Origin of the sequence: Glaciecola sp. 33A (assembly GCF_002836745.1) — a bacterium.
Classification (GTDB): domain Bacteria; phylum Pseudomonadota; class Gammaproteobacteria; order Enterobacterales; family Alteromonadaceae; genus Glaciecola.
Window position 1 is genome coordinate 634,385 of record NZ_PJAR01000044.1, and the last position, 57,671, is coordinate 692,055.

The 57,671-nt window shown below is 39.6% G+C and carries 55 protein-coding genes, 3 tRNA genes and 3 pseudogenes (2 of these 61 running past the window's edge); 32 read left to right on the plus strand and 29 right to left on the minus strand.

Translation table 11 applies throughout. From position 1 onward, the window contains the following. Nucleotides 1-1,294: the 3' portion of a GTPase/DUF3482 domain-containing protein gene (locus tag CXF81_RS18830; protein WP_101182939.1), read on the plus strand. It extends 146 nt beyond the left edge of the window; the window shows 1,294 of its 1,440 coding nt (coding positions 147-1,440); its start codon lies off the left edge, out of view; its stop codon occupies nt 1,292-1,294. A gap of 142 nt (nt 1,295-1,436) precedes the next feature. On the opposite strand, the gene CXF81_RS18835 is transcribed toward CXF81_RS18830, so the two are convergent. From CXF81_RS18835 to CXF81_RS18855, 5 genes are all read right to left on the minus strand, one after another. Continuing rightward, on the minus strand, nt 1,437-2,309 hold the full coding sequence (locus tag CXF81_RS18835; protein ID WP_101183123.1) for an NAD(P)-dependent oxidoreductase: 873 nt from the start codon (nt 2,307-2,309) through the stop codon (nt 1,437-1,439). 1,351 nt (nt 2,310-3,660) lie between these two features. Beyond that, nucleotides 3,661-4,032, minus strand: a complete 372-nt coding sequence (locus CXF81_RS18840; protein WP_101182940.1) for a YajD family HNH nuclease — start codon at nt 4,030-4,032, stop codon at nt 3,661-3,663. A gap of 441 nt (nt 4,033-4,473) precedes the next feature. After that, on the minus strand, nt 4,474-6,204 hold the full coding sequence (locus tag CXF81_RS18845; protein ID WP_101182941.1) for a glycosyltransferase family 39 protein: 1,731 nt from the start codon (nt 6,202-6,204) through the stop codon (nt 4,474-4,476). After that, nucleotides 6,205-6,864, minus strand: a complete 660-nt coding sequence (locus CXF81_RS18850; RefSeq protein ID WP_232771996.1) for a TVP38/TMEM64 family protein — start codon at nt 6,862-6,864, stop codon at nt 6,205-6,207. A 37-nt stretch (nt 6,865-6,901) separates the two neighbouring features. After that, nucleotides 6,902-7,648 carry a glycosyltransferase family 2 protein gene (locus CXF81_RS18855; protein WP_101182943.1) on the minus strand — a complete coding sequence of 249 codons (747 nt, stop codon included), beginning with the start codon at nt 7,646-7,648 and terminating at the stop codon, nt 6,902-6,904. A 193-nt stretch (nt 7,649-7,841) separates the two neighbouring features. Here CXF81_RS18855 and CXF81_RS18860 point away from each other — a divergent pair, with 193 nt between their 5' ends. The 5 genes from CXF81_RS18860 (at nt 7,842) to CXF81_RS18875 (ending at nt 12,144) form a co-directional block, all read left to right on the plus strand. Further along, nucleotides 7,842-8,171, plus strand: coding sequence for a hypothetical protein (locus CXF81_RS18860; protein WP_101182944.1), 330 nt, complete (start codon nt 7,842-7,844; stop codon nt 8,169-8,171). Nucleotides 8,172-8,250: 79 nt separating this feature from the next. After that, entirely contained in the window at nt 8,251-8,382 is a 132-nt protein-coding gene (locus CXF81_RS20740) for a hypothetical protein (protein ID WP_157825590.1), read from the plus strand. A gap of 92 nt (nt 8,383-8,474) precedes the next feature. Then, nucleotides 8,475-10,082: a hypothetical protein gene (locus tag CXF81_RS18865; RefSeq protein WP_101182945.1), complete on the plus strand. Its 1,608-nt coding sequence runs from the start codon at nt 8,475-8,477 to the stop codon at nt 10,080-10,082. Between the two features lie 12 nt (nt 10,083-10,094). After that, nucleotides 10,095-11,759, plus strand: coding sequence for a phosphoethanolamine transferase (locus CXF81_RS18870; RefSeq protein ID WP_101182946.1), 1,665 nt, complete (start codon nt 10,095-10,097; stop codon nt 11,757-11,759). Then, nucleotides 11,749-12,144: a diacylglycerol kinase gene (locus CXF81_RS18875; RefSeq protein ID WP_101182947.1), complete on the plus strand. Its 396-nt coding sequence runs from the start codon at nt 11,749-11,751 to the stop codon at nt 12,142-12,144. The genes CXF81_RS18870 and CXF81_RS18875 overlap by 11 nt, the downstream gene beginning before the upstream one ends. Before the next feature lie 433 nt (nt 12,145-12,577). Here CXF81_RS18875 and CXF81_RS20125 read toward each other — a convergent pair whose 3' ends face one another. Further along, nucleotides 12,578-12,805, minus strand: a complete 228-nt coding sequence (locus CXF81_RS20125; protein ID WP_232771997.1) for a DDE-type integrase/transposase/recombinase — start codon at nt 12,803-12,805, stop codon at nt 12,578-12,580. A 1,124-nt stretch (nt 12,806-13,929) separates the two neighbouring features. Here CXF81_RS20125 and CXF81_RS18895 point away from each other — a divergent pair. Together CXF81_RS18895 and CXF81_RS18900 are read left to right on the plus strand one after the other, a co-directional pair. Continuing rightward, on the plus strand, nt 13,930-14,391 hold the full coding sequence (locus CXF81_RS18895) for a hypothetical protein (RefSeq protein ID WP_101182950.1): 462 nt from the start codon (nt 13,930-13,932) through the stop codon (nt 14,389-14,391). Beyond that, entirely contained in the window at nt 14,391-14,678 is a 288-nt protein-coding gene (locus tag CXF81_RS18900) for a transcriptional regulator (protein ID WP_101182951.1), read from the plus strand. Before CXF81_RS18895 ends, CXF81_RS18900 begins: the two co-directional genes overlap by 1 nt. 1,724 nt (nt 14,679-16,402) lie before the next feature. Here CXF81_RS18900 and CXF81_RS18910 read toward each other — a convergent pair. Both CXF81_RS18910 and CXF81_RS20540 read right to left on the minus strand, forming a co-directional pair. Beyond that, complete coding sequence (locus tag CXF81_RS18910; RefSeq protein WP_101182952.1) at nt 16,403-16,840, minus strand: hypothetical protein; 438 nt, start codon at nt 16,838-16,840, stop codon at nt 16,403-16,405. Next, nucleotides 16,837-16,971, minus strand: a complete 135-nt coding sequence (locus tag CXF81_RS20540) for a hypothetical protein (RefSeq protein ID WP_255409475.1) — start codon at nt 16,969-16,971, stop codon at nt 16,837-16,839. The genes CXF81_RS18910 and CXF81_RS20540 overlap by 4 nt, the downstream gene beginning before the upstream one ends. A 588-nt stretch (nt 16,972-17,559) precedes the next feature. Between CXF81_RS20540 and CXF81_RS18915 the strand changes: the two are divergent. Beyond that, nucleotides 17,560-18,057 (plus strand): annotated as a pseudogene (locus CXF81_RS18915) (DUF3087 family protein). A gap of 269 nt (nt 18,058-18,326) precedes the next feature. On the opposite strand, the gene CXF81_RS18920 reads toward CXF81_RS18915, so the two are convergent. Continuing rightward, on the minus strand, nt 18,327-20,234 hold the full coding sequence (locus CXF81_RS18920; protein ID WP_101182953.1) for a hypothetical protein: 1,908 nt from the start codon (nt 20,232-20,234) through the stop codon (nt 18,327-18,329). 748 nt (nt 20,235-20,982) lie between these two features. Next, a pseudogene (locus CXF81_RS18930) lies at nt 20,983-21,111 on the minus strand (transposase); the annotation flags it as partial. A 409-nt stretch (nt 21,112-21,520) separates the two neighbouring features. Between CXF81_RS18930 and CXF81_RS20425 the strand changes: the two are divergent. Continuing rightward, nucleotides 21,521-22,249, plus strand: a complete 729-nt coding sequence (locus CXF81_RS20425) for a PEP-CTERM sorting domain-containing protein (RefSeq protein ID WP_232771998.1) — start codon at nt 21,521-21,523, stop codon at nt 22,247-22,249. Between the two features lie 2,069 nt (nt 22,250-24,318). Here the strand turns inward: CXF81_RS20425 and CXF81_RS18950 are convergent. From CXF81_RS18950 to CXF81_RS20435, 6 genes are all read right to left on the minus strand, one after another. Next, complete coding sequence (locus tag CXF81_RS18950) at nt 24,319-24,726, minus strand: hypothetical protein (protein ID WP_232771999.1); 408 nt, start codon at nt 24,724-24,726, stop codon at nt 24,319-24,321. A 297-nt stretch (nt 24,727-25,023) separates the two neighbouring features. Then, on the minus strand, nt 25,024-25,338 hold the full coding sequence (locus CXF81_RS18955) for a hypothetical protein (RefSeq protein WP_101182957.1): 315 nt from the start codon (nt 25,336-25,338) through the stop codon (nt 25,024-25,026). A 38-nt stretch (nt 25,339-25,376) separates the two neighbouring features. Continuing rightward, nucleotides 25,377-25,841: a hypothetical protein gene (locus tag CXF81_RS18960; RefSeq protein WP_101182958.1), complete on the minus strand. Its 465-nt coding sequence runs from the start codon at nt 25,839-25,841 to the stop codon at nt 25,377-25,379. A 75-nt stretch (nt 25,842-25,916) separates the two neighbouring features. Further along, complete coding sequence (locus tag CXF81_RS18965; RefSeq protein WP_101182959.1) at nt 25,917-26,273, minus strand: DNA adenine methylase; 357 nt, start codon at nt 26,271-26,273, stop codon at nt 25,917-25,919. A 513-nt stretch (nt 26,274-26,786) separates the two neighbouring features. Then, nucleotides 26,787-26,948: a hypothetical protein gene (locus CXF81_RS20430; protein WP_232772000.1), complete on the minus strand. Its 162-nt coding sequence runs from the start codon at nt 26,946-26,948 to the stop codon at nt 26,787-26,789. A gap of 135 nt (nt 26,949-27,083) precedes the next feature. Further along, entirely contained in the window at nt 27,084-27,383 is a 300-nt protein-coding gene (locus tag CXF81_RS20435; protein ID WP_369828738.1) for a transposase, read from the minus strand. Between the two features lie 138 nt (nt 27,384-27,521). Here CXF81_RS20435 and CXF81_RS18975 point away from each other — a divergent pair. The 3 genes and pseudogenes from CXF81_RS18975 to CXF81_RS18995 all read left to right on the plus strand — a co-directional run. Next, nucleotides 27,522-28,302, plus strand: a pseudogene (locus tag CXF81_RS18975) (IS3 family transposase); the annotation flags it as partial. A 1,172-nt stretch (nt 28,303-29,474) separates the two neighbouring features. Then, a complete protein-coding gene (locus tag CXF81_RS18985) occupies nt 29,475-29,753 on the plus strand; it encodes a hypothetical protein (protein ID WP_101182961.1) in 279 nt (92 codons plus the stop codon). Between the two features lie 674 nt (nt 29,754-30,427). Next, entirely contained in the window at nt 30,428-31,315 is an 888-nt protein-coding gene (locus tag CXF81_RS18995; RefSeq protein ID WP_101182963.1) for an HNH endonuclease, read from the plus strand. Nucleotides 31,316-31,739: 424 nt separating this feature from the next. Here CXF81_RS18995 and CXF81_RS19000 read toward each other — a convergent pair whose 3' ends face one another. From CXF81_RS19000 to CXF81_RS19010, 3 genes are all read right to left on the minus strand, one after another. After that, on the minus strand, nt 31,740-32,321 hold the full coding sequence (locus CXF81_RS19000) for a carbonic anhydrase (RefSeq protein ID WP_101182964.1): 582 nt from the start codon (nt 32,319-32,321) through the stop codon (nt 31,740-31,742). A gap of 408 nt (nt 32,322-32,729) precedes the next feature. Continuing rightward, entirely contained in the window at nt 32,730-32,894 is a 165-nt protein-coding gene (locus tag CXF81_RS19005) for a DUF2986 domain-containing protein (RefSeq protein WP_101182965.1), read from the minus strand. 190 nt (nt 32,895-33,084) lie between these two features. Next, nucleotides 33,085-34,176 carry a GGDEF domain-containing protein gene (locus tag CXF81_RS19010; RefSeq protein ID WP_101182966.1) on the minus strand — a complete coding sequence of 364 codons (1,092 nt, stop codon included), beginning with the start codon at nt 34,174-34,176 and terminating at the stop codon, nt 33,085-33,087. A gap of 128 nt (nt 34,177-34,304) precedes the next feature. Between CXF81_RS19010 and CXF81_RS19015 the strand changes: the two genes are divergently transcribed. From CXF81_RS19015 to bfr (CXF81_RS19030), 4 genes are all read left to right on the plus strand, one after another. Next, nucleotides 34,305-34,505, plus strand: coding sequence for a hypothetical protein (locus CXF81_RS19015; protein ID WP_101182967.1), 201 nt, complete (start codon nt 34,305-34,307; stop codon nt 34,503-34,505). A gap of 68 nt (nt 34,506-34,573) precedes the next feature. After that, nucleotides 34,574-36,148, plus strand: a complete 1,575-nt coding sequence (locus CXF81_RS19020; protein WP_101182968.1) for a cation:proton antiporter family protein — start codon at nt 34,574-34,576, stop codon at nt 36,146-36,148. Nucleotides 36,149-36,318: 170 nt separating this feature from the next. Next, nucleotides 36,319-36,792, plus strand: coding sequence for a bacterioferritin (bfr, locus tag CXF81_RS19025; protein ID WP_101182969.1), 474 nt, complete (start codon nt 36,319-36,321; stop codon nt 36,790-36,792). 1 nt (nt 36,793) lies between these two features. Next, nucleotides 36,794-37,261 carry a bacterioferritin gene (gene bfr / locus CXF81_RS19030; RefSeq protein ID WP_101182970.1) on the plus strand — a complete coding sequence of 156 codons (468 nt, stop codon included), beginning with the start codon at nt 36,794-36,796 and terminating at the stop codon, nt 37,259-37,261. Nucleotide 37,262: 1 nt separating this feature from the next. Here the strand turns inward: bfr (CXF81_RS19030) and CXF81_RS19035 are convergent, their stop codons facing one another. Further along, nucleotides 37,263-37,688 (minus strand): hypothetical protein, encoded by a 426-nt coding sequence (locus CXF81_RS19035; RefSeq protein WP_101182971.1) that lies wholly within the window; start codon nt 37,686-37,688, stop codon nt 37,263-37,265. 224 nt (nt 37,689-37,912) lie between these two features. On the opposite strand from CXF81_RS19035, the gene ccoN reads away from it, so the two are divergent. The 11 genes from ccoN (at nt 37,913) to rssA (ending at nt 47,747) form a co-directional block, all read left to right on the plus strand. Next, nucleotides 37,913-39,346: a cytochrome-c oxidase, cbb3-type subunit I gene (ccoN, locus tag CXF81_RS19040; protein ID WP_101182972.1), complete on the plus strand. Its 1,434-nt coding sequence runs from the start codon at nt 37,913-37,915 to the stop codon at nt 39,344-39,346. Between the two features lie 11 nt (nt 39,347-39,357). Next, entirely contained in the window at nt 39,358-39,963 is a 606-nt protein-coding gene (gene ccoO / locus CXF81_RS19045; protein WP_101182973.1) for a cytochrome-c oxidase, cbb3-type subunit II, read from the plus strand. Further along, complete coding sequence (locus tag CXF81_RS19050; protein ID WP_101182974.1) at nt 39,963-40,136, plus strand: CcoQ/FixQ family Cbb3-type cytochrome c oxidase assembly chaperone; 174 nt, start codon at nt 39,963-39,965, stop codon at nt 40,134-40,136. Before ccoO ends, CXF81_RS19050 begins: the two co-directional genes overlap by 1 nt. A gap of 4 nt (nt 40,137-40,140) precedes the next feature. Next, a complete protein-coding gene (gene ccoP / locus CXF81_RS19055) occupies nt 40,141-41,097 on the plus strand; it encodes a cytochrome-c oxidase, cbb3-type subunit III (RefSeq protein ID WP_101182975.1) in 957 nt (318 codons plus the stop codon). A gap of 76 nt (nt 41,098-41,173) precedes the next feature. Continuing rightward, nucleotides 41,174-41,665 (plus strand): FixH family protein, encoded by a 492-nt coding sequence (locus CXF81_RS19060; protein ID WP_101182976.1) that lies wholly within the window; start codon nt 41,174-41,176, stop codon nt 41,663-41,665. Between the two features lie 18 nt (nt 41,666-41,683). After that, nucleotides 41,684-44,092, plus strand: coding sequence for a heavy metal translocating P-type ATPase (locus CXF81_RS19065; protein WP_101182977.1), 2,409 nt, complete (start codon nt 41,684-41,686; stop codon nt 44,090-44,092). Nucleotides 44,093-44,103: 11 nt separating this feature from the next. Continuing rightward, on the plus strand, nt 44,104-44,310 hold the full coding sequence (ccoS, locus tag CXF81_RS19070; protein WP_101182978.1) for a cbb3-type cytochrome oxidase assembly protein CcoS: 207 nt from the start codon (nt 44,104-44,106) through the stop codon (nt 44,308-44,310). Continuing rightward, a complete protein-coding gene (locus tag CXF81_RS19075) occupies nt 44,310-44,978 on the plus strand; it encodes a sulfite exporter TauE/SafE family protein (protein ID WP_101182979.1) in 669 nt (222 codons plus the stop codon). Before ccoS ends, CXF81_RS19075 begins: the two co-directional genes overlap by 1 nt. A 27-nt stretch (nt 44,979-45,005) precedes the next feature. Further along, complete coding sequence (fnr, locus tag CXF81_RS19080) at nt 45,006-45,743, plus strand: fumarate/nitrate reduction transcriptional regulator Fnr (RefSeq protein WP_101182980.1); 738 nt, start codon at nt 45,006-45,008, stop codon at nt 45,741-45,743. A 176-nt stretch (nt 45,744-45,919) separates the two neighbouring features. Further along, nucleotides 45,920-46,816, plus strand: a complete 897-nt coding sequence (gene uspE, locus CXF81_RS19085; protein ID WP_101182981.1) for a universal stress protein UspE — start codon at nt 45,920-45,922, stop codon at nt 46,814-46,816. A 22-nt stretch (nt 46,817-46,838) separates the two neighbouring features. Continuing rightward, nucleotides 46,839-47,747: a patatin-like phospholipase RssA gene (rssA, locus tag CXF81_RS19090; protein ID WP_101182982.1), complete on the plus strand. Its 909-nt coding sequence runs from the start codon at nt 46,839-46,841 to the stop codon at nt 47,745-47,747. Nucleotides 47,748-47,757: 10 nt separating this feature from the next. On the opposite strand, the gene CXF81_RS19095 is transcribed toward rssA, so the two are convergent. The 5 genes from CXF81_RS19095 to CXF81_RS19115 form a co-directional block, all read right to left on the minus strand. Beyond that, complete coding sequence (locus tag CXF81_RS19095; protein WP_101182983.1) at nt 47,758-48,396, minus strand: DUF2987 domain-containing protein; 639 nt, start codon at nt 48,394-48,396, stop codon at nt 47,758-47,760. After that, nucleotides 48,396-49,172, minus strand: a complete 777-nt coding sequence (locus CXF81_RS19100) for a glucosaminidase domain-containing protein (protein ID WP_101182984.1) — start codon at nt 49,170-49,172, stop codon at nt 48,396-48,398. The genes CXF81_RS19095 and CXF81_RS19100 overlap by 1 nt, the downstream gene beginning before the upstream one ends. Beyond that, a complete protein-coding gene (locus CXF81_RS19105) occupies nt 49,165-49,881 on the minus strand; it encodes a hypothetical protein (protein WP_101182985.1) in 717 nt (238 codons plus the stop codon). The genes CXF81_RS19100 and CXF81_RS19105 overlap by 8 nt, the downstream gene beginning before the upstream one ends. A gap of 169 nt (nt 49,882-50,050) precedes the next feature. After that, nucleotides 50,051-50,689: a LysE family translocator gene (locus tag CXF81_RS19110; RefSeq protein WP_101182986.1), complete on the minus strand. Its 639-nt coding sequence runs from the start codon at nt 50,687-50,689 to the stop codon at nt 50,051-50,053. Beyond that, the gene (locus CXF81_RS19115) at nt 50,686-51,570 is read right to left on the minus strand and encodes a sulfurtransferase (protein ID WP_101182987.1); all 885 of its coding nucleotides are present in this window, start codon (nt 51,568-51,570) and stop codon (nt 50,686-50,688) included. The genes CXF81_RS19110 and CXF81_RS19115 overlap by 4 nt, the downstream gene beginning before the upstream one ends. 195 nt (nt 51,571-51,765) lie before the next feature. On the opposite strand from CXF81_RS19115, the gene msrB reads away from it, so the two are divergent. From msrB to CXF81_RS19135, 4 genes are all read left to right on the plus strand, one after another. Beyond that, nucleotides 51,766-52,215, plus strand: a complete 450-nt coding sequence (gene msrB / locus CXF81_RS19120) for a peptide-methionine (R)-S-oxide reductase MsrB (RefSeq protein ID WP_101182988.1) — start codon at nt 51,766-51,768, stop codon at nt 52,213-52,215. Beyond that, nucleotides 52,215-52,712, plus strand: a complete 498-nt coding sequence (msrA, locus tag CXF81_RS19125; protein ID WP_101182989.1) for a peptide-methionine (S)-S-oxide reductase MsrA — start codon at nt 52,215-52,217, stop codon at nt 52,710-52,712. The genes msrB and msrA overlap by 1 nt, the downstream gene beginning before the upstream one ends. 311 nt (nt 52,713-53,023) lie before the next feature. Then, nucleotides 53,024-54,268 carry a GGDEF domain-containing protein gene (locus CXF81_RS19130; protein WP_101182990.1) on the plus strand — a complete coding sequence of 415 codons (1,245 nt, stop codon included), beginning with the start codon at nt 53,024-53,026 and terminating at the stop codon, nt 54,266-54,268. A 128-nt stretch (nt 54,269-54,396) separates the two neighbouring features. Next, nucleotides 54,397-56,622 (plus strand): GspE/PulE family protein, encoded by a 2,226-nt coding sequence (locus CXF81_RS19135; protein WP_101182991.1) that lies wholly within the window; start codon nt 54,397-54,399, stop codon nt 56,620-56,622. A gap of 198 nt (nt 56,623-56,820) precedes the next feature. On the opposite strand, the gene CXF81_RS19140 is transcribed toward CXF81_RS19135, so the two are convergent. The 4 genes from CXF81_RS19140 to pgsA all read right to left on the minus strand — a co-directional run. Continuing rightward, nucleotides 56,821-56,907, minus strand: a tRNA-Leu gene (locus CXF81_RS19140). 32 nt (nt 56,908-56,939) lie between these two features. After that, nucleotides 56,940-57,013: transfer RNA gene (locus tag CXF81_RS19145), tRNA-Cys, on the minus strand. 39 nt (nt 57,014-57,052) lie between these two features. After that, nucleotides 57,053-57,128, minus strand: a tRNA-Gly gene (locus CXF81_RS19150). Between the two features lie 123 nt (nt 57,129-57,251). Further along, on the minus strand, nt 57,252-57,671 hold the 3' portion of the coding sequence (gene pgsA / locus CXF81_RS19155; protein WP_101182992.1) for a CDP-diacylglycerol--glycerol-3-phosphate 3-phosphatidyltransferase. The gene runs 150 nt beyond the window's last position; 420 of the gene's 570 nt are visible here — the last part of the coding sequence; the start codon falls outside the window, past its right edge — the gene reads right to left on this strand; its stop codon occupies nt 57,252-57,254.

The following is a 57,671-nucleotide window of genomic DNA, read 5'->3' on the forward strand; positions in this document are numbered from 1 at the left end:
TGATGGAAAAACGCTTTATACTTTGATAGACACCCCCGGTTTTCAGCGACCTAGGCGTGTATTAGAGTGGCTAGAAGCTCACAGTGTGTCTGCGTCAGATCATAGCGAAACGCTTCGAGCATTTGTGGTACAGCATAAAAGTGACGAGCGCTTTAATGACGAATGTGAGTTGCTTACGCCATTAATTGACGGCGCAGGGATTATTTATGTAGTCGATGGCTCTGTGCCTTATAGCGCTGAGCACGAGGCTGAAATGACTATTTTACGATGGAGCGGTAGGCCTAGCTTAGCGTTAATCAATACCATTGGTGCCGACGATTACAGTGATACTTGGCAGGCAGCATTAGGTCAGTTTTTCCAAGTAGTGCGAAAGTTTGACGCTGTGCGAGCGCCATTTGAAAAGCACTTAAGCCTGTTGCGTGCATTTGGGCAGTTGGAACCTGAGTGGGAAAAAACACTGGAAAATGCCACACAGTTTCTATCTAAACAGCGTCAGCAAAGACAATCTCAATCGGCTGGTATTATCGCTAAAGCGTTAACAGATATGATGTTTTATGCAGTAAAGCGTACCTTAGCAAATAATCAATCCACAAGCGCAATCGACAATAGTCTTGCACAAGAATTAAAGACAAGTTGGTACCAGCGGCAACGGATGCGTGAACAAACGCTTCGGATAGACATTGAGCATTTATATCAACATCAGCGTATTCGCAGGCAAGAGGCTGAACTTCAATGGCACAGCGATAATGACCTTTTTTCAGAGAATAGCCGCAATCAATGGGCGGTAAGTAAACGATACTTAGCTACTGCAGGATTTGGTGCTGGTGCGCTAAGCGGTGTTGGTATAGACGCGTTGACTTTTGGCTCATCGTTTGGCACCGGAGCGCTTTTAGGTGGTTTACTCGGTGCTGCAGGAAGTTATTACTATGGCGGCAAATTGCTATTACCAGTGCTAAAAATTGGGCTGCTTAACAACGGCCTCAAAACGGCCACGTTTGGTCCCGTACAAGACAGCCAATTTGCTTATGTGGTTTTAGGGCGTGCCGTTGATCACTGGTGGCATATCAGTCATCGCAATCATGCGGGAAGGGATATGCTTGATTTGATTCCCGCCGATAATCATTGGATAGAAGGCTTAGATAAAGAAAGCCGCAAAATCATTCAGAAAGCCTTGGATAAAAGCCGCAAACAACAGAACTTAGATGACAGCCTACAGAATAAATTCCATCAGGCGCTAGAGAAATGCATGGCGGTGTATGAAGAATGGCTCACAAAACCCGATATCTTATTATAATTATGATTTTACGCCAAAATGAAAGTCGAAGGACCTCTGGAGGTATCTTGCCGCTTGAGCTACCGCGATAGATATTTTCAACAGTAGGCCCCGAACACTTTTATTAGGGGCCATATTTGTGCTGCATAGTTTAAGAAATAGACTATTTATTGAGTAGTGTAATTAAGCTCGATGTGTCAAAGCGTCTGCCACCGTTGGCTTGTACTTGACCATAAAACTGATCAACCAATGCGGTGATAGGCAAGTTTGCACCGTTAGTTTTTGCTTCATCTAATACAATGCCTAAATCCTTTCTCATCCAATCAACAGCAAAACCAAAGTCGAATTCGCCTTTAATCATGGTGCTTGACCTATTTTCCATTTGCCACGATTGCGCAGCACCCTTAGATATAACATCGACAACCTGCGTAGGATCAAGTCCAGCTTTACCAGCAAAATGAAGTGCTTCTGATAATCCTTGTACCACGCCCGCAATACAAATTTGATTAACCATTTTAGTTAATTGACCACTGCCACTTGACCCCATTAATTGATGCTTTTGTGAATAACAATTCAACAATGTAATAACCGCATCATATGTCTCCTTATTGCCGCCAAGCATTACCGTCAACTTCCCGTTTTGAGCCCCAGCCTGGCCACCTGAGACCGGCGCATCTAAGAATTGTATTCCCAAATCGTTAGCTGCTTTAAACAATTCGCGAGCAAGCTCTGCGGAAGTAGTGGTGTGGTCAATGAGTATATCACCAGCAGACATGCCCGCTAAAACACCATCTTCTCCATACACTACAGACCTAACATCATCGTCGTTGCCGACACACAGCAAAACTACTTTTGCATCTACTGCGGCTAATCGTGGCGTTATTTTTAATGCTCCATTGGCATATTCATTGACCCAACTAGTTGCGGTTGCGACTGTGCGATTGTAGACAGTGGTGTTAAATCCGGCATTTGATAAATGACCGGCCATCGGATAGCCCATAGCGCCCAACCCAATAAATGCAACATTGATACTCATCATTAATCCTCGTTAAATAGCGGCATTGGCCACTTTACTTATTTGTCTTCAGTTTGCCCATAGTATCTATTATTGGTGAGTCTTTCAGCTTATTAAACGGATCAGCATGTTGCTATCATATGGCACCAAATGCATTTTGGTAAAATGAATTAATAGTATCTGCCAAACGAATACATATTTAATAATGTGACAACAAGTATCCATAAAGAAAAGTGATCGAAGATGCTCACAGCAACTGACCAGGAATTTGTCTAAGGATATTTATTAGCGGAATATATTTTATTACTTTTATTGTAGAACCCAAGGTAGTCAACAAGCTAGATCATTCAAAATTGTTCTTTAAATATTTAAACTTTAATAAATACAGACGGTTACATTAAATTTTATTTCTAAGGTATTGAAGTTTTGGTGTCTTAGATTAAACAGAATGATAGATCCAGGGTGATCGTACGGTTTAATGAACGTAGAAGCGTCATTTTAAATCATCTTAAATTCGTAAATTAGACACAAAATACACTTATCCACTATTCTGGATAATAATACACAATTGCGCATAATGTATATTATGTTAAATTGATAATATACACACAATGTTATTCACAGGCCTTGTCGTTTCTATTCTAAATCTGGAATCGTGTTCTAGCGAAGCTGGAATTTTTGCTTTGTTGTGTAAAACGGTGAAATTATAATTTGTACCGCCCTCACCACTTCAGCGACGTGGTAACAATAAAAGATATGCTCCTCTGTTTCTCACATCGGTTTGTCGGCGCAGTGGCGTTGCTAATTAAAACGGGACCCGTTAATTCATCTGTAAGCTTTGCTTTCTATTATTGTTAATACTAGAAACGGTTGAGTTATCTAAAGTGCAAAAGAATTTGGGTCATTGTGTATTGGGATTATGTTGAATAATTTCGCGGCAGCTTTGATTCATCTTGTTTAAATTGAACTCAAAAAATATGTGATGACTCTTTTTAATTGTTCGCTTCGCGCTTTTTTAATTCTGAAGTCGTCAAACTATTTTTTTAAACCGTATCGCAAATGTTCAACGCTGCCTACAAACTATTTATGCTGACAGCAACTGTTAAGTGTTACCGGTAATGTGATGAGTCTATTTCAATATTTCGTTAGTGCAAAAGCGCTGCTATAATTTTCGTGGTGTAAAGTTATGCGAACATTTTTAGAAAATGGTTCTCGCGCACAAAAATAGTCTTTCGGTAGAAAGTACTCGCTCAGGCTTTTAATCTAAATTTAAATCTAAATTTAATTTTGATGGCGGGTAGATATTCCCGCCCTACTCCGGACTCGTTGAAATCGAATGAACAATTAAGCGATGGAGAGTGTCTCATGTTACCTACTTTTTTTGCTTCATTCGGTCTTTTAGATCGGCAAATGGATTGTACGTGCTTGTTTCGATTTCAGTATCCTGGGTACTACCGTAACGTACAAAATTTTCAAACTTAGAATGCTCTTCATCATGACAATACAAACACAGCAGTTCCCAGTTACTGCCATCACTGGGATTATTACCATGGTTATGATCGACGTGATGTACCGTTAACTCCGAGAGGTTTCTATGGGTAAACTCACGGCGACAACGGCCACAGATCCAAGGATATATCTTAATGGCTTGTTCACGATAACCCGATGCACGTTTGGCTATGTATTCTTGCTGCTCGGCGAACACTTTATCATAACCGCCTGCCCCAGCTTTTTGATTCGACATGTGATTTTCACTTAAAATAACTGACCATTTATTGGAACACCCATAGTAACAGCGTTATATACAACAAATTGAGTTTTTCACTTCATAAGGTGAGTCGATTTTACCTTTTGATCTGCCAGAGTCGAGGTTAAAAATTCTGACCTCTTTGTTGTATTGTTATGGGTGGCTTGTTAACACTATTATATTTCTGGCATTAAGGTATGCATGACCACCATTCATGAACAACAAAAGTTATGCGAAAATATGCTTGTTGAGATCAAAAACCTGCAAAGCCAATAATTAAGTCCTTCAGAAAAATCCACTACAAGCTTGTGTCAGTTAAACTAGATCAGTTTTCAGGAAAATTTTGATGATTGAATTTAGGCGAATTTTGCGACATTGGTGACAAAATTAGTCGCATCTAGCGTAAAAATGAATTAACAACGCGCCCATTTTTAACTTTTACATTGAACTATTATACCGATATACCGGCAAATTTGACTCCTGGTAATCACAATTAGTTTTTTTAGCACTGGTCGGTAACAGCACCCAATGTCTTCTATGCGCGAACCCAAGATCAATTGCTTTTTCAAGTTGAAAACACGCTTTATAGATTTGAATATCTTCAATGAGAATGTACTGCTTTTCTAGCCGCTGCCACTGATAAGCTGCTGCTAACTGTTCTTCAAGCAGCGTGTTATAACCAAAATGTACAATAGGATATGGCGAAAATAAGATGAACTGTTCAGAAAAATCAATAAGCGCAATATGCGAATCGCGATCAATCATTTCCTGCGCCTTAATATAAATATTCTTTGGTGTACTAATATCGTTTCGTAGATGGTAGCCATAGGTACTATAACCAATCCAAAGCGCACTAAAAAAAATTGGCCAGGCAACCCAGGTTGAAAATCCTTTCAATATAAATATGCCAATAATGCTACACAATCCAATCCCAAGAAATAAAAACCACGGCTCAATATCCAATTTTTGGGTTAACTTAGACAACACCTGGAAATCAACTAGACCCAAAACTGAAACAATGATGAGGCCGCCAGCTAAGAAAAAGCTCAGTCCCAACAATATATTTTTGAGTGTTTTTGACTGTAGTAGTAAGTGGTAGTAAGGCGCTATAGCGAGCGCAAGCATCGGCAGTGCTGGAAGAATGTAGACACCGCGTTTACCTGGACTAGCACTGAAGAACAATATAACCAGCAAGACCCAACCAATAGGCAGAACAATGCGGCCATCTAATCGATTAATTGCTTCAATCCAAGGCTTTACAAGCCAAGGAATAGTTAGACTCAAAGGCAACCAAAATAGAGGAATAACCGAGACAATATAGTACCAAGCAGGTTTTAGATGATGCCATGAGTCGGCGTAGCGTGTTACGGTTTGCCTAAAAAGAATATTATCTCGATATAACTCATAGGCTGCGTTATCTGAGGCATTCACGATCAGCAGCATTGGTAGTACCCATAAACCAATTGCGAATAACATGATTAATGGGCCTGCCGCCCAAGCAGACCAATGACACTTTGTAATTTTGTTGCGCTCTGGCGACATTAATCGCAAAGCTGCATAAGGAATTAGCATCAATAGCGGTAAAAATCCGACCCCTTTTGTGATCACACCAATGCCCATGAAAAACCAAGCTAAGGCATACCACCGATATAAACCATCCACCAAGCAAAAGCGCAATATTCCATAGCAGCCAATGGTGATAAATGCACATACCAGAGCATCTACTTGCGCCGTTTTAGTTTGCAGTAAAAACTGAAAACTAAACAGCAATAACCAGCCAGCGGCAATCCCGACCTTTTTATCCCATAACCGCTTGGCTATATCGTATACCAAAAATAGTGTTAACAATCCTGCTGATGCAGAGGGCAACAAAAAAGAGACTCGTAAAGATCCTGTTATCCAATAGAATAGTGCAATAGACCACATAAAAATAGGCGGCTTATCAGGGTAAAGCTCTTGTGCTCGGGCGGGAAAGAACCAGTGCCCTGTCTCTACCATCTCTTTAGCAATGAGCGCAAAGCGAGGTTCATCTGCTGGCCATGGATCCCGAAACCCTATTCCAATGAAAATTAGTATAAGTGCGACTATTAATAGTGACTTGAAAGAAGAAATTAACTGCTCAATGCATTTAATTGCAACAGGGCTTAACTCTATATTTGAAGTATTCATTTAACGAGACTCTGCTACATTTCGAGCGGTGATACGCGTGTCTGTTTCTAGTCCACGTTTGTGCTTCCTGTATAAAGAAAAGCTTAAATAACTAGATACGAAAAGCAATACTACACTCGCTAATATTTGCCATTCTGAGTTAACTAACATACCTTTTCCCAACAAGCAGAAAATAAGCATTTGCGGAATATAGCCAATGAAAGATCCCACAAAGAAAGCTTTGGACTTAACATTGGTACTGCCAGCAACAAGGTTGGTTAAAACATTACTACCAAGCGGTAGCAGACGGATAATAATCGTTTTTCGCGTTGGTTGTGCAGCCAAGAACACATTGACCCGTTGATATTGTGTTTGAAACTTCTTTCTGATTATCGGCTTTAAAACTATTTTAGAGATGTAAAAAGTGATAATGCACCCTACTAAAGTTGCAACAGTTGCTAACAATAAACCAGTAATTGAGCCATATGCGTAGCCGCCTAAAAAAGCTACGATTTGACGCGGTGCTCCACACGCTGTGATAACTGCAGCGATACAAAAAAAATATAAAGCACCAATAAGTCCATTTCCTCTTACATCCCTATCTATCCATTGCTGATTAAACGATGAAATAAAGTCTGCATGCGTCAATAAGTAGCCAATCACAATACAAAACATTACCATTGCTAGGCTTTGCTTGTACCATATCGACCTCGCAGTGTTACTCATCAGGAAAACACTCTTTTATAGTGGGTATTTTATTGCGTTTTTGTAACCAAATGACGCCTAGCATATCTACTAAGCCGGCGAGCAGCCTGCCCCACATACCGTATTTGGATTCTCCATGTTGGCGATCTCGATGCTTAACTTCAACGATTTTTATTGTGCCTCCCAATCTTTTAATCAAAGCGGGCAAATAACGATGCATGTGGTCAAAATAAGGAAGTTTTAAAAAAGTACGACGCGGAACAACCTTCAAGCCACAGCCTGTATCAGGTGTGTCATCACCCAATAATTTAGAGCGGACTTTATTAGCAACGCGCGATTGAAAACGCTTCCAAGCCGTATCTTTACGATGTTTACGAAAGCCCGCGATACAAAAATGTGAGGTTTTGGGAAATGTTTCAGCAATACTCAACAAATTAATAATATCGCCAGGGTCGTTTTGTCCATCGGCGTCTATCGTTACAATTAGCTCACCAGATGCTTGTGATACACCAGTTAAAATGGCGGTGCTTTGTCCTGCAGAATGCTCATGCTGAATGAGTCTTATTATGTCCGGATGCAACTGGATCAGCGCTAGTACTTTTTGTGATGTTAAATCAGTACTGCCATCATCAACATAAATGATTTCAAATTGATGTTTAGGGGTCAAATGAGTCAATATTTCATTCACCAATGGGTCAACGTTGTCCGCTTCATTTTTAGCAGGGATAATAATACTGAAAAAGGTGCTTTGAAATTGCATAAATTACTTTGTATTGATTTACATTTACATTGAATACCGCCTATCTTAATAACATAACCTTAAGGTTCCCTTAAGATATCCTTAAAATTGTCCAACTTGGAAAACATTCAGTATCTCTTAAGCGGTTCTTAAGTTAACTCGTTCACAATACTGGAAATTAACAGCACTGGGTCATTATGAGTTTGAAAGAGCGATGTACAATAAGGCTAACTTGCTAACGACATTAGTTGACGAAGATGCAGAAGGAGTAGAATTCGATTTTGCGGGTGAATTTATGCCTGAGTTTGAGGGCGAAGGAAAAGCAGACCCCGAATATTATCAACTTTGGCGCAATGGAGAGGTGTTTGAACATTCCGGCATCATGGATTTGTTTTCAACAACAACCTTCGAACATCAGAAACTCAAAGTAGGTCAGGCTGCTGATAAACCAGTCAGTTATGTAGCCGCATCAATTTTTATAATTATATGGTTTTTTGTCTTATGGGTTTTAATGAGATGGCTTTTTGATTTTTATAACACTTAACTCAACTATGCTTTATTAATAATAACGTAAGCACCTTCAGTACTAATTAAAAGCCCGATATACACCTGGCCTATATTGGCTGACGCTCACATCAAGCGCTATCGCAGGTACTGTCATATCAGACTATATTGATCGCACACTAAGATTCGGATACTTATTTGGCTCATTACTGCTAATAGTTTTGCAGCTTCTAATATTAGTGTTTTGGTAAATATATAGCTAATATTAAGTAAACAATCAGTACACCGTAAGCTTTTCTTAAGGTTCATTTACTACCATACAAACACTTAACAAGGTGTGTGTATGAATCCTAAAATTTCCCCCATTATTCTATTAGCGTCATGTATTTTCGTTCCCCAAATTGTATTAGCTGACAACGGCGCAAATGATAATGAATGTGATCAAACGCCCAAGGTTCGTTTCAAGACTAATGACATTTTCGATTTAGACGACCCCGACACAATATTTGTACATTATTGGGCGAATTTTTTTCATATAAAAACGAAAGATATAACGTTAGGCAATGAAAGTGCATTCTTTATTCGAAAATGCGACATCACTCAGGCTGACATTGACGAACTAGAGCGTCATTTACGCAAGCAAAAATACATCCGCGAAGCCAGGATAACCGAAGGCGAAGACGAAAAAATAGACGTTGAAACATGGGATAATTGGTCGCTCATGCCAACGGTGGACTTTGGAAGAAAGGGAGGGATAAACAAATACACAATAGGTATAAAAGACCGGAACTTGCTAGGCTTAGGCATTGACGCTGAATTTGAATATTTTAGTAATAACCAACGCACTGGCTACAAATTCGACACACAATTTCCGCTTTTCCTGAACGAAAATATGACTGCGAGTATTAAACTTAGCAGTAATGATGATGGTAGCTCTCAAGCATTTTTCTTAAATAAAGACTTTGTTAGTTTTGATACTAGCCAAGCTTATAAAGTGGGTTTTGATAACTTCAATCAAATTGATAGTCAATTTCAAAACGGGTTGACGGTAGCGGAGTATGAGCATGATAAATCTTATTCTACTGCGCAATGGCAATGGTTGTTTAGCGATTCAGACAACGAAACCTTACGATACGGTATAGGTTATATAAGAGAAAAACACCAATTCTCTAATATACTTTTGCCTACAATCGCGTCATCTGGTTTTTTACCTGAAGACCGAGACTATCAATACCCTTTCGTCAGCATCGACTACCTACAAAAAAACTATCGAAAGCTATCTAACTTCAATCTCATTAACCAAATTGAAGATTTTAACTTAGGGTGGCATGTATCTGGATTAATCGGCAGAGACTTTGCAAATACCATGCAATCCCCCGCTGTTATATGGCAAATGTCTTTCTCAAAGGGTCTGCAAACATCGGACAATGGTTTTTTGTTTTTTGACGGCCATTTTGAAGGCGAGCGTATTTCAAATTCGGACAGTAAAGACAGAACGCAATTATCTTTTTCAACCGAATACTTTCACAAGTTTAATGATAATTGGGGAGGCTACTTTAAAAATGCCAATACGATAAGTAAACACCCCTTTTTAGACTCACCCGTCGCCTTGGGCGATGACTCTGGTGTGCGCGGTTATCCATTGAATTATCAGCATGGAGAAAGAACAACGCAATTTACATTGGAGGCGCGTTACTACCCTCACATAAATATTTACAAACTGTTTGAACTTGGAGGCGCTGCTTTTATCGATGCAGGGAAGGCATTTGGTAATAGTCCCGTGGCCAACGTTAACACCTCGGTTTTGGCATCAGTAGGCATTGGCGCTCGTTTTTACTCAACTCACTCCAGTGATGCTCAGGTTATTCACCTTGATTTAGTCAAACCGCTGTCTACTGACACCAACGTAAACGGTATTGAGTTTCGCATTACCACCAAACATTCGTTTTAAGCTATCAATATAATGAAATATATCAACACTATCCGTAACCGTTCATTTAGCACGAATCAACTGATACTTTTTACATCAGCGTACATAGCACTAGTACTTAATCTGCCATTTTTCACTAAAGTGTGGAATATAGTAACTGCAAATAGCGATTACAATATTTGGTTTTTATTGTCAGTACCACTGGTCCTATTACTATTGACCATTCTCTTTCATAGTCTTTTTGCCTTTAAACGGTTGCTTAAACCGATGCTGATTGCGTCTGTATGTCTCTCATCGCTTTTGTTTTATGGCACTTATCATTACGGTATTATTTTTGACTATGGCATGATCCAAAATACGATAGACACTGACCATGCAGAGGTAATGTCTTATTTCAATATGTATGCAGTGCTATTTTTTGTATTATTTGGACTTCTACCCTCTAGCTTACTTTACTACGCTAAAATAACAGACCATTCAATTGTTAAAGGTGCTTTTGGGTGGTTGAAAATGGTCGTGATTGCCACACTATTGCTATCTATATTAGTGAGTTTATTCTACGTAAACTACGCGGCTGTTGGCAGAAACAATCGAGAACTAACATCGTACTTAACTCCCTTTAAATTGTATGAATCTTCGTATAAATACCTCAAACGTGCCCTAAATAATTCGCCTCGAGAATTTCATATACTCGACGCAAAGCCAGTTTTAGTTAACAAACAAGCAAAAAGAAGCATCACTGTCGTCGTGCTCGGAGAAACAGCAAGAGCCAAAAACTTCTCGCTAAATGGCTACGATAAAACCACCAATAAATACACGCAAGGCGCAAATGTTGTTTCATTCTCCAATGTTTCTTCATGCGGCACCGCGACTGCGGTTTCAGTACCGTGTATGTTCTCTCGTTTGAATAAACAAAACTATGACAAATATGTTGCGAGCTATCAGCAAAATGTGCTGGATATCATACAATTATCAGGTACTAACGTTACTTGGATTGATAACAATAACGGAGGCTGCAAAGGCGTATGTGCAAGAGTCGAGTCAATCGTCATAGATGAAAACATGTCAAGCCCATTGTGTGATGGAGAATATTGTATAGATGAAATTTTGCTTGAATATCTAGATAAACAACTTTTAGTACAGTCAGATAAAAATACGCTCATCGTTTTGCACATGATGGGCTCACATGGTCCTACCTATTTCCGGCGCTATCCACCAGAACACCGAGCCTTTACGCCTGATTGTCAACGCAGTGATATACAGCATTGTACTAGCGAAGAATTAATAAACACTTATGACAATACAATTTTATATACTGACTTTGTATTAGCGAAAATTACGCAACGATTGCAAACCTTGTCTGATAGTAAGCAAGTGAATACCGCGATGCTTTATGTTTCTGATCATGGTGAATCATTGGGTGAAAATGGCATATATTTGCATGGCTTGCCCTATGCGTTTGCACCGAAAGAGCAAACGCATGTGCCGATGCTGTTTTGGCAAAACAAGCAAAATGAAATCGTTAGTCAAGAGTGCCTTGATACCATCGCCACGCAAGCAATATCACATGATAACTTCTTTGACATCCTGCTTGGTATACAGTCTGTTGATTCAAACACTTATAATGCTAAACAAGATGTCTTAAGCCTTTGCCGACAGACTCATAACCTCGCAAATAGAGACACTTATGCAGAATAAAACATCAACAAACTCAACGTCTAATGTGAACGCGAAACCAAAAGGTTTACTACGGCTTTATCTGGCCGTAAAAAACTCAGGCAGAGCCATTAAATGGCTAATAAAAAATGAGTCTGCATTTAGGCAAGAAGCCCTTGCATTACTCATTGCTATACCCGTTACCTTTGTCATTGACGCTTCACCCAAAGAGCAGTTGATTTTAATAGCGACTGTACTTTTCGTCATGTTAGTAGAAATAATTAATACCGCAATCGAGGTGGTTGTAGACAGGATTGGCGTAGAACTAAATCCGCTGTCTGGTTTAGCAAAAGATTTAGGCTCCGCCGCCGTTTCAATCAGCCTCGTTTTAGCAGCGTTAACATGGATTGGCATTTGCTTCTTATAGGCAGGTAGGTGCACATATGCGGGTACGATAGCGTTCATATGCATAAGTTTTTATTCAGCAATAATTCAGCCAATCTTAAGATAAGAGTGTTAGCCTTCCGCTAACTATAACAATTATTGGCTAAAGAATAGCGATGCATGTGGGTTTTGTATTGAACATTTCGTTCCTATTACCGTTATTTAAGAAAAAAATTATCAGTATTTCTGTTGTTGGGAATGACCGCTGTTTGGACGTCAGGATATGTAAAAGCACAAGTTCATCCCTTATATCAAAATCAAACCAATGTCTTCCATGTGGTTAAACCAAGAACGCTTCAACAAGTCAATAACGAGCTTGAATTTACCTATACAATCGACAAAAGCGCCATGCACTTTCAAATCAAGTTGCTTACGGTACTGTCAAGTTACCGAATTCGGACGAACAGAACCACGATTTAACTGCCTATGCCAAATTTTAGACGCAACTCGCATCGGTTGTTTTCGTAATGCTGGGTTGAGTGTTCTACACACGGCATCAGTTCTTTCTTACCTGCATGTTTATCTTTACGTTTCTGAACGAGAATATCGATTTCATCATCATCCTCGCCGGCAGCCCGCCAAAGGTAATGCAGCACACCATTGATCTTGATGAATACCTCATCAAGATACCAAGTATCACCCAAATGTAAAAGCTAAGTGGATTTTCCCTCCAAAGTGCACGTGTTCTCTCTATCCACCACAAATAATCAGTCACGCCGTGTGGTTTTATCACACTAATTTCTAGCCGTTTCATAAGTAAAAAAACACGACAGTTGTTGTATAAAAACGAGTTACACTTTATTTTACTGTAACTATTTTTAATTAATTTTTAAGTAACATGAAGTCCAATACCAATTTATTAATGCTAGTTGCCATTTTAATGGTTCTTTTTAGCCCTATCGCTTTTGCATCTGACATCAGAATGTATTGGCATCTATACTTATTCGGCATCGCGCTTATTTCAACATTGATTGCACTATTCATTACCTATCGAAAAAAAAATATAGAAAGCACCGGAATAAGAATAATGATTTGGGGGATATATTTTTGGGTTGTCACATTTATCCAACTAATTCTACTTTCTTTATTGTATGGTCAGGCTTGAGAGTGCTGTCGACTTAACGAATCCAGATGCATAGAACGGTAATGTAATAAATCGATTTCAATATTTCGTTGGTATAACCCCTCTGATATGATTTTTCGAACGTAAAGTTCCGCGATTCTTTTTAGAAAATGGCCCTGCCGCACAAAAATAGCCGTTCGATAGAAAGTCCTCACTCAGGCTTTTAATCTGCATTTAATTTTGGTGGTGGGTAGATATTCGGCCCCTACTCCAGACGCTAGTTGAAATCTAATGAGCAATTAAGCGACGGTCTTAAATGGGCATGATGCAGACGTAGCTATTTTCGGATCATAGCGGTGGTTCGAAAAACTTTTTTTGACGATCTCGTTTACCATGTGAATCAGTAAAACTACAAAAATAGCCTTTACATTGTGTAATGTAATAATCAGAAATATCCGCGATGATTAGAGTGACTTTTTCCTGTTAAAAGCTGAAAACGGGCTTTCACTTGTCCGCGATTAAGAATGGCTGGCGGCAGTAACGCTAGTTTTTCGAAGAGATTAATTTTTGCTAATCGGCAAGCTACTTTTTACTATTTGGATTGCTCTAATCAAGATTTGTTTCCATCATGGAAAGAAATGACTTGCCAATATAGAAAGTTAATTGTACATTAGTTTCCGACTTGGAAACTAATGAGTAGTAATAATGACAAATGAAACAAACAAGATAGATTCGGATGAAGCCAAAGTCGCACTCGAATCAATTAAAAACTTAGAAGGTATTGCATTGCAACGGGCTATGCCTTCGAAATGGTCTGGGATCTCAATTGCCTTAGTTGTAGGCCTTTTGGTATTTTTAATTGGAGCTGGCCTACGTGAATATTATATTTTTCCAATTATTGCTTTACCGCTAATCCTTGCGGTGCAGCGTAATAGAGCAAAATCATCACCGCGGACAATCAAAAAAGTTAAAAAGACCATCATTGCATTAGTTGGTCTAATCGCTTTCATGTGTGGTTTGATATTCATCGCTATTTATATGCGCTCCTCCTATGACACTTTGGCTGGCCCATTGGTTGCCGGTGTAATAGCAGGGTTAACGATTTATTGGCTAAGTGTCTCTGAACGTAACGAATACAAAAACAAAATCGATCAGGGTATGCGTTAATGAGTGAATCACAGTTTGACAGTATTATTCATGCCCCTAACCGGCTGCAAATATGCTCGTTGTTGTCGCCTCTTGACGATGCCGAGTTTCAGTTAATTCGTGACCAATTGGGCGTGAGCGATTCGGTATTGTCAAAACACGTGAAGCAACTGGAAGACGCCGGATACGTCAAGCAACGCAAAGAAAAAGTTAACGGCAGACAACGTACGTGGCTTTATTTAACTAAGGCTGGTAGAAAAGCATTTAAAGGGCACGTGGAAGAGTTGATGCGTATTGTTGATGTGTAGTGTAGGGCAAATGTCTGCCCTATTTAGCAGCGCTGGACTTTCAGCATAAAGATATCGGGTGGATATTTATGCTTGTTACGACGGGATGTAATAATTTAAATAGTAATAACTATGCTACCTCCGCCGTGGAAATAATGGCGGTAGCATAGATGAACTAAAACATCATTTTTCATAAAATGAAAATCGGCGATTTCCCGTCTATTACTTTCTGTTTTCACGGCCTCCATAATTCAGAATTCAAAACAAGCGGCTCCCACTGTTGTGCAAACCAGTTATGAATATTGTTTTTGATGATGAACTGCTTTTATTTAAACAGACTTGTCTGAGGCGGCGCTCGATTTTCGCCCTTAGATGCCTGCTTTCAGCGCGTATTTGGTATTTAAGCGGTTAGAAAATTAACTACCCCACCGCCCGTTGTTCCCTCGAAGCGGTCCCAACGATGGGATGGAAAAGCGATTCCGCTTATGTCAGCTAAGTCGCATCTCCTGACATTATGAGTGCTCAACCGTCCGCTATGGTCGAAAAATAGTAGCAACAAAACCAGTTTTTTCGATCCGTCGCTACGACCATCATTGACAAAGATTTCTCACTCAATTTTGAAAGGCGTACGGCCCCTATTGCCGTGAGACCGCCTTACATGATTAGGCCACAAGTGCTTGTGAGCTGACGTACGTTTTTCATTTTCAGCGTTAATGTTCGACTGAAAAGTGCAAGGAACTGCCGTAAAAGGCGAGCTAAAAGGTCCTTCTGATTATGTGCGCTCCAAACAGTGGTACTGGCAATTGGAGCTGATTTGGGTGAAGGTATTACCGTAAACGCAGATCTGATAAACCTGACTGGATGAACTCCGCTTATGACCGTAAAACACCCTATACTGATGAAGAGCTTAAACTGTTTGTCGATGGTTTTATTGAAAGCTTTGAAGGCGAGTGAGAAGATTTAAAACTAGAATTTGGCGAATTGAAGGCTAGACGTCGAATTAAGAATGGTTTCATCGCCAAAGACGAAAACAATTTACTAAATATCGAACCAGATGGTTAAGTTCATTAGATACCTACATCGCACTTTTATGGAAGAAGTGCAATGTAGTGGCTTTTGTTAAGAATCAATTCCCCCCGATACCTCTAATGCATCATCAACCTCTATACCTAGATATCTAACAGTACTTTCAAGTTTTGTATGACCGAGTAATCATTGGCAAGCTCATAGATTCTTTGTCTTTTTGTGAATAAGAGAAGGTTTTGTTCGCCTCATTTTATGCGTGCCGTATTGAGTCGCGTCTAAGTATATCGATTCGACCCAATGGTCAACAATCCGGCTATATTGTCGAGTTGATAAATGATCAGATGCTTTCACTCTCGATTTGAACAAGTAATCACTTGACGTCAATTGGTATTGTTGGATTAACTGTGAAATCAATTCACGCGTGTTTTTAGTAATTTCAAACTGAACCGGTTGCCCGGTCTTTTATTGAACTAGCATTGCTCTGGATTGCACATTTAGTCCATGTACAACGTCACGTAGCCTCAGAGAAACGAGGTCACAAGCTCTTAACTTACTGTCAATAGCTAGGTTAAATAGCGCTAAGTGACTTGAGAGAAGCAAAAGAATAGTCACTTATTTATACAAGCTTGTTTACTTTATGCTGCTAGGCAAAAACAAAAAACGAGTGTCATACAGAGCACTCGTTTTTTATCATCGATTTAGTAATATCTTAAATCCAATTAACCCTCAAATCTAATGTCAAACGTTTTACTAAACCACCTATTCATTAACACTTTTTGCTCAAAATAAGGCTCTTCTTCACGATCAACTCTGTAGGTATCGAATGTGCCTAGCTTGGCATCGTCAGCATTCACTAAGTTGCATTGTGCATCCAAAATTTTGTAATCAAAGCGTAAACGATATTTATTTCTCAATCTGTTGCCTGGTACGTTGAGATTAATAGCACGGTAAGTGAGACCGTTAGGGCCAGAGTCAGAATCACTGCCTTTAACTCTGGTCTTGTCGTACACATGCGTTTCTAGGTAGGGTATTGATATGTTGGTAACATCAATTTCTAGTGATTGCCCGTGTGGTAACCACTGCGAAAGAAAATCCAGGTGCTCCTGCAAATATTCAACGACCTGCTCGTCATATTTGTTTGGTGATATAACAGTCAAGCTAACAATAGAGGAGCCGCTTGCTGTTCAGTAACACTAATGTTTTGGTCTTGCTCGGTGTCGGCAATTGCCGCTCCGCATAATGCCAATGCAAGCACCAACAATATGAGTTTACTATTATTTAATTTCATATTAATTCCTTGGTTCCGTGAAGCGTTAGGTGTCGAATAATCGTTACACCAATTATATGAAGTTACGCTAACACTTGCGTGTACATTTAACTACAGACCAAAGAAGCTTAGTCGACAAGGACATGTTATTTGTATAATAAAATCAATATCAAGTTAATTTGTGAACTTGCGAAACCTGATCCACTAAAATTTCCACCAGATGAACCTGTTCGACTCCTTTAGTCAAGTATTACGATGACTATTATAGGCAAAGAGTGCACGATTCCTGCGAAGGAATAATGCCGCTCGTTTAAGACATTAAACGTCATTCGCCAGGACGACAATATGGGCACCCAAAAATCTCAAACTCTATTATCGTCGGATACTACCGCAGTTGCACACAGACCTCCCCAATAACAAACGAAGCGCTATTTTGGATTAAACTAGTTCGTACAGAGACTAATTAATCGAGGAAGATATTCACGCAAGACGTAAAATGCATTTAGATTCCGGCTTTGTTTAGTGACACTCGTGGTGATCAAAAGCCTAATTGGCGTTTTAGCGCTTTAGCCCTTTTTAAACTTCTATACAAGGCAGCTACAGATAGTTATGCAACTCATCAAAATTGATAAAACCCGTTATCGTCGTCATTTAAGCCGTGTCATCGCAGCGTGTATCGGTGCATTTGTAGTAGGTAGCTTGGCTATTTCACAAACGCTTATTGCGCTATTTCCAGATCCAAGCGGCAATCACTTTCATTGAAACTTACTTGCCGTAGTGGTAACGGGCGCAAGCATTGGCTGAGTGTTAAACAAGTATCGCAACCACCCTTTTATGACCGAAGTCGTTTATGTATGGGAATTAAAGCAAGCGCTGAATAAAATTACCCGAAAAATGCGAAAGCTCAAAGAAGCCGCCGAGACCCGCAATGTGGATGCGATGTTGGCCATGCAATATAGCTATTTGGCTATCTCGCGAATAGATAATTGCGATGAGATACCGCGAGAAATTTCTTCCCGCTCTTGGGCCGTTAAAGATGATGCGGCTCTTTTTTTAAACTGGAGGCCTGATGCCGCTCGATTTGACCAATATACCCTGTATGCTTGAATGGCCTCTATCAAAGAACTTTGCTGTATCATGTGAAGATCCACCTTGCTGATATCGCGCTCAAATTAACGCACGTTGTTGTGCATTATAATAAATTCTTCTTCTCTGTTTCATGGTAACGCCTCCGCTTTATTTTAGTATAGCGTTGCATAGACCGATTGATCTCACATCCAAAAGCCGCCATTTAGCGGCGCTTAAAATGCACTAGATGAAAAGCGTTTGCTGTAGTTATTCGATATGCCTGTGTGAGCCATACTTAAACGCATTTGTTAATCGCATTTAACAGAAAAGTAGTCTTCATTATGAGTGACGGCGAGCTGTGGAAAGTCTTTTACTAAGTCATCATAATCGCTTTCAAGCCTATCTTTTAAACGGTATGAGGCTCTCAAGTGATGCTGCAATACGCTTATGCCTTTTTGTAGAAAGTATTCAGTGAATTCAGAATTTGAAGATACGTTAAAATTAAGGAAGTCATCCGAACTACGAAGTGAACTGTATCCTTTGATGAAAAAATAGAAAGGGTCGAGGTGCTTTTCCTCGCTCTTATCTATCTTATCCTTTAATTGAATGTATAGTTCAAATTTGCCTTTTTCAGTCAAGGTGTTGAGTAATAGATAGCTTTCGGGAATGTCATTAAAGTCTATTTCATCCAACCAAAGAGAAAATCCGTTAAACAGTGCGATTTGACGCAAAACTGCGAGGTTCTCAGTATGGGGCTTTAAATTGGCTTCACTCAATTTTTGAACTACCTCTTGTTCTGATAATGCTTTTGTCCTTAGCAAGTCTCTCGTCAAAATTGCGCTTAACATAGTTCGCTGGTCGTCACTTAAGGCAGGAAAGTCTATTTCATTGAATTCAACTTCAGCTAGGGTTTTACCCTTTAGTTGCATGTCTTTCTCAATTAAAGCAATGCTGCTTCGAATTGCTTCAACGTCAGGCAAAGAGCCAAATGCATCGCTTTTGATGCTGCAATAATTATACTCAAAAGAATTTGTAACATCAGAGACAAAGTCATCAGGTGCAAATTCTTGCCACTGCGTGTAAGTCAAATTTCTATCTTGCATCCAGTTTTTCTTAGCATTGCATTCGGTTTCTTTCGCGACGACACGCTCATAAGATTCTTTGTCATACCAAAGCGCTAAGGCTGTTTCGGGCGCATCGATTTCGTTCATTACTTGATAAGGGATATTGATGTTTTGCTCTTTTAATTGAGTTAGCTTATTTTTGAGACGGCGCCTGTCAAAAAAACCTGGCAGTTGATAAAAGGCTAGGCTAGTGTCATATAAGTCGAGCATAGAAAGCAACTTATCCGCATCCCTTTTTAGCTGTTCATTGTTTAATTCATAATTGAGTGATGCAATCACATTTGCACGAAGCCGATGTTCGTATGGATTAGCAAACCGAGCCAAGCTTGGATATTGGTTTAGTAAAGCAATGGCGACATCAATTCGTTTTGATGCCACGGCAGACGAGATAAGACTGCTTATTGGGCTCACTTGAGTGTTAGTCAACAACTGATTGGGTACATCAAATAAGGCGTCATTAAGTTTCGCAAGCACATTGTCAACAGGTTCATCGCTTAGCAGTGCTTGGTTGGCTCGCTCTAAAGAGATATGACTCCACAAAGACTGCTTTTCTGACGATAAATCAATAATATAATTCATTTGTTCGCCCGCCGCTAGACGAGCATTATAATCTTCTATTAGAGAAACTAAACGACTGGCCGTAGGTAAAGAATGAAATATGGGTAGGTCTCTATTTAGCAATTCAAAATCCAGCGCTTTGTTATACCACTTGCTGGCGTCCATCCAACTCAAATGAGCCCAAATTCCATCCGCAACCTCTTGTTTTGTGCTCCCCGCAAAGTAGGCTTGAGCGGCAACTTTATTTATTTGTCTATGTACAAGATTCAGGCTTTCATTTCTGTCAATAGTGGCGCATTCCTCCTTAGAAATTGATGAAATGGGCGAAGCTACTTTCTCAAATATAGGTAAATTCGCCTCAGGCACTTGAATAGAAGAGACTTGATGGGGTTTGACGAGTTTAATGTCTGCATCGTCTTCACCCGTGCTCACCTTCGATATTGAGCTGCTTGAGTAACTCATTGAATGTGTAAACAAATAGACTGCAACAACTAGCAGAGCAAGCCCAATAAATATAAACGCTTTGTTTTTCATATAGCACTCAGTTCCTTGTGCGAGAAGCAAAACAACGAGAGTTCATACTAACGTGACCCATTACAAAGTTTCAAGCGAAGTAGCGTAATAGCGAAAGAATACTGGACGTAATACGCTTTTATAAGAAGTTTAGATACGAACAGTAAATAACCTCGCGAAGTAATTCTAAGACCGAAAGTCACCGGCCCCTCTCTGCCTCACTGGAGCCAATCAAGGCTTAAGATTATCACGGAAACTGTGAAATCAATTCACGCTGTTTTTAGTAATTTCAAACTGAACCGGTTGCCCGGTCTTTTATTGAACTACCATTGCTCTGGATTGCACATTTAGTCCATGTAAAACGCCACGTAGACTCAGAGAAACGAGGTCACAAGCTCTTAACTTACTGTCAATAGCTAGGTTAAATAATGCTAAGTCTCTAACATTACCCGCTAGCTCAAGTCGAATACGAATAGCCCAGATTTGCTGAAGTTTACGTGGGTGTTTTTGACCAACAAGCTTATTTTTATTCCAAGTTTCTTTTGCCTATAAACTGTAATTTGATACATCGTGTTACCTCTTTCATATTTGGTTGATGTGGATGAACGACCGCACATACTAGAGATGAGCTACATATCATGTTAAAGACGAATTTTTCGTTCAGAATATTGACACTTTTTGAGATAGTCATAGGTCGATAGCACATAAGACGTGGGCGTATAGTAAACCAAGCAGGGTTTCAATTAACCAGAAATTTTGCGATGACAATTAGAAGCGTTAAACTGGTCCCTAGTTCTTCGCAAACACTGTTAGCAGTAACAGCATCTTCAGAAGCCTTGCGTAACGCCATAAGTTTAAACTCGGCTGAGTATCTTTGATAACTTTTACCTTTTGTCATGAAACACCTCCTGTTGTATCTCAATAACAGTTATAGTCAGAACTTTCAAGATCTAGCGTACTGTCGGGTTTCTTTACACAATTTTAACTCATGGACATTTCGTTAAAATTGCTGATTTATCATTGATTGAGTTAATCGGTATCACTTGTCAGTCAATATTTATCTACTATTCAGCTCCTTAGAACCATAACGGACGGGCAGATTATTTAAACAATTGTGTCACTTAAAGTGACTTCACTGTCGGCTTTTGTTACACAATTGATATTTTCAAATAAACTAGATTTAGTAACTTACTGTTTTTAATTAATAAAAATTTCACGGCATGAATTATGCACAGTTGGATACGTTGCCTCAGTTAATAAATGGCCATTTTGAGCCAATCATTGAGCACTAAAAAGGGATTTAGAACATGAAGATTAATATAGTAATAAGCCTGATTATTTTATGTTTATGTCATAATGCAACTGCGAATTTAATAACTTTTGACGATAACATTATTGGCGAAAAATATGCCGACGGTTCGTATATTAGTGGGCGTTTTGACATCAACTCTTACTTAGCTGAAGACGAATTCAATTATCCATACGATATTAATAGCATATCCCTAGAATTTAACTTTCGCGACGACGATAATGATTTAACTAGCCAATTAATACAGACTAGTTACTTTTATTGGTTCGAGCAGCCCGGATACACTGCATACTACAGAAGGCTATACACACAGAACGTTGACGAGATTGAGCATTTCCACGTCTGGGACACGGCAAATAATATATGGAAGACAGTGGTATCAAATTATTATTCTATGGGACAACAATACATTGGAGTAGCAACATGGGACGGCCAAGTTGCCAATGACCGGTACGCCACTATCGCATATACTAATGAATATAAGGGTTTCGGCGGTTCCCGGACGATTTCAACCGGCGTTTCTGCGGGTCAAGCTCAAACATTACGAACAACAGGAATTTTAGGCTATCATACTTACATAGAAGGAGATGGTTATCTAGTGTCAGCTAAGATGACAATAGATGTCCAACCGAACCCGTCGATAAATGTAGTAGAACCATCTACACTCGCTATTTTTGGATTAGGAATAATAGGTTTAGCCTCACGTCGATTTAAGAAACAAGCTTAAAAAGTTCGTCTCACACTCTACATCTGGTTTTAACGACATTATTCCTGAATAAACCCGTGTAAGCCAACGTTGTCGATAATCATCAATAAGTATCTTCCAATTCGGTAGGTGCTTTTTGCGCATAAAGCCGTGTTAATCGACGAAGGTGATTTTGTTTTGTTCGTTTATCACGATGTTCCCCCTAAGTAGCACCTGTGCTCAACGATCCCTTATGCCGTAATGCAGACAGTGGAGATTAGTCGCAGCTCTCAATTTAAAATGGTCGAATTGAGTCTAGGCTAATACAAATAAACACTTTTAAAAAACGCTCCTAAAGTTTAGTTGATACATCATTGAGTCTTGACTTGCTTTCCATATTTCCTCATCGGGTAGACTTGTTCTAGCCAAGGTTACAATTTCTCTTTTTGTCGTATTTGACATTGCGCATCCCAAATATATTGCACCGAATACTCTTGGGTCTTCTTCCCCGTAATAAGGATTCGATGTATCGTGATTTGAATCGAAGATTGAAATACGCCATTCTTTCTCCTAACTCCAAATTATATTTTTCGTTAACGCAGTTGCTTTGTGTCTCGCAGGAAAGTCTAGTGAACTCTCGCAAAGTAGATATTTTCCTCCACCCTTTTCAATAGCTTACTATTGAATTCATCAAGGTTGATTTGTGGGAAAAAAGAAAACTTATGATCGAAGGCTCCGTTATACTCCGACGGCAGTGACTACCTCAACTTTTTGTTTTCGATTATAAGTTTGGCGGTATCAGCGGTTACGAATTCTACAACCTCAACGCCCATTAAGAGGTTTTTAATTGTTGGTAAAAATGTGAAGCGAAGCGAAACCTAACCAACTGTTAAAAGTCCTGCTTAAATGGCTTGTTGTGCGGCTTTACTCTGAATTGTTATTTTTGGATTTACAACTTTTACTTCGGCTTAAAAGGACAAAGCTGATAGAAATAATAGCGAAGCCAATACTTGCAAAAACAGGAGTGAGATTACTATCCTCAGTTGAATAATAAGCTCCTGATAAAATAAGGAACAAAACACCAGATAAGAAATATAAATAAATAAATTTAACGTTTTTCATGATTAATCCTCTATTGTAAAACCAATGTAATTTAAACTTACTCAATTAGCAACTATGCACAAATCTGTTGAACTGCATAACACTTATTATCGAGCATTTCGCACATATAATTGCTCGGTTTAATTTTAATCGCCATGGGTTTTAGCCTTTACCTTGTGATTTAACTGAGTATTTTTAACATGATTAATTCAAACCCACTTCGTCCAACAAAAGTAAAAGGAGACCTGACCTTAACGCGACTTTTATCCTTACTATTAAATAAGATGTGAATAATATTTTAAATAAATAAATTAATGACTTACAAATTTTCAGCAAAACAAAGTAAGAATCTAAATAGTTATATAATAGGGCTCGATATTGGCGTTATCTTTAATATTCCATTACACCTGCCTAAACGCAAAGTACTTTAATCTGGAGCAATAAAGATGAGTGGTGAAATATCGCCATTGCTAGAAAGTTGCTGCAGTCACTTCCCTTCGAGCGCCGGCTTTGTATCTTTTGAAGTGCTATAAACAATAAAACTCTCATGCCAGATTCTAGACCATATTTCTACAACATTTATGAACGACGTATGACGGCAATTGCCGTTCAACTGCCTAAGACAAGTTCTGGCAGTTTATAGATAATTGGACTCCCCATAGTCTCTTGTTATGTGGTACATGGAGCATATCTAACCTCCTTTTTATGTTCGACAAAATCATCAGCTATTACAACCATAGAATGACCTCACTGGCGGGCCAAATAAAATTGAACCCTATTCGCGCTTCGCTAACAAGATTAATAAGATACTTTCAAATACCCTAAAGCATGTATTAAGAACTACAAATAGACCCAGCATTAATAATGACAATATGTAATAACTAGAGACCGGTTCAGGTGGAAGTAAACCCGCCTCTACATACTTGTCAATAGTCGACACATAAAGAAAAAAGTAGAGCGACAGCGATGCTTTTTCCCAATGAGCGAAGCGAATGTGGTTTATTGTTTTGTTAGGCATATTGCCACGACACAGCAGGTATCTCTTTCGTAATAACTTCCGATACTATATTTTGGCTCCAAACACGAATATGCTGAGCTTTACCACGAATATCTTTGTACCAAGGGTAAGTTGTATTTACAAAATCGAAATAACGAGATCTTTCGATAATTTGTATTAAACCTCCGTCATCCCGTATTTCATACTCATCAAATGATGAATGCGATTCTTCCATTTGTTGCCACGTTATAGGGGCAAGGAAAGTTATTTTAGCTAGTCTTTTCGGAGTAGTGTGATCGGCATATTCTCCTTCGACAAGAAAAATATTCAATTCATCGCAATCTTCATTTTTGTTGTAGTCAAATGAAACATTGTGAAAATAAAAACTATCTGATGATGATTCGCTGAGTATCGTCTGCATATGCCTAGTACCCCACATAACGCGAAATGCGCCCGTAAAATTTCCCAGCGAACGCAGCGAGTGAGTTGATGTGATTGTTATGTTGCTTAAACCTATCGCGTTACTGATAAAACAATTGGTGCTTCCTTGCGTTAACCACTTAAGTGAAAATATACTCGTTTGAACTCAAAAAAATAACTGATGTTGACCAGCGAACACCAAACGGCGAATGCTCTCGAATCCGAAAACAACTCATTAAAAACAGATGGGAGTAACTCGTGAAATAAAGAGCCACGCCATCGCTGAATCAATAAAATGTTAATTACTGTTTTTAATTGATATAGAAATACCACCCGTGTATTTCGATGTTAAATTGTATATGCATGCAAATACAGAGGTGAATAAAAAGCTAACTATAAACGCAAACAAGGGCATGACTGCCAGTAAGAAAATTTTCATGCTCAAATCATCAGTCGACACATTAACTAGAAAGTCATACGTGACATCTACTTCGACACCAAACAGCAAAAAAACAAATCCTATTATCGCCGTAAGCGCAGAATAAACAGCGACTACAATAGCCACCGAAATTGCAGAAGGCTTCACGTTGATTTTTTGTATTTCCATTTTCATATTTCCACTTCCTTTTAATTAAAATACATACCACGTTACTATGGTACTTCTGGCGCTGAAATTTCCGTCGGTATAATTATTGTGTGAGTAACTTGAGTTGTTACCCAGCCTTGACCAGACACATATGTTTGCTGATAAGTAGATCTAATATTCCCTCTCGTTTGAGTCACCGTTCGTGTGTCTCCGGGTTCACCCAAGTCCGGATTTGGTAAAGTCGCATTTGACTGGAATCTACTTAAGATGTTTGTTCCACATACTGATTTAGTATACGTCACTGTGACACTTCTGCTTCTGTCTAGCGCTTCGGTAGCCGAAAACGAAGGTAGCGAGTTGTTGAACTCAATCGAATCAAATATCGACGTGTCGTTTGATTCGTACTGACCTTTACTTGTGATGCATTCAAAAACCTTTTTATCAGTTTCTGTTTGAACATCATATTTGGCATTGGCGGAAGAAATTACAACACCAAAAAGTGATAGGGCTAATAAAGCTTTCAATTTCATATAAAAAGTCCTTTTATTTAATTGATAATAAACATTATTCACCACCCTAAATGCAAAATTGCATTCGGTGATTTTTTAAATGTAGCAAAAATTTATTTTGTTGCAAAGGACTTCATGATGATTAATTAAGCTATTGTATTGTCCACGCAAGGACATGTAAGCGCCAGGTGTGTTGTGTCGCTCTACAAATAGCGTTTTTAAATCCTCAACTAGTTTATCGGGGTTGTTTATGCATCTAACAAAGAGAACAATGAGTTCAAGGTTAGCATCGTTTAATATGTAATGGTTATAGTCAATATTAAGCGCCACTGAGCAAGATCCGCAGAATAGCTCAACTAGTACATCACCACTTTTAGGTAGATGTTTGAATAGGCTTTCAAACATAAGCTGTCTTGAGGCGAGATATTTGGTAATCGAGGCCATTTTATTCATGAGCTATCCCTACTGTGATATGTAAGGATTATGTCAGGCTTTACAGCCCTAAATTAATTACGCGGTGTTATTTTATACTGTCTGGTTCTTGGTACTTTTTCACGTAAAGAAGATCGATATTAGTAAGTACCCTGCCGCTTTTACTAACCTCATCAACGTAAATTTTTGAGGAAGTGTTTTTTCACATATTTCGAATATCACAACCATTTCTCTGTTTGTTGTATTTCTAATATTGTAGACAATAGTGCTAAACCCTTTATCAGTTATCCATTTAAATCTCATTGGAGTATAAGAAGAATAAACGACATCCCTGATCTATTCAACAGGTATGGATTTTGCTGGGTTTAAGGTTAACGAACTGAATGTGGGTATAGGTTCTAGCTGAACGAAGTTGCGCTTTGGTTACCTAGGTGAAGTTTCAACAACATAAATTCGTAAAATGGGCTTGTTTTCGCGCATTGGCTCCCACCGTTTCTTACAACAGTGAATAACCGACGACTAGTATAATAGCCGCTAAGCGCCCCAACTGAAATTTTGCTGTGTTGTTTCAAATTCTGGCGGCGCTCGCAGCGGCGGTAACAGATTTGCTTGCGCTGTTACTGGGTAATATTTATCAAGGTGAGTCAGTATTTTATTGATGACAAAAACGTCGCTGATGCAGGCGATTATCCTCACATTATGCCTTTGGCATTTCTCACATTTCACGCGTCGGTCACCCGATAATATCTATGTTAAATACTCGTTCTTACTAGCCGGTCACCGGCCGCTGTGCCCACGTCATCCCTCCGGCATGGTAAGGCAGATTGCCTGCTAGTTATCAGATTGGCTATCTTCTTCATTTATAAGTTTAGGGCTGTTCTCTGTCTCGCTGTGAAGCAGGCGTTTTGAGGCAGTTACTTGTGCGCGAAGGTTGCTATTGGGAGCGAACATCCCCAAAAATCGCGTAAGGTTGATTCTTGGTGGTGGAATGAGGGCCACTAGTTTGCCTATAAAATCAATAGGGTCAAAGAATACGTGTGAAGTGCCATCATGATGAGAAGTCTTCAATTCATATCGCACTTTTCCATGGTCGGTTATGCTTGTAGTGGCATAGTCAATTTGGCCACCTATTAAGAAATGTTATGCTATTAGCATAGCAAGATTAGGTGCCAAAGATGAGTAAAAGAACAAGACGGACGTTTAGTCCTGAATTCAGATTAGAAACTGGCCAATTAGTTGTCGATCAAGGTTACACGCATAACGAAGCAGCTTGGAGTCCACCGCAGCACATATAAATACTGGCGTAAGCGTGATAAACGCATTACACCAGAAACGGCTAAATTGCACAGTCAGGTGAAAGAAGTCCAGCGCCAAAGCAATGGCTCAGCTGGCGCAAGAACAGTGGCAATCATGGCAACCAATAATGGTTACCTATTGTCTCGTTATCGCGCTGGTAACATCATGAAGAAGCTTGATTTAGTCAGCTGTGAGTTGCCGAAACATGCTTATAAAAGATCGACACAAGAGCATGTAGCCTTCCCTAACACATTGGATAGGCAGTTTGCAGTAACAGAGCCTGACCAATCGTGGTGCGGTGATGTGACGTATATTTGGACGGGCAATCGTTGGGCTTACTTAGCGGTTGTTATGGATTTATTTGCACGAAAACCTGTTGGCTGGGCGTTGAGTCATTCACCCGACAGTAACTTGGCTGGCATTGAGCATGGCTTATGAAAGTCGAGGAAGACCTAAAGAGGTCATGTTCCATAGTGATCAATGAAGTCACTATACAAGTCGCCAATTTAGGCATTTAGTGTGGCGATATCGTTTGACACAAAGCATGAGTTGACGCGGTAATTGTTGGGATAATAGCCCAATGGAACGCTTCTTTAGAAGCTTAAAAACGGAATGGATACCGGCAACAGGCTATGGCAGTTTTAGCGAAGCAAAGCACTGTATCAATGATTATATTATTGGTTATTACAGTGAAATCAGGCCGCATTCATATAACAGTGGATTGACGCCGAATGAATCGGAATATCGGTATTGAAAATACTATAAACCCGTGGCCAAAATAACTTGACCACTACACAGAGTAGAAGTTGACTAGGTTGAAGGAGTTGAAGAAGTAATTTATCCAGACGGTAGAGTTTTAGTATACCCCCCTTGTGTCAGGATAGTTGTCGCCTCATTTTTTAATAAATTGAGGCTATCATGCCAGCATATGCAGTAGATGTTATTTTGCAGCCCAGTTTGAACCATTTTCGAATATATTTTGCACGTACAACTGACCCTATTTGTATTAGCGGAGCGTTGATTCCTATAACCAATAATGGAAATTATATGGGTCACTTGTTCGATACAAATGTGGGTCGGTCAATCAACAATGCAAATTAACACATCAAACTTCCCATCGTATGAATGCATAGTGATAGACCTAGCAACGACTTCTGATTAATACTATCAAAACTTAATGTGATACTTAAAGCACTGACCCAATACGAAGAAAGGAGTTTTCTGTTAAAACATACCGGTGTAAGTGAATATTCATATCAGTTCCCAAATATATATTATATTTGGTTTGCGGCACTTTTGCATTGTGGTGCTTGCCGACGCAGCAAGATAATGTGATGACGGTCTCAAATGGGCCGTTTTCGGACATAGCTATTTTTGCGGATTTAGTCTCCTAAGAGCGATAAACGGTCATACCTGTTGGCTAAATCGTATGACAAGTTCACGGTGTGTACTCAATTGGCCAACGCAGCACTATCCTAATATAAAGTGGAGGCGTTACTATGAAACAAAGAAAAAGAAGTTACTACAATGCCGAGCAGCAAGCGATAATTTGAGACTTTTTTTAGAATAAAGTAGATGTAAATTAAAACGCCATCATCATTTACATCGGTCATTCAGGGTTAATAATTTAATGAGTCATACTTTGATGGCTCGTGTGGCTATGAACTGGCTCCAGAATACGCGCTTGGTAATGATCATATTTATTTGATAATTTCGATTGTCTTCAATTTCTCTAACCGATAGGACTATTAGCAGTAAGATGCCACTATAGTGTTGCTGTTATCACCGAAAGTAGATAGGCTCAACCTTCACTGTAAGTTTGGAATGGCCTCACCCATAGCTAAAAATTACTGCGCACAGATAATTTTACTGCCTGCGCTAGTCAGTTTGTTTCACTGTAAAGATAAATGTCATGAGAACTAATATATGAAGAAGCAATTGAGAAAAGTATTTGCCCCAATACTCCGAGTTTTTGAGTCTGGCGAGGGCGAATATCTTTATAAAAAATCAGATCGAAAGGTACTTAATATTATGGGGTTTCTGTTTGTCTTTTTGTCAGGTTACTCCGCTGTGGTGGCAATTATCGCGTCCGAACTCGCTGGCTTTTTACCCTTTTTAGTCTTCTTTTTAATTGGATTTATATGCGCACTAGTTGGATTATTAGGCAATGACCGCGCGGTTTCAAAAATATGGAGTCGTAAATAGTATTTTTAATGAGCTCGAACTCCAATAGATAATTCAATACTTCCCTACCCCAGTTTCAACCGCGAAAGCGATTGGAATTGAAAGCCAAGAGCGGCTTCCGCTAAAACATAAAGGCAAAGCCTCATATCCTACCGTTATTCACCCCCATGGCGGACTTAGATCAAAAGACAGCTCGATTTCAGTCAATCAATCTAGGAAGTTTGTTGAGGAGCTTGCAGCTGAATGCAAAGTACCCAAAAACGTAGAATTTGAGTATGGTGATCACTATCTATCGATAGCACAAACTGAACATGCTTTTTTGTAAAATTAAATACTTTTTTGACCCAGTACTTAGGTTTCAGCAGAGCATTAAGGAGTAGTTCTGCCGTCATTGCTTCTATTTGGCTAAGAATTTTTTCGTACCCCTCCTCGGTTACTTGCACTAACCCAACATCTAGGATATATATATGAATTAATTAGAGTCGAAACTCAATTAGTAGTCCTTGAATATAATTTAGTTCGAGTCCCATTGTTGAGCCACGTTTTACTTGTAAAATATATCAAAATTCATTTAACCCATACACCCGAGAAAGCAGTACTCAACTCATGTTTGCATATAATTTGATAATCGTTCGAATTTCAGCAAATCGGTGCTAATCTTGTTTGCTAACTCACCTAAAAGTTTAAGGATAAAAATGTCGAGAAAAAAATTCATGGAAGCTCACGGAGCCTCAAATAATAATGACCGGAATGGTTGGGGCTTTGTTAATCATAAAGAAAAAGTAGTCATATTTGGCGCCTGGGACGTAAATACACAATTGGACCGTTCACTTATTTTAGCCATGGATGGAGAGAAAATAGAGCCTAGTCGTAAGCAAAACGCTTTTGGTGAGAGCTTAGAGTATATAAAATTAGTAGAGAATGAAGGCTATCAGTTGCAAACATTCCCAGTTATTTTAGATACCGATTCTGATGATGGGCAAGGCACCGGTAGGGTAAAGGTAAAAACTTACGTTGAAGAAATTTCAGACATGAAGCTTGAAATTATTAACGGTGATTACTATGCTGTCGGCAAACATAAAGCTGAGTATGCTACTAAACCGCTATCCGGATTAGCGGATGATGTTATGGGCATTTTTGACTCCGAAGTTGATAAAAATGGGCGTCAAAGCCTGATAATGTCGCGTGTCGGTCAAGGGCGCTTTCGCAGGAATGTTATAGATGTTTGGGGTAATGGAGAGTGCTGCGCGCTCACATTAACCAGCGTTAAAGAGATATTAGTCGCGTCACATATTGTTCCTTGGTCGGTTTGCGAAACAAATGAGCAACGTTTAGATGGTTCAAATGGTATCTTGTTATGTGCTCATATTGATAAACTTTTTGACTGCCATATGCTTACATTTGAAAAACATGGCCGTAATTATCTTACTAGGCTATCTCCTACCCTCGATAAAAATACATTAAGAGGACTAGGGGTTGAAGCTGGTTTGACGTTATGTATTGATCAAATGAAGCCTAAATTTCAAAATAGATTTGATGATTACTTAAAGTATCACAATGGTATTTTTAACCGAAAATTATGAGCTTATTAGTCTGTAGTTAGTGGAAGCATGTGTACTGTATTTTTAAATACAGTACACATGCTTAAATGCATATTAAAACTCAGCATGAGCTGGCGCAAGTAACGTTAGCCCGAACGACCGTCCACTTTTGCCGCAAAAACCAACACCATTGATGGTGGAACAGTTAACGTTCTTCCTGTATGTCCTAAGGTGTGACGCTAAGATCGCTCGCCTAATCGTGTCTAAATACACACGTAACATCTTGAAGGTGCTGGCTATGAGCTATCCTATTAGTGATGAGTAGCGTAATCTTGCGCTTAAGCTATCGGAGCAAAAGCTGTTACAGTGAACTGCAAACTCATCCTTTGAAATAATCGAACAAGTTTACTTAGTTATTTGCCCACTGAACTTTCCAATAATAGCGCATGGCATGCTTGGTTAGATGTTAGCCCACTTTTCCTGCTTCTGTTGCCACAAGAACCTCGTTAAGGATTCCTGTTTTGCAGTCATAGATATAGCCATAAATTGGGATTTCGCCTGGAACCATTGAATTATTTCTGATCCGCTGAACATCTTCCAAAACACTTTTTTCTTGGTCACTTATGGTTAGCCAATTGATGTATTTACCGTCAGTTGTGCCGCCACCAGAGTTACTATCATGCCAGCCAGATGCGTCTACACTTGCGGTTTTTAGACTGCTCGATAGTAGATCACCAATTATTTCCGTGGTGAATGTTTCCATTCCACAATCAGTGTGATGGATCACGAACCATTCCTTTGTTCCCAGTAACTTGTAAGATATAACTAATGAACGGATAGCGTCATCACTTGCTCTACCCCCTGCATTTCGGATCACATGCGCATCACCTTCGGCAAGACCTGCATATTTAGCTGGATCAAGGCGTGCGTCCATACATGTTAAAATCGCAAACTGCCTAGCCGGAGGCATCGGCAAATCAGATTTATTTCCAAAATCAGCGACATAATTAGCGTTTGCTGCTATGACTTCTTTAACCACTTCACTCATGTTAATTTTCCTTAGGCGCTTATTAGTAGTGTAATTTATGTTACAACCTTACAGACTATAGATTACTTAGAACAGCATTCATCAGATCAACAATGGGGTATCCGTGGTTTCATTGGATTTAAGCATACCAGCGCCCTATTGTTCTGCGCATTAGTGCATAAGTAAGAGTGAAGTGTCTGCATCAATAAAGTGAAAGCATAAATAGTGTGTGGCTTGTAAGAAGTGCGCTTGGGCATGCACAGGAATAAGTCGATTTCGGGTGCAAGAAAAATATTTTTTCGTATCATGTAATTGTCTAGAAACTATTTGAGAAAGCCGCTTAGTGATCACCTAGCGGCGTTTTACTCCTTGATGCTAACAATATACGGCCAATGTCTAATACCATGATGACAGCTAAAAAATTGTGTTTTATGACTCTTCATAAATCGAATTTAGGCTCTGCAGGGAATCTACCGCTAGTTTTTCTCTTTCGGCTTTACTAATGTATTTAGGCTTACTTTTAGGAGACAATTTGTTGTTTGCTTTTTTAGAACGTGCTTTTAAAATCTGATTACTTTTTTTACGACGGTTCATGGCTGTGTTCTCAATGTGTCTATGTTTAAAATAAAAAGCCTCTAACGATTTAACCCACCTATATTACTATATTTATGAGATTTTCTGTTAACTGCTTATCTCGCAATATCTCATTGAGTCTCTCTTTCTAGTGGCATCCTGATTTCGGCATTCTGAATAGAAGTATCCGTTAGTAATTGCGTTATCATCCTCAATCCGCGAGTGTAAAATGATGTTTATCGTTATGCCTATCCTTTGAAATACACATTGCTTTGTCGGCCTTTGTTCTCAATTCAAATTGAGTATCACCATGCTCCGGATAAATAGCGACACCAATACTGAGACTGATTTTTATCTCGTGGTCTTTATAAGGAACTCTTTTATCAAAAGCGCCCATCAGTCGTTGGCATATCACATCACACGCTTCGATAGAGACGGGATAATGCAGAATAACTAAAAACTCATCACCCCCTCGGCGACACGCTATATCGGTATCTCTAATTAATTGTTTGATTCGCTTGGCAACTTCTTTCAATGCATAGTCACCCGCATCATGTCCAAGTGCGTCATTAATTAGTCTAAATTTATCTATATCTATGCATAAAATAGCCGCTTTAAAATTGTGACGTTTTGCCATTTTTAATGTTAATTCAAGTTGCTCTTGCGCAAACCTAGCAGAACTGAGGCCGGTTAGATGATCATGATTTGCTAAATACTCGATTTGTTCAGCTTGTTTATCTAACTCAGTAAGTGACATTGTCAGTGTATTTTGAAAATTGAAAAGTAATGTACCAGTCAGCGTAAAGCTTATTAATACTGATAAAATAGAGTACACAGAAGCGTTTATGAACGTCACAGTTGTATTATTGCTTAGTATGGGAACCAAAGGATCATTTGTAAGAAACAATATCACGGCAGCGACAACTGCCGTCGTCACGATGCTGTAAACAGAAGATACCTTATGGTTATGCGTAACCATAATAACCAAGCTGGATGCTAGTAACAAAGCGATCAGACCACTGGATAAGCCATATTCATAAGCGCCAATGAGTATTAACAATAATAAAAATATTGACACTAAAATAGTGTCAATCATCATTTTTTGTTTAGAGGCTCGACAATAAACGGCGATTGCCAGCGCCATAAAAACAGTGTGGACAAGATGAATATTGTGAAAGCCCGATTGCAACCAATTACCGATGGTAAAAGGAAGTCCAAGTGCACATATTGTGATTATTATGAGTACCAATTTTGATAAAATAAGATGCTGTGTCGTATTGTCTTGCTTTTGGGAATCGGTCACATTATTTACCTAGCGCGAGGTTGAAAATTACTGAGAAAACGTGCACTCCCTGTACATTACTTGTTAATGCTGAGAAGATACTATTGTTCTCGTGTAAATGCAAAAAACCCATATACACCTAATGTTATGTGAATAAAATCAACGCATCTAACGTTATGTTGATTTGGGGCAAAAATGATAAACTAGCGCCCATTGCAGATTATAAAGTATGGCAAGAGATGTTGAATTCGGAGACTGCAATATATGAAGATTTAGATCATATGCGCATGGTGGAGATCGCCATTATGGTGCCTAGAGACATTATGTTGTTTTTAGACCGAACCGCATAAAACAACGAAACGTTTGGTCGATTTTATTACAGTATTGTTATTTTACTATTTGAGAACATAAGAAACTGATGGAATACATCTATTTATTAATTGCGTTTATTTTTGGCTTCGGTTTTCGGTTATTAAACCTGCCGCCACTCATTGGCTATCTCATAGCCGGTTTTTCCTTAAATGCATGGGGCATAGAAAGTAATAGTAGTTTGCAAGAAATAGCAGACCTTGGCATCACCATTATGCTTTTTACTATTGGTTTAAAATTGAATGTTCAAGACCTGTTAAAACGTGAAATATGGCTAAGTAGTCTTCTACACTCTACTATTTGGATAGCATTTGTTAGCGCGTTATTTCTATTGTTAAGCTTGATTGGCTTACCCTACTTCACTACTATGGATCCAACGACCGCAGCCTTAATTGGATTTTCATTTAGTTTTAGTTCTACCGTTTGTGTGGTCAAAATACTAGAGGAAAGTGGCGAGAGTAGAACCCGACACGGCAAAGTGGCTATTGGTATTCTGGTAATGCAGGATATTTTCGCGGTACTTTTCATGGTTTTAGCGACTGGGGAAATTCCCTCGCCATGGGCGCTGTTACTTTTCCTACTTATACCGATGATACCGCTATTGCATAGATTATTGAACCAGTCTGGGCATGGAGAATTACTACCATTAACCGGTTTTATCTTGGCCTTGGGAGGATATCAATTATTTGAACTTGTTGGCATCAAGGGCGACCTAGGAGCCCTAATATTTGGCGTGTTGATTGCTGGACACTCAAAAGCAAACGAGTTGTCCAAGTCGTTATTAAGTTTCAAAGACCTATTCCTAATTGGTTTCTTTTTAACCATCGGATTAACCGCACTTCCTACGCTAGAAATTACAGGTATCGCCTTGTTGATAACGCTGTTGTTACCGCTTAAATTTTACTTATTTTTCATTCTACTTACTAAATTTAGATTGCGAGCGCGAACCGCGTATCTGTCCAGTTTGGTAATGTCTAATTACAGCGAATTTGGACTCATCATTGCTGCTGTTGCCGTCAGCGTTGGCCTGCTAGACAGCGTGTGGTTAGTTATAATGGCATTAAGTGTTTCGTTCTCGTTTGTGTTTACAAGCATGTTGTATAAAACCTCACATAATCAATATAACTCGCATAAAAAGCGCCTCCAAATGTTTCAATCAACTATATCGTTGAATGAAGACCTTTATCCAAAAATGGGTGACACAAAGGTACTTGTTATTGGAATGGGAAGAGTGGGTAGAGGCGCCTTTAAAACGTTAGCTAAATTGATGGAAAAAGGGGTTACGGGGATGGATGCTGACGTAGACAAAGTTAATTCACTAAAAGAACAAAACTACGAAGCTATTCTCGGTGACGGTGAAAACATCGACTTGTGGGAAAATATAGACATAAGCAAAATTGAATTGATTTTGTTAGCCCTGCCCTCCATCGATGATTCGTCGAATATTACTAATCAGCTTAGGAATGCCTCTTATTCAGGCAAAATTGCAGCGATAGCAAGGTATGAAGACGAAGTTCAGCCCCTTCTTGACGTAGGTGTAGATAAGGTATTTAATTTTTTCACAGAAGCCGGTTTGGGCTTTGCTGAAGAAAGTTTTGACATGTTAAATCAGACCACTAGTTGAGACGTAACATGGTTAATAATAAATGTCTTAATGAAAATGATTATCATTACTATACTATTGATATATATAGATTATTTGTCAATAATTATTGATATTTGGGGGAACCCTTCTATACTAATAAGTAATCAAATATAACCTGTTCAATACTGATTTATATAAAAGGTAGCTAAATGAAAGGTAAACCAGACGTAATTAGAGTTCTCAATGAGGTACTTACCACTGAACTCACTTCAATTAATCAATACTTTTTGCACGCTCGTATGTACAAAAACTGGGGTTTTGAAGCACTCAATGAAAAGTGCTACAAAAAGTCGATAAAGGATATGAAACAGGCGGATGAGGTGATCTCTCGGATCTTGTTTCTTGAAGGCCTGCCCAACTTACAAATGCTCGGTAAGATATATATTGGTGAAGAGCCCGCTGAAATGCTGGAGTGTGATGGCAATTTTCAACGTAAGCAAATTCCACAAATGAAAGATGCCATAGCACTGTGCGAAACACATTTAGACTTCGTATCTCGCGATTTACTCGCTAGTATTCTCGAGTATGAAGAGGAACATTACGATTGGTTAGATACCCAAGCTTACCAAATTGAACAGTTAGGTATTCAAAATTACCTTCAGTCTCAAATAGAGGAAGATTAATATGCAAGGCAATAAAAATGTAATTGATGGGCTAAATACCCTGCTTGGTTATGAACTAGCAGCAATGGACCAATATTTTCTGCATTCTCAAATGTATTTAGACTGGGGACTAAATAAATTGTATGAGCGCATAAATCATGAATTTGACGATGAAAAAGGACATGCAACCAAACTCATTGAACGCATGCTTTTTTTAGGCGGCAATCCCGATATGCAAACTCGGGTTGGTTATAAGGCAGGTAAAGCAGTTGCCGAAATGTTACAAAGTGATTTGCGCGTAGAATATGAGGTCGCGGACAAGTTAAGAAAGGTCATTGCAATGTGCGAAATTGAAAAAGACTATGTAACACGCGACATGTTAATGATTTTGCTAGATGACACAGAAATGGATCATGCGCATTGGTTAGAGCAACAACTCGGTCTCATTGAAATGTTGGGATTATCTAACTACCTGCAGTCACAAATGTAAGTTACTCTGGGGATGTATAAAAAGCGGCTGAGTAAGTTTTTACTTGGCCGTTTTGGTTTTCGATATTCAAGTTAAGTTGCCACTGCATTTTGGCCAGACTACAACTGCCTAAAAAGGTCACATAACCATCATCTGTTTTCATAATTGGTGTTTTGCCCATGAACATATTTACTCCTTCAACCCAAGCTTCTGTCAGTTTTAGTTCCTGCGGGAGTTCAATAGACAGTAAAATTTCTTCTTCAGTTACGATAGGTGATAAAAAATTTACCGATATTTCGTCGTTTTTGTATACAAATGTACACTTTCCAACAGTTAAATCGCATTCTCCTGATGGATTAATTGAGCTATTAACATTTTTATAATAAACACCTGAAAGGCTCATTGCCAATAGGGCTATAAAGAGTATTAGTGTCTGTTTTGAATACATTTTATTCTAATTTTTTACATTTCATTAACCGTTGACTCATCTTTATTGACCAAGATCAAGTCCGACTCAAGTAATATATCTTTTTGTACTGAAAAACATTATTATCCGTATGTGATACCTCAACAGTTTACTTAACTTGCTCCGACTACTCAACTAGTTAGAAAACGTAAGTAAACGATATTGAGATGTAGTTATTTTTTCTCCGACGCGGAAGACATATTAATATGAGCGAAACAAGCCAAGCACAACATGACTACAACTATAAAGTGGTCCGGCAATTTACAATAATGACGGTTGTTTGGGGCATTGTTGGAATGTCATTAGGGGTTTTAATTGCTGCGCAATTATTCGCACCTGCATTAAATTTTGACATTCCATGGTTAACTTACTCTCGTTTGCGACCCTTACACACTAACTCGGTGATTTTTGCCTTTGGTGGTTGCGCGCTGTTCGCTGCGTCTTACTATATTGTACAAAGAACTTCCCAGGTAAGACTTTTCAGTGACAAACTCGCTGCCTTTACTTTTTGGGGTTGGCAAGCAGTTATCGTTTCCGCTGTTATAACACTGCCCATGGGTTATACTTCGAGCAAAGAATATGCTGAGTTAGAGTGGCCGATTGATATACTCATTACTTTAGTTTGGGTCGCTTATTGTATCAACTTCTTCGGCACCTTAGTTATACGAAAAACCTCTCACATTTACGTTGCTAATTGGTTCTTGGGTGCGTTTATGTTGACCGTTGCAGTTTTGCATATAGGCAACAGCATGGTTGTTCCTGTTTCTTTCATGAAGTCATATTCAATCTATGCGGGTGCAGTAGATGCAATGATGCAGTGGTGGTACGGACACAATGCCGTCGGTTTCTTCCTAACAGCTGGATTCTTAGGAATGATGTATTACTTCGTACCTAAACAAGCGGGTCGCCCAGTTTATTCATATCGTTTATCAATTGTTCACTTTTGGGCACTAATTTCATTGTACATTTGGGCCGGTCCTCATCACCTTCACTACACTGCTCTCCCAGATTGGACGCAGTCGTTAGGAATGGCAATGTCCATTATATTATTTGTGCCGTCTTGGGGAGGAATGATCAACGGCATCATGACGCTTTCAGGTGCTTGGCATAAGCTAAGGACAGACCCAATATTGCGCTTCTTAATTGTGTCATTATCATTCTATGGTATGTCTACCTTCGAAGGCCCGATGATGGCGATTAAAACAGTCAATGCGCTGTCTCACTACACAGACTGGACCATTGGGCATGTTCATTCCGGTGCACTGGGTTGGGTAGCAATGGTAACGATTGGATCTATGTATCACTTAGTTCCTATTTTGTTCGGTCAGCCAAAAATGTACAGCACCAAATTAATTAATATTCACTTTTGGTTAGCAACAATCGGTGTTGTTTTGTATATCGTGGCAATGTGGATGTCCGGCGTATTGCAAGGTCTAATGTGGAGAGCGGTAAACGCAGACGGTACATTAACCTACTCGTTTGTAGAGTCATTAGAAGCCTCTAAACCTTTCTATATTGTTCGCTTCATCGGTGGTCTGTTCGTTGTTACTGGTATGTTCATTATGGCATACAACTGTTATCGCACTATTAACGCGCCAAAAGAAAGCATTGTAGATAACCCTGCAACTGCCGGAGCGTAAGGAGAGCTATTATGAAAAATCCACATGAGTTATTAGAAAAAAACGTTGGTTTGCTAACTGTCCTTATTTTAGTCGCAATCAGTTTTGGCGCAATGGCACAAATACTGCCTCTTATGTTCGACCAGCAAGCATTGGAGCCAGTGAAGGGTTTACGCCCTTATACGGCGCTAGAGTTGGAAGGCCGAGATATATACATCCGTGAGGGTTGCGTTGGTTGCCACAGCCAAATGATACGTCCGTTTCGTTCTGAAACTGAGCGTTATGGGCACTACTCAGTCGCCGGTGAATCTGTTTGGGAACGTCCTTTTTTATGGGGGTCGAAAAGAACAGGTCCGGATTTAGCGCGAGTCGGTGAACGCTATAGTGATGAATGGCATCGTGTTCACTTGATTAATCCGAGAAATGTGGTTCCAGAATCAAATATGCCTGGTTATCCTTGGTTGGCCGAAAATAAACTTGACGGTGAGCATATCGTCAAGAAAATGGAAGTTAACCGTATGTTAGGTATGCCATATACAGATGAAGATCTTGCAGGTGCTGAGGCTGCAGTAAAAGGCAAAACAGAAATGGAAGCCTTAATCTCATATCTGCAGCAACTTGGGACACACTTAAAATAATGGACCAAGGAACTATCGGCAGCATATTTACGGTCATCGTTTTCGTCTCTTTCGTTGGAGTTTGTTATTGGGCATTCAGCAGCCGCAATAAAAAGAACTTCGACGAAGCAGCAAACTTAGTTTTCGATGACGAAGAAACCAAAGTTTCAAATAAAGAAGATCAGGAGTCTTAAACTTATGAGTATGTTTTGGACAATATGGATATCGGTTATAACACTAGGCTCTATCCTAGGGTGTTTCTTACTACTTCGTTGGTGTTTATCAAACGATACTGGTATTGAAGAAGGTGCGTCAATGGGGCATGTATTTGACGGCATAGAAGAACTGAATAACCAATTACCCCGTTGGTGGACAATATTATTTTACATTTGCTTGGTCTGGGCCATCGCGTATCTAATCCTGTATCCAGGATTGGGCAGTTTTAAAGGTGTTTTAGGTTGGACTAGTTCTAACCAAGGTGTTCTTTCACTAGAAGAGTCAAAACTGGCATTACAGAAAGACATTGACGAAGGTAACTGGAATGAGTACGCCCTTCAAATCAAATATGCGAATGAAAAATTTGATCCTATATTCGCTGAATATGCAAAAACACCCGTTGAACTATTAGCGCAAAACGAAGGCGCCGTGCAAGTTGGCCAGCGATTATTCTTGCAAAATTGTGCACAATGTCACGGTTCAAATGCTAAGGGCGCAGCATCGGGTTTTCCTAATCTAACTGATAACGATTGGTTGTACGGTGGTTCCGGTGACAAGATTAAAGAAACCTTAATCTTGGGTCGTCGTGGCGGTATGCCAGGATGGCTAGGTAGCATGGGTGAAGACGGTGTAGCAGAAGTTGTCGCATACACCCTAAGCCTGAGCGGTCGAGACGTTGACCTAGACTTGAAAAATGCGGGCAAAACACGCTTTGTGGTTTGTGCTGCCTGTCATGGAATAGACGGTAAAGGAAATCAAATGATCGGTGCTCCTAACTTAACAGATAATATTTGGTTATACGGCGGAAACCAGAAGACGGTTACACAGACCCTTTATTACGGACGCAACGGTGTAATGCCCGCGTTTAAAGAGACACTTGGTGAAGATAAGGTGCACGTTGTCGCAGCTTATGTATATAGCCTATCCTTAAATAAGTAAAAACGACTAAAGAAGCCTCGTGTTAACGGGGTTTCTTTTTTTTTTCAACTTAATATTAAAGAAGAGTTCACGCATTATGGAAGAATCAGACATTGAACCTTGGTATAGGCAGTTTTGGCCTTGGTTTTTAATCTGTATCCCCTTGTCTTCATTTATCGTTGGCGGATTTGTTGTCAGTTTTGCAACGGACGGAACAAACACGTTGGTAGTGGACGATTACTACAAAGAAGGCAAAGCAATTAATGAGAGGCTTGGTAAGATTGAAGAAGCTCAAACGCTTAACATCAAGACCCAATTAAATATTAATAATGACTTTATTGCTGTTGAATTTCTATCCGGCGCCCCGCAAACTAAACAAGCGCTTAGGTTAGATTTTTATCATGTAACGCTTGCGGATAAAGACTTCCAAGTATTGTTAAGTGCGGATGCTAATGGTATTTATAGAGCGGAAACTGACATACTTGTGAACGGTAAATGGCGTTTACGTCTAACACCACTTGATGAAAGTTGGAAAGTTCAGAAGACCCTCATTTTGCCAACATCCATGGCGGTCAGTTTCAACCCATAAGGGCGGTACCCATTCTCAATGGCTATTAATGTCTCAAAAGGCGATTGCTTTCATTGCGGCCTGCCTAATTTAGAAGATGACAAATATCCTGTCACCATTCTCCACAAAACTCATAATATGTGCTGCCCCGGCTGCCAAGCAGTGGCGTCAGCTATCGTTGAAAATGGACTAGAAAGCTACTACGAATTCAGAACAGAACCCGCAACAAAAGGTGATTCTGCACTGGATAATACGATGAACAAGCTTGCAGTGTATGACGAACCAGAGCTACAAGAAGAATTTGTTTTTGAAAATGGCAAACACAAACAAATCCAATTAACCGTGGAAGGCATTACATGCGCCGCTTGTGGATGGCTGATAGAGAAGCAACTTGCTAAAGTTGTCGGCGTTAAACAAGTATCTGTTAATGTTGGTGCTCGTCGTGCAATGATTGCATGGAATGATAAAGAGATTAAACTTTCCGGCCTACTCAAACAACTTAAGACCATCGGCTATGAATCCCTCCCCTTTCAAGCTGACAAACACGAAGCTTCGTTTCAAAGTGAACAAAAGAGTTACTTAAAAAAGTTGGGCTTAGCGGGTTTAATGACCATGCAGGTCATGATGTTGGCCATGGCACAATATTTTGATTTATTTGGCGATATTGATGCAGAATCAACACGCTATTTTAATTGGATCAGTCTTGTTTTAACAACGCCTGTTGTATTGTATTCCGGTAGTGTTTTCTATCTTAGTGCTTTGAAAGCGACAATGGCGAGAACAATCAACATGGATATATCGGTTACCGTCGCCATATTCTCAACTTATATCGCTGGATTTATAACCGTCAATCAGGTTGATGCAGAAGTGTATTTTGAATCAATTTGTATGTTCGTGTTTTTTCTTCTTATTAGTCGCTATTTAGAGCAGCGAACAAGGCATAAAGCGAATCAAATTTCCTCAAATATGTTGAAGCATATTCCAGTCACAGCTTATAAATGGATCAATGGTGAATTAACCTCGGTATTAGCAAAACAATTACAAGTTAACGATCTAGTGTTGGTAAAAGCAGGTGAAATTATACCTGTGGATGGAGAAATCACTGAGGGACACGCTACAATTGACGAGTCCATGTTAACGGGTGAATTTGAATCCGTCGACAAACAACAAGGCGCATATGTTTATGGCGGTACCATTAATCAATTGGGTGTTATTACCATTAAAGTAACCAAGACACTGAAGTATGCGATGGTTAATCAAATTCTGCGATTACAAGAAACTGCTATGGCAAATAAACCAAAAGTAGCTCTACTGGCAGACAGACTTAGCCGCCACTTTAGCATTATTGTTTTGGCATTCACTGCCTTTACATATGGATTTTGGTACTTCCAAGACAGTCCTCATGCATTTTGGATTGCTATTTCTGTGCTGGTTGCAACCTGCCCTTGTGCGCTTGGCCTCGCAACGCCGTCAGCATTGACTTGCGCCATGGCCAAGTTAAATAAGGGCGGAATACTCCTCAAACGCGCCGACGCACTCGAGCAACTTACCGACATATCTGACATTGTGTTTGATAAAACTGGCACGTTAACTTACGGAGAATTTTCCATACAAAAAGTATGGGTAGCTGATGGATCTCAAAAGGATGCCCTATTATCTATTGCAACAGCATTAGAAATGAGGTCTGAGCATCCTATTGCAAAAGCGTTTTCAAAGCTAGAAATCGATATTAAGCATCAATGCATCAGCAACTTTAAGGTTAGTATTGGTAATGGTATCTCTGGCAACATTAATGGTCATGTTTATCAGTTGGGCTCGGCAAATTTTATTGGCATAAATAATGAAAATCCGTTTATTAACGAATTAAATGATGCCTCAATCATTCTTGCAAAAGATGATTGTGTTGTGGCTGCATTTTGGTTGGCGGACAAAATTAAAAATGATGTCGCTGATGTATTGAAAACACTAAGCGGTTATGAGACCAGTATACTGAGCGGCGATAATGAAAAAAATGTCCGCGATGTGGCGCTTAAGTTAGGTATTGGCAAGACTTACGCGCAACGCACACCATTGCAGAAGTTAGATACCATAAAGACGCTTCAACACCAGGGTAAAAAAGTATTAATGCTAGGTGATGGTATTAATGATGCGCCTGTATTGGCTGCTGCTGATGTATCTGTGGCCGTGGGCAACGCATCGGACCTAGCCAAAAATGCAGCCGATGTCATATTACTAAATGCTCAGTTAGACTCGCTGGCTCTGGTGTTGAGGATGGCAAAAAGAGCGCGTCGTAAGATAAAGCAAAACATGGTGTGGGCGATTGGTTACAATGTGTTAGTTTTACCATTAGCTATGGCTGGTTTTTTGACGCCTTGGATGGCCGCTCTTGGTATGTCTATCAGTTCAATTATCGTAGTTTATAATTCTACACGTCTTCTTAGAGATTGAGGTAACAGCTTATGAGTATTATTTATGTGTTAATCCCTTTAGCCATTGTTATTGTGGGCATTGCAGTGAGCATATTTTTTTGGGCGGTAAGGTCAAATCAATTTGACGACTTAGATCGCCAAGGATATAGCATTTTGTTTGATGACGATATTAAACACAAAGACGTCGATACTAATGAACAAAAAGAGAAAATTAATAAAACCGACGAGACCAAATAATGCTCGACATTAACTACCTTGGGGCGTTCTTGATTGGAATTGCTGGCGGTGTACACTGCATTGGCATGTGCGGTGGTATAGCAAGTGCTTTTTCATTTGCCATTCCTAAAGGTCAATCACAACTCCCATATATTTGTGCATACAACTTTGGTCGTATTATTAGCTACACAATAGCCGGCGCAATCACTGGTTTCGTGGGGGGCATAGCGACAGTCAATATTGAATCTGGCTTACCTATTTTACAGATAATTAGTATTATATTTTTGGTCTTGTTGTCACTTTATATTGGCGATTGGTATAAAGGTTTATCACTTCTGGAGAAGCTTGGTGGCAAACTTTGGAAAAAAATAGCGCCCTTATCAAAAAAACTTATTCCATTCAAAAACCCATTCTACACACTAGCATACGGCATGGTCTGGGGTTGGTTACCTTGTGGCTTGGTGTATTCAGTACTAACCTGGTCCCTAGCCAGTGAGTCGGCGATGCAAGGCGCAGCGGTCATGTTTTCATTTGGTTTGGGAACCCTTCCTACTCTTTTAGCTGCAAGCCTAGGTGCCAGTTTCTTAGTTCCCATTTTTCAGCACAAAATGACACGAAAAATAATTTCAATTATGCTCTTTGGCTTCTCTTTGATCTTGACCTACAATCTATTTTTGAGTCATACTTGATCCTAAACTAATAACAAGGAGTAGGTTATGGCAAAAGATGCTGAACTTTCCATTCACTGTCAAAGTTGTAGTTTTAGCCACTTATGTTTACCTGTTAGTTTGAATAAAGAAGAACTAGAGTCATTAGACGACATTATTGAGCGCAAAAAGCCGCTTCACAAGAATGATAAGTTAGTCAGTTATGGCGACGATTTTCATTCGCTATATGCAGTTCGATCAGGTTCATTTAAATCATATATAAGCGACAAAGACGGTGTCGATCAGATAATCGGATTTCACTTCCCCGGCGACATAGTTGGATTTGATGCTTTAAAAGATAATAAGCATGGCAGTTACACCCAAGCATTGGAAACCGCCATGGTGTGCGAGTTGCCCTACGATACATTAGATAAAATGTCGATTAAATTTCCAAAGCTTAGGCATCAAATAATGCGGTTTATGAGTGCTGAAATAAAGCATGATCATGACTTAATGATGCTATTAAATAAGCGCAGCGCAGAAGAACGTCTGTTGCATTTTTTGATTGACTTATCTCAGCGATTCGAAGAAAGAGGGTTCTCTCCCAAACAGTTTAACTTGTCGATGACACGAAATGAAATCGGTAACTACTTAGGTTTGACGGTTGAAACCATTAGTCGACTGTTAACTCGTTTCCAGAAAGAAGAGTTAATAAAGGTAAATGGTAAGTTAATATCTATTATTGATTTTGACGGTATTAAAAAGCGGTTTCCTGATATGGAAATTAACGTTACTAGCGTTTGTTAATTTTAACAACGCAAATATACACCCTCAAATTCCGTAAACTCATCTCTCGTTTGTGTTGCCCTAAGACAGAGAATTATTTTATTAGACCATAGGTTGATCTAGGGCAATGTGGTTGCTAGCACATTGCCTCAAAATAATTCAGAATAAAAGCAGATAGTTAAGCTTTGGAGAAACAGATGTTCACTTGTACAAAAATACTCGCCGTTACCGACCCTACCCTTGACCAGCAGTCCTCGTTATTGCGCGCATTAAGCATTTCTGAAAAAACAGGTGCCCAAATTATTTTGTTCTCGTGTATATACGATAAGTCTTATGACATGACTGCCGTGTTGACCAGTGACGAGCGTTTCAATATGAAACAAGCATTGGTTGAACGTGAAAAATTAACGTTAGAGGCTTTAGTCAAAGAATTAAATTGCGACACTAATGTTGACGTGGTTGTAACCTGGTATAAAAAATTACATGAGTCGGTAATCGATACGTGCAACGAATACAAGTGTGACTTGATTGTAAAAGCGACGAAAAAGCATGGCTTATTGTCCTCTAGTTTATTCACTCCAAATGATTGGCACATTGCGCGCAACTCCTCGGTCAACGTTATGTTAGTTAAGTCCCATGAATGGCCACAGAATGGCAATGTCGTTAGTTCTATTGGCGTTTTAGCTAAAGATGATGAACACAACAGCTTAAGTGATAAAGTGGCTGAAACTGCTCATGCTTTATCACAACTACTTGACGCTACCCTTCACTTTGCAAATTCATTTGCAGGGGCACCGTTGCACATAGCGGTGGAAGTACCTAATTTTGCGCCAGAGGTTTACAATAAATCAGTAAAAGACAGGCACATGAAAAAAGTGCTCGAACTAGCTGAAACCTATAAAGTAAATACTGATAATGTGCATGTATTAGAAGGACTACCTGAAGATATAATCCCTGAACTATGTAAAGAATACAAAGCAGATTTATTAGTCATCGGTTCTGTTGGACGCACCGGATTTTCAGCAGCCCTTCTTGGCAATACCGCTGAGCTTATTATTGACGCTGTTGAATGTGATACGGTAATTGTAAAATAAGATTGAGAAAAACGAGATTGACATGAAAATTGGACTCGCACTTGGTGCTGGTGCCGCCAGAGGCTGGGCGCATATAGGGATAATTAGGGCACTGCAAAAGGCTGGCGTTGAGATAGACGTTATCGCTGGTTGTTCGATTGGTGCATATGTTGGCGCTGCATTTGCTAGTGGCAAACTAGATGACTTAGAGACTTGGGCAAATTCATTGACCGAGTGGCAGGTATTTAAACTCCTAGGTGTTGGCTTTAGACGTGGTGGAATAGCCAGCGGACACAAAGTATTTGATAAGTTAAAAAGCGATTTTTGTGCGCCTACCTTCGAAGGTATGAATATCCCTTTTGCTTGTGTTGCAACTGACCTCTATTCCGGCAGAGAAGTGATATTCAATAAAGGAGAAATTGGCGACTCTATTCAAGCTTCGTGTGCTATTCCCGCGCTATTTAGTCCTGTCGATTATAACGGCAGATGGCTGGTTGATGGTGCCGTGGTTAATCCTGTTCCCGTCAATCAATGCAGACAAATGGGTGCCGACTTTGTTATTGCTGTCAACCTAAGTGCTGATTTCAGGCCAAGGCTGATTGAAACATGTGAACTTGAACATCAGGAAAATCAAAGAAAAACTGATGAAATGCTTGAGAGAGCGAGCGATGGGTTTATCAAAAAGTGGCTTTCGCCAGAAGTGAAAGCGAATAAGAAAAAACCACCAGGAATTGTCGGTGTAATGAGTAGTTCCCTAGAAATACTGCAAGCTAGAGTAACCCGCTCCCGACTTGCTGGCGAGCCACCTGATATTCTTATTGAACCTCAGTTACATGATGTGGGTTTACTTGAATTTCATCGTGCTAGTGAAGTTGCTGAAAAAGGCCGTCAAGCTGTTGAGCGCTTAGCTAAACAGCTTGTCTTTCAATTAAATTTAAAAGAAAAAATCTAAGGGTTACTCACTATTTAATTGCAATTGCAGTTATGCGTAACGGTATGGTTTGCAGCTTAAGCCCTTTATTGCGGGCAAACCATTCATTGTTTAGCATTAATGTCCCTTCATTGATGATTTCACCCGTTTTAGTTGTTTCACGAAGATTTTTATCACTAAATTGAAGCATTAATCCATTTACTGTTGGCATCATAAACGATAAAAAGCTGCCCATTTCATTAAAAAATGCTTCGTATTGTTGGTAAATAAATTGCATTTCTTCAAATGTATAGTCAGTCTTTAAATACTCAGGCTTGGTTTCAAGCTGAACTGATATATCGCATTGATTTGATGGTTCTTTAAAATCAATCACAACAAATGCATTGGCTAAGCGCAGTGCTTTTTCTGATTGAATAGTGAACCGATTTTCTGACGTCACCGTTAAGGGGATCTGAACCTTTTGAGTGCTAATACGTGCTTTTTTAATCGTACAAAGTTCCCCTGAACCAACGTGTTTAAAGCCAAACGCAAATTGAAGAGCCTGAGTATCTTCATTGTCCAACTTGCTAACGTGACCATAAAAAGTCCTATATTTAACCTCTACTTCGTCAGCAACTGCTGGTTGTATTAACAACAATGCTAACACAACTGATAAGACCGGCTTGCGCATTACATAAGTTCCCTATTAACTCTAATCATTTGTTTTAATTCCACCACGTAATCGTCTCCACGCTCGGAATATTTAGTTAAACCTTCGCTCAATGCAACAGCTGAGATAGGCTGCATCTTATTGCGTAGTTGTTTTCTAATACCGCGCATCTCTTGATAGGCACTATGCCTGTTTAAGTTTCGCATATAGGTATACATTGCTTTAGATAAATTATTGAATTTGGCTACTTCATGCGCGGCATCATCATCGCGACGTTTGGGCACAAACCCACACCCTTTTCTAAAGCACCAAAGCCCGAAAAAATTATACCCATTACGGGCAAATCGTGACGTCCCCCAAGCAGACTCATTGGCAGTTTGGACCAACACTAATTCTACGGGAATAATATCGACTTTTGTTAATAAGCTATCGAACACCGGATCCAGATCATCATTTTTCTCAACTCGATATTCATCTGCCAGCCAATCAAGCTCTTGCATTTGTTTTTCTGTGATCATTTCACCAGATATATGCTTTGCCCGTAAACCATGAATGAACTCTCTTTGCATTAATATATGTCTATTTTGCATTTCAACTGAGGGTCTCAAGTAATTAAAGAAAGCTTTCTTTTTCTCTGTTGTGTCCTCGTACTGATTGAAATCAGGTATGGGTTTCTTTGCAGATTCGCTTTGTGGAATTGTCTGTATAATTGATTTTTCAGGTTGCAATAAATATATACCAAACAACACTAAAACCAAAACGCTAGAGGCGATCGAAATAATCTTCAATTTATGCATCAAAATGAGTTTCCTCTAAGTTGGCAACTGGCTGCACTTGTTGTGTCTCCTCTTGAACCCCAAACAAGTCATTATATAAGATACCTATAACGTTATAATACAGGGGCACTATCCAAATAAACGCGAGTCCAAACGTTACTATGCCAAGTAAAAATAAAGCAACGAAAATAACGAATAAGATAGTCAATTGCAATAGGTATCGATTACACATTTGAATCGACAGCTTTATCGCAGTAAATGGCCTTAGTTGCTTATCAGCGATTAAAAACTTAGTAAAAATAGTCGAGATAAAAATATATATCGCAGGCAAAATAAATAGTGTCATACCAACCTGAGTTAACAATGAAACGATCAGTTCTGCCGTTGCTAGCCAAAGTATGAAAGGAACATACATAAATAGACCCATTACGTTAATAGGCTGTTTTCGTTCAGTTTTAACTGCCAACATGCTAATCCCGGCCATTAGCGGCGACATAAAAACAGTAAGCAACATATTAAAAAAATAGGTTTCCGTTTGCATTTCTTCGAGTTGTACAACGGTCTCAATATTATACATATTAAACAACACAACAAATGCAGCTAATGCAATGAATAGTAGAATAAACATACACCGAAGAATGACGGAATAATTTTGCTTTGTCGCAGTATTCCCTCGTTCAAACAGGCGCTTAATATCTAAATTGTAATTTTGTGATGGTGCTTTATTCATTGCAGACTAATTTTCCATATTAATTTCTTTGACAGTTATTTGTTGGTCGTGCAAACAACTACTCATAATGTACAGCTTAATATACGCGCAAGGAGGCTGCCTGCGCGATTATTAATACCATTAATCATTCAATAGCGGTGAACCTAACCTTAATTATACAATATTCATACTAACTATTAAGCATTAAAAATACAGCCATTACGATAAGAACAACACCCATGGTGCGATCAAATATATAGCCGTTGAGTTCATAAAATGCCCGTACCCTCTTATGTGAAATAATTAAGGAGAGAAATACAAACCACGCTGCTGTGGCGATAGCCATGTATAAACCATAAATCATTTTGTACGTCAACAATGTGTCAGACGAGATTGCAACAGTGAAAACAGATAAAAAGAATAGCGTCGCCTTTGGATTCAATCCATTAGTAATGAAACCTAGCATGAATGATCTTGTCAGACTTTGAGGTTTACCTGCCGTTGTTGAAACTTGCGTTTGCCCGTGTGGTTGACTTCTAAGAGCACTAACGCCAATCCAAGCTAAGTAAGCCGCAGCCAAATAAAGCAATATGTTTAGTAACCAAGGTGTCGTTTTTATTATCAGGCCTATGCCTACCAGAGAATAAGTAACATGCAAAAGTATGCCACAGCCAATGCCCACACTGGTCGAAATGGCTGCTGCCCGGCCCTGTTGTATACTTTGTTTTAATACCACAGCGAAGTCTGGCCCGGGACTAGCAACTGCAAAGAAGTGAATGACCGCAATTGAGAAGAACTCTACCCAACTAAACGCAGTTATATCAATCATTGACCAACCTCAATAGGCAGAGTTTGACTCGATCCCCACTCTGACCAACTGGCATCATATACTTTAATGCAGTTGGCCCCCAATGAGAAAGCGGCCTGAGCAATGATACAAGCGGTAATTCCGCTACCACAACTGGTCACAATTTCGTTGTCGAGGTCAATCTTTTTATTCTCAAATATAGACCCTAGTTCATTATAACTTTTAAATGCACCATTATCTTGCACGCTGGCATAATGAATATTCGAAGACCTTGGTATATGCCCAGACCTCATGTTGTCTCTAGGCTCAGCTTCTGTTCCTGTGTACCTGCCGTTACTTCTGGCGTCAATAATCTGGATTGAATCAGTCTTGCTTTTGGGTGAGACCAACATTGATAGTTTGTTGCTAATGTAGTCAGCACCAACAAAACCAAAATTAGCCGATGGTTTGAGCTCAATACTTGATGTTGCAATAGGGCTTGCTAGCCCTTTTTGGGTTGGGTGCTTACCGTTGAGCCACTCTGGCAATCCGCCATCCAGTACTCTAACATTAGTAAAGCCCATGGCTAACAACATAAACCAAGCCCTTGATGCGCAGAAATTACCAAAGTCATCATAAACTACGATTTCATCTTCTAAGTTTAGTCCAAGCTGCCTAGCTGCAGACTGAAACACATTTACCGAGGGCATCATATTACTAAACGGTGTATTTTTATCGACAAACTCATTTTCAAAATCGAAGAACAAAGAGTTAGGTATATAACAAGGCAGACTATGTCTAACCAAATCTGGCTTCGAGGTTGGCGCATTTTCCATTGTAGTGAATAGTATTTTTAATTTGTTATTAGCGACAAGCTCGATTTTTTGAGCAAGTTCGCAGCAGAGAAGTGTTGTAGCTGTCATGTGAAATGCAAACCAATACTGTTACCCAAGGTTAAGTGGCATAATTAAAACACGATTTGCCCACACATAGAAGTTTGCAAGAAAAAATGCAAAGATAAGTGATTAAGTGTTGTGTAATGCACTACGTAAACAAATCTAATAGTCGAGCTAGAACGTAATCTATTATAAGTAAGTAAAAGATAAAAAGAGAGCATAATGAGTAAATACCAAAAATCTACAGAAGCCATTTCAGGCTTAAGTGCCGAGCAGTACAGAGTAACTCAAGAGAACGGCACTGAGCGTCCTGGTTCGGGAGAATGGCTAAATAATACATCGCTGGGCATATATGTTGATATTGTCTCTGGAGAGCCTTTGTTCGCATCATCTGCAAAGTATGAATCAGGGTGCGGCTGGCCAAGTTTTACCAAACCTATTGAGCCGCTTAACGTAAACGAGATTACGGACTCGTCACATGGTATGAGTCGCACCGAGGTACGATCGTCATTTGGTGACAGTCACTTAGGCCATGTATTTACCGACGGTCCTAAGGATCAGGGAGGTCTACGTTATTGTATTAATTCAGCGTCATTACGTTTTGTTGCTAAAAATAATATGAGCAGCGAAGGCTACGAAGCTTATATAGACCAAATTGAGGAAATCTTATAATGGCAAATGAACGTGCAGTATTGGCTGGTGGCTGCTTTTGGGGTATGCAGGATCTGATCCGTAAACGCCCTGGCATAAACTCAACTCGTGTTGGTTATACCGGCGGCGAGGTGCCAAATGCGACTTACCAAAATCATGGCACACATGCTGAAGGCATCGAAGTGTTATTTGATAACGAGCTTGTTAGTTACCGACAAATTTTAGAGTTCTTCTTTCAAATCCATGACCCTAGCACAGTAAACAGGCAAGGAAATGACCTTGGTGTATCTTATCGCTCGGCTATTTATTATGTTTCTGAAGCGCAACGAACTCAAGCATTCGAAACTATTGAAGATGTTGATGCATCTGGGTTGTGGCCCGGAAAAGTAGTCACCGAAGTAGAGCCTGCAGGTGACTTTTGGGAAGCCGAACCTGAACATCAAGACTATTTAGAAACTCGTCCAAACGGCTACACTTGTCATTTCCCAAGACCTGACTGGGCACTACCAAAGAGTTAATCTGTTTCAAAATTAATCCGTTTGTAGAAAGTCTGACCGTTTTACTTGATAGCGGTCACGACTTGCTTACCCTTACTACCCCCAGCCATTAAGTACCTGCTTATTGCCGGTTATTGTTATCCTTATTAATAATTCAGTATAAATTGTAAACGCCTAAAGATTGAAATTTATACTATTATTTTCAATCGAAGCTGTATTAAAAGCGAAAGTACAAATGCGATATCAAAATTTTCGCTACTAATCTTTGAGCGCCGTCGCGATTTACTAGCAATGACGACGATATACAGCACAATAAATGGAAAAAACAAGCTATGACAATTATCGTAACGCAGTGCAACAAAGAATTATGGATTGTAAATTTATTTAAGCATTCAAGCGCAAATACCGCTATTCACATTATGTTTGCGGCTTTTCTAATGGTAATGACGTGGGGAACAGCCACTCCAGAGTACGCGTTCTACTGGACATCGGTGCTCGCTTGTACATTAGCCATTAGCTTATTTTACCAGACGAGATTTAATCACCGTAAAGCACAGCAAACACAAAAAGCGACTCAGTGGGAGAATATACTTGTATGCATTACGCTGGTCGCTAGCATTATATTTGCAGCCGCTTATTATTATCTTGCTACTCTCGTGAGCTCTCAGCTATGGGCCATGATTGCGCTCATCGCTGCGATGCACATGGGGAGTGCAACAATGACATGTTTGTATTCGAAAAAAATAATACTCGCCATGCTGTTACCTACTTTTTCCCCCTTAGTCATCGCCTTTATATTAATTGCACAACCTATCTCTTTTATCTTAGCCGCTAGCCTTACGATATTTGCTGGTGTGGTCTTATTTTTTAGTATTTCAGTGAATCGTTCTTTAATAAACGGTCTAAACATGCAAGTAAAATATGAAGACGCTGCGCAACAAAGTGAGTATTACAAAAAGAAGGTGGAGACCTCTACTTTTGACGATCCAGAAACGGGCCTTTTCAACAGGCGTCTTTTCGACTTAATTATTAATGAAGAAATTAGACGTGCGAAGCGCATCAACAGCACATTGAGCCTTGTGATGATTGAAGTTGACTGTTTGTCGCAATACAAAGCACAGTATTCTCAATGTGAAGTTGATGAATGTACCCGAACTGTCGCAAATGTTTTAGCAAAAGCAACATCGAGGGGCGGTGAGTTCATGACACGTTTTGACAAACAAAAATTTGCGTTAGTTATTCCCAACGCAAACAAGTCAGACGCAAGCTCTTTTTCTGCAAAAATGTTGGATTTAATCAACAAGGCAAAGATCGAGCACTTATACACCAACGTTGAGAATTTTAAAACATTATCAATAAGCATCGGCATTGCAGAGTTCATTGAAGGCAGTATTATTGATATTGAAGAAATAACGTCACAAGCAATAATCGCCCTTGCTGAGGCTCAAAAAAATGGCGGTCACCAGGTGCGTACATTTGATGACGAAATGCTGATTGAAGCGACTGTTCCAAATGAAGTGCTAGAGCATGATGAAATGACGCCCTCAACGTATAACGAAAATTCGCAAGTAGCGTAACTGACCATGCAACTAAGTCACTGTATAATAAAAGCATACTATTACTTTGAGTAAGCATATCGGCTATATAAGGCTAGCGTAAAAATAGTATTCAATTCATCAAACATAACAATAAAAAGCGACTTTCAATGCCCAATACTTCACTGCAGTCCGACTTCATTCAAACCTTACAAACAATGGTGAAACAACATTCTTCGCTGCATGTTGCGTTCGAGCATATTCAAGCTCTAATATTAGCGGCGTTTGGTGCTCAGAGTATGAGTATTTTTCAGCGCCGCTCGCACCACAAAGATTTAGTTTCGCGCTATCATACAAGTAATGAAATTCTTGAACTCAAAGTGGCTATCAATACGCAGTCGATAGCTGGCTATGTGGCTATGGCGCAACAAGCTGTCAAAATTACCAACCCATACGATGAAAAAGCCTTACGTAGAATTCACAAAAAACTGAGATTTGATCAAAAATATGACCGCTTACGCCATATGCGCACAGACAATATACTCAGTGTACCAATTAAGTATAAAGGCGTGTTACTGGGCGTATTGGAAATTGAGAACAAAGAAGTTGAAGAGCTAAACGATGATGACATTACTCTCGCTCTAAATGTCTCCGATATTATTGGACAAGCCTATAGATATCAATTAGGCGGCACGGCAAGGGCCTTTGACTACCTAGCTCACCGTGGCAGCTTATCAGCTCAGGTATTGAGTGAGTTTTCAATTAACGCCAGTATTAGTCAAGGTACTCATCAATTAAAAACCAAACATAATATTTCAGAAAATCTTATCTACGAAGCATTATCAGTGTATTTTCAGGTTCCTTTTATTGATTATTTACCACGTAAATACAAGCTCGCCCACGGCAATACAAAACTAAGTATCTCTTATTTAAAGCGCAACCACGTAGCACTGATTAAAGACACTCTTGACCGACTAATTGTTGTTATGTACGAACCCAACAACACCGATTTAGTAATGGAAATTGAAAGCGCTCTAGGTACCCAAAATTATCAATTAGCATTTAGCCTACCGCGTCAAATACTCCAGTACTTAGAGGGGAACTACAATCAAACTGCGCCAAGTAAAATAAATGAAATCAGTAATAAAGTAGCACTAAAAAAAGATACACATACCTTTAATGATAAGGCGCCAGAGAAAGAATCAGATATTGTAAAAATGGTGTCTAACATTCTGATTGAAGCAAAACGACTTAACGCATCAGATATACATATCGACCCAGAACACGAGCGGCCTACCCTAGTTAGAATGAGGGTAGATGGCGTAGTCAGGGATATTAAAGAAATACCTGCATCACAACACAATTCAGTGGTTGCTCGGATTAAAATAATGTCGGACCTAAATATTGCTGAAAAGCGTATTCCACAAGATGGCAAGCTTACCTTCATCGTCTCACAAAAAAACGTTGAGGTTAGAGTGGCAACTATCCCTACCGTTGCGGGTGAGGGTATCGTTCTGCGTATACTTGCGGGCAATGATGCAATGCCAATTGAGAAAATTAATTTGGCCAAGCACAATATCGATACAATCAAAAAAATGGTGCTTATTCCTAATGGTGTCATATTAGTTGTTGGTCCGACAGGTTCAGGAAAAACCACAACGCTACATGCTATTTTAGGCTTTCTAAATACCCCTGACAAAAAAATCTGGACAGCAGAGGATCCGGTAGAAATAACGCAATATAGGTTGCAGCAGGTTCAAGTAAATCCCAAAATTGGTTTCACATTTGCCAAGGCCTTACGCGCGTTTCTACGAGCAGATCCAGATGTTATCCTAATTGGTGAGATGCGTGACAAAGAAACCGCTAATGCCGGCATTGAAGCCTCTTTGACAGGCCACTTGGTATTGTCAACTTTACATACCAACTCAGCACCAGAAACTATCACTCGATTACTCGACCTGGGCATTGATCCGGTTAACTTTTCAGACGCCTGTATTGGTATTCTTGCACAGCGTTTGATCCGTACTTTATGCTCAAGCTGCAAAGAGCAATATATACCGAGTGACATAGAAGTCGCATTTTTACACCGTCAATATGGCGCAGAGTATATTGATGAATTGGCGCTTACACCGGAAACCAAGTTATGCGGGCCCAAAGGTTGCCCAGACTGCGACTACACAGGCTATAGAGGTCGCACAGGCGTGCACGAATTACTCTCCATGACACCTGAGTTACGTGGACTAATTTATAAAGGGTCCTCTATTCCTGAAATGCAAAAGCAAGCAATGCAAGACGGCATGCGAACGCTAACGCAAGATACAATCATAAAAGTGCTTAACGGTGAGGCCGATATCGCCCAGGTACAAATAATAAGTGGCACTGGCATTGGTCATTAGAACCAAACGCGGGTGCTTTACCAAGTGCTTTATATTATAAAAACCAGCCTAAGAGAAAGTATAATGGCATTTCTATCAGATTACATGATATTGATTCGGTGATTGCGAAAGAACTTGAATTTTAAAAGAATGGATAGCTTTGGAGTGGTGCACTTTCAATGCATATTATATTACAGTCAGTAGACCTTAACTGTAAAATGGTGCCCGGGGCCGGACTTGAACCGGCACACTCTTACGAGCGAGGGATTTTAAATCCCTTGTGTCTACCAATTTCACCACCCGGGCACTGATACTGCGACGTTCCTAACTGGCATTAATGGAGGCGGAACCCGGAGTCGAACCGAGATTCACGGATTTGCAATCCGGTGCATAGCCATTCTGCCATTCCGCCACAACATTGTTGCTTTCACATTGCGTCAATCAAAAAGATTGGAGCGGGAAACGAGATTCGAACTCGCGACCCCGACCTTGGCAAGGTCGTGCTCTACCAGCTGAGCTATTCCCGCTCTGCAATGTGGCGTGCATTCTACCCTCTATATAAAACCTGTCAACACTAAATCTTAAAGAAATATACTGTTTTATTAAAATTCGTACAGTTCGTTGCTATTTTGCACTGAAACGACTAAAAACTAACTTTTTACTCTACTTAGCTGCTTCCAAGCGGCTTTAGTGTACACCACCATAGACCAAACCGATAACACCGCAGAAAAATACAGCAATATTGTACCTATCGTTACCCAGTATATTGGAAAGCCCATAAATACTTCCAAACCTGACAACAAACCAATTAATGCCAGCATTTGCATCATTGTTTTAGACTTTCCTATAAACGAGACTTTAACCGTCGACGCACTGCCCTGCTGTCCCATCCACTCACGCAACGCGGAAACATATATTTCACGCATCAATAGGGCGATGGCTGGAACTGTTATCCATACACTAGCATAGGTGTGGGTAACCATAAGCAGCGCTGCAGCAACAATTAATTTATCAGCAACGGGATCCAGAAATGCACCAAACGGTGTGGATTGCTCTAATTTTCTGGCTAA

What these genes read in the sequence shown, in the direction of transcription:
- bfr (WP_101182970.1), top strand. Translation starts at nt 36,794, where the DNA reads ATGCAAGGCAATAAAAATGTAATTGATGGGCTAAATACCCTGCTTGGT.
- CXF81_RS18955 (WP_101182957.1), bottom strand. Translation starts at nt 25,338, where the DNA reads ATGAAAATGGAAATACAAAAAATCAACGTGAAGCCTTCTGCAATTTCG.
- bfr (WP_101182969.1), top strand. Translation starts at nt 36,319, where the DNA reads ATGAAAGGTAAACCAGACGTAATTAGAGTTCTCAATGAGGTACTTACC.
- CXF81_RS19095 (WP_101182983.1), bottom strand. Translation starts at nt 48,396, where the DNA reads ATGCGCAAGCCGGTCTTATCAGTTGTGTTAGCATTGTTGTTAATACAA.
- CXF81_RS18850 (WP_232771996.1), bottom strand. Translation starts at nt 6,864, where the DNA reads ATGGTAATGTTTTGTATTGTGATTGGCTACTTATTGACGCATGCAGAC.
- CXF81_RS19105 (WP_101182985.1), bottom strand. Translation starts at nt 49,881, where the DNA reads ATGAATAAAGCACCATCACAAAATTACAATTTAGATATTAAGCGCCTG.
- CXF81_RS18860 (WP_101182944.1), top strand. Translation starts at nt 7,842, where the DNA reads ATGTACAATAAGGCTAACTTGCTAACGACATTAGTTGACGAAGATGCA.
- ccoN (WP_101182972.1), top strand. Translation starts at nt 37,913, where the DNA reads ATGAGCGAAACAAGCCAAGCACAACATGACTACAACTATAAAGTGGTC.
- CXF81_RS19075 (WP_101182979.1), top strand. Translation starts at nt 44,310, where the DNA reads ATGCTCGACATTAACTACCTTGGGGCGTTCTTGATTGGAATTGCTGGC.
- msrA (WP_101182989.1), top strand. Translation starts at nt 52,215, where the DNA reads ATGGCAAATGAACGTGCAGTATTGGCTGGTGGCTGCTTTTGGGGTATG.
- CXF81_RS18960 (WP_101182958.1), bottom strand. Translation starts at nt 25,841, where the DNA reads ATGAAATTGAAAGCTTTATTAGCCCTATCACTTTTTGGTGTTGTAATT.
- fnr (WP_101182980.1), top strand. Translation starts at nt 45,006, where the DNA reads ATGGCAAAAGATGCTGAACTTTCCATTCACTGTCAAAGTTGTAGTTTT.
- CXF81_RS18985 (WP_101182961.1), top strand. Translation starts at nt 29,475, where the DNA reads ATGAAGAAGCAATTGAGAAAAGTATTTGCCCCAATACTCCGAGTTTTT.
- CXF81_RS18900 (WP_101182951.1), top strand. Translation starts at nt 14,391, where the DNA reads ATGAGTGAATCACAGTTTGACAGTATTATTCATGCCCCTAACCGGCTG.
- CXF81_RS20425 (WP_232771998.1), top strand. Translation starts at nt 21,521, where the DNA reads ATGAAGATTAATATAGTAATAAGCCTGATTATTTTATGTTTATGTCAT.
- CXF81_RS18875 (WP_101182947.1), top strand. Translation starts at nt 11,749, where the DNA reads ATGCAGAATAAAACATCAACAAACTCAACGTCTAATGTGAACGCGAAA.
- rssA (WP_101182982.1), top strand. Translation starts at nt 46,839, where the DNA reads ATGAAAATTGGACTCGCACTTGGTGCTGGTGCCGCCAGAGGCTGGGCG.
- CXF81_RS18840 (WP_101182940.1), bottom strand. Translation starts at nt 4,032, where the DNA reads ATGTCGAATCAAAAAGCTGGGGCAGGCGGTTATGATAAAGTGTTCGCC.
- CXF81_RS19020 (WP_101182968.1), top strand. Translation starts at nt 34,574, where the DNA reads ATGGAATACATCTATTTATTAATTGCGTTTATTTTTGGCTTCGGTTTT.
- CXF81_RS19135 (WP_101182991.1), top strand. Translation starts at nt 54,397, where the DNA reads ATGCCCAATACTTCACTGCAGTCCGACTTCATTCAAACCTTACAAACA.
- CXF81_RS18855 (WP_101182943.1), bottom strand. Translation starts at nt 7,648, where the DNA reads ATGCAATTTCAAAGCACCTTTTTCAGTATTATTATCCCTGCTAAAAAT.
- CXF81_RS19050 (WP_101182974.1), top strand. Translation starts at nt 39,963, where the DNA reads ATGGACCAAGGAACTATCGGCAGCATATTTACGGTCATCGTTTTCGTC.
- CXF81_RS19035 (WP_101182971.1), bottom strand. Translation starts at nt 37,688, where the DNA reads ATGTATTCAAAACAGACACTAATACTCTTTATAGCCCTATTGGCAATG.
- CXF81_RS18865 (WP_101182945.1), top strand. Translation starts at nt 8,475, where the DNA reads ATGAATCCTAAAATTTCCCCCATTATTCTATTAGCGTCATGTATTTTC.
- CXF81_RS19005 (WP_101182965.1), bottom strand. Translation starts at nt 32,894, where the DNA reads ATGAACCGTCGTAAAAAAAGTAATCAGATTTTAAAAGCACGTTCTAAA.
- CXF81_RS18895 (WP_101182950.1), top strand. Translation starts at nt 13,930, where the DNA reads ATGACAAATGAAACAAACAAGATAGATTCGGATGAAGCCAAAGTCGCA.
- CXF81_RS18845 (WP_101182941.1), bottom strand. Translation starts at nt 6,204, where the DNA reads ATGAATACTTCAAATATAGAGTTAAGCCCTGTTGCAATTAAATGCATT.
- CXF81_RS18835 (WP_101183123.1), bottom strand. Translation starts at nt 2,309, where the DNA reads ATGAGTATCAATGTTGCATTTATTGGGTTGGGCGCTATGGGCTATCCG.
- ccoP (WP_101182975.1), top strand. Translation starts at nt 40,141, where the DNA reads ATGAGTATGTTTTGGACAATATGGATATCGGTTATAACACTAGGCTCT.
- CXF81_RS19130 (WP_101182990.1), top strand. Translation starts at nt 53,024, where the DNA reads ATGACAATTATCGTAACGCAGTGCAACAAAGAATTATGGATTGTAAAT.
- CXF81_RS18965 (WP_101182959.1), bottom strand. Translation starts at nt 26,273, where the DNA reads ATGAATAAAATGGCCTCGATTACCAAATATCTCGCCTCAAGACAGCTT.
- CXF81_RS19110 (WP_101182986.1), bottom strand. Translation starts at nt 50,689, where the DNA reads ATGATTGATATAACTGCGTTTAGTTGGGTAGAGTTCTTCTCAATTGCG.
- CXF81_RS20540 (WP_255409475.1), bottom strand. Translation starts at nt 16,971, where the DNA reads ATGAAATTAAATAATAGTAAACTCATATTGTTGGTGCTTGCATTGGCA.
- CXF81_RS19065 (WP_101182977.1), top strand. Translation starts at nt 41,684, where the DNA reads ATGGCTATTAATGTCTCAAAAGGCGATTGCTTTCATTGCGGCCTGCCT.
- ccoS (WP_101182978.1), top strand. Translation starts at nt 44,104, where the DNA reads ATGAGTATTATTTATGTGTTAATCCCTTTAGCCATTGTTATTGTGGGC.
- CXF81_RS18995 (WP_101182963.1), top strand. Translation starts at nt 30,428, where the DNA reads ATGTCGAGAAAAAAATTCATGGAAGCTCACGGAGCCTCAAATAATAAT.
- CXF81_RS18920 (WP_101182953.1), bottom strand. Translation starts at nt 20,234, where the DNA reads ATGAAAAACAAAGCGTTTATATTTATTGGGCTTGCTCTGCTAGTTGTT.
- CXF81_RS19115 (WP_101182987.1), bottom strand. Translation starts at nt 51,570, where the DNA reads ATGACAGCTACAACACTTCTCTGCTGCGAACTTGCTCAAAAAATCGAG.
- ccoO (WP_101182973.1), top strand. Translation starts at nt 39,358, where the DNA reads ATGAAAAATCCACATGAGTTATTAGAAAAAAACGTTGGTTTGCTAACT.
- CXF81_RS18950 (WP_232771999.1), bottom strand. Translation starts at nt 24,726, where the DNA reads ATGCAGACGATACTCAGCGAATCATCATCAGATAGTTTTTATTTTCAC.
- CXF81_RS19000 (WP_101182964.1), bottom strand. Translation starts at nt 32,321, where the DNA reads ATGAGTGAAGTGGTTAAAGAAGTCATAGCAGCAAACGCTAATTATGTC.
- msrB (WP_101182988.1), top strand. Translation starts at nt 51,766, where the DNA reads ATGAGTAAATACCAAAAATCTACAGAAGCCATTTCAGGCTTAAGTGCC.
- uspE (WP_101182981.1), top strand. Translation starts at nt 45,920, where the DNA reads ATGTTCACTTGTACAAAAATACTCGCCGTTACCGACCCTACCCTTGAC.
- CXF81_RS18870 (WP_101182946.1), top strand. Translation starts at nt 10,095, where the DNA reads ATGAAATATATCAACACTATCCGTAACCGTTCATTTAGCACGAATCAA.
- CXF81_RS19100 (WP_101182984.1), bottom strand. Translation starts at nt 49,172, where the DNA reads ATGCATAAATTGAAGATTATTTCGATCGCCTCTAGCGTTTTGGTTTTA.
- CXF81_RS19060 (WP_101182976.1), top strand. Translation starts at nt 41,174, where the DNA reads ATGGAAGAATCAGACATTGAACCTTGGTATAGGCAGTTTTGGCCTTGG.